We start from the raw sequence: 57,671 nt of genomic DNA, 5'->3' as shown, positions 1-57,671 counted from the left end.
CATTGGCATACGCTGTCAGACCTATCCCGATGCGCACATCATGATGATGTCTGCCTCGCTCTTGAAAGAAGGTGATGTGGTTCTGGTCGTCACTCATTCAGGGCGAACCAGCGATGTCAAAGCGGCTGTCGAGTTGGCTAAAAAGAACGGTGCAAAAATTATCTGTATCACTCACAGCTACCATTCGCCAATTGCTAAACTGGCTGACTATATTATTTGCTCGCCAGCACCGGAGACACCTTTATTAGGGCGTAATGCTTCGGCACGTATATTGCAACTTACATTATTAGACGCATTTTTTGTTTCAGTAGCACAACTCAATATTGAACAGGCAACCGTTAATATGCAAAAAACCGGCGCAATTGTTAATTTTTTCTCACCAGGCGCGCTGAAATAAAATGTTAGTTGCTTCCATTTATATTCTCTAAATAATTCGATTTGCAGGAAAGACAACGCATCTGCAACTTGAAGTATGACGAATTCATGGAAGCAACACCCTACACTGAGATTACTATTATGAATAAATATCTGAAATATTTCAGCGGTGCTGCTATAGGCCTAATGTTGTCAACCAGCGTTTTTGCCGCCGCCGAATATGCTGTCGTATTAAAAACTCTCTCTAATCCTTTCTGGGTGGATATGAAAAAAGGAATTGAGGATGAAGCAAAAACGCTGGGCGTCAGCGTCGATATTTTTGCTTCACCTTCAGAGGGCGATTTTCAGTCTCAACTGCAGTTATTCGAAGACCTAAGTAATAAAAATTACAAGGGGATTGCCTTTGCCCCCTTGTCCTCGGTGAACCTGGTAATGCCCGTAGCCCGTGCATGGAAGAAAGGGATTTATCTGGTCAATCTCGATGAAAAAATTGATATGGATAATCTGCAAAAAGCGGGCGGTAATGTTGAAGGTTTTGTCACCACCGATAATGTTGCCGTCGGGGCGAAAGGTGCGACATTCATTATTGATAAGCTAGGTGCTGAAGGTGGTGAAGTAGCAATTATTGAGGGTAAAGCTGGTAACGCCTCCGGCGAAGCGCGTCGTAATGGTGCTACCGAAACCTTCAAAAAAGCAAGCCAGATTAAACTGGTTGCTAGTCAACCCGCCGACTGGGACCGGATTAAAGCACTGGATGTCGCCACTAATGTTCTGCAGCGTAATCCGAATATCAAAGCGATCTATTGCGCGAATGACACGATGGCTATGGGGGTTGCTCAAGCCGTCGCAAACGCTGGAAAAACAGGAAAAGTGCTGGTAGTCGGTACTGATGGTATTCCTGAAGCCCGCAAGATGGTGGAAGCTGGACAAATGACGGCGACTGTTGCCCAGAACCCAGCGGATATCGGTGCGACTGGGCTTAAGCTGATGGTTGATACCGCGAAATCAGGCAACATTATCCCGCTGGATAAAGCACCGGAATTTAAGCTGGTCGATTCTATTCTGATCACAAAATAAAATTGACGTAAAAGGTCATTTGTAGGCCTGATAAGTGTAGCGCCATCAGGCAATGATTCGACTTTTGTGCCGGATGGCGACGCGAAAGCGCTTTATCCGGCTTACTGATTCAGCCAACATTTTGCTTACACATAATCATCCGAGATGCGTCGAGGCGGCAATTGAGAGGCAACTAAAAGGATGAAGTGTAAAAGAGAGCATTTATGGTCACGCCATATATATCGATGGTGGGGATCGGCAAATCCTTTGGTCCGGTTCACGCATTAAAATCGGTTGATTTAACTGTCTACCCTTATGAAATACACGCCTTATTAGGGGAAAATGGTGCCGGTAAATCCACGCTGATGAAAGTGTTGTCGGGAATACACGAACCGACAAAAGGTACCATTACCATTAATGACATTAACTATGACAAACTGGATCACAAATTAGCAGCAAAACTCGGCATTGGAATTATTTATCAGGAACTCAGCGTCATTGATGAATTAACGGTATTGGAGAATTTATATATCGGTCGTCATCTGACGAAAAAAGTCTGCGGCATGAATGTTATCGACTGGCGAGAAATGCGCGTGCGCGCCGCCATGATGTTATTACGCGTGGGCTTGAAAGTCGATTTAGATGAGAAAGTGGCGAACTTATCTATTAGCTATAAACAGATGCTAGAAATCGCCAAGACGCTGATGCTCGACGCCAAAGTAATCATCATGGATGAACCCACCTCCTCACTCACCAATAAAGAGGTGGACTATCTATTTCTGATCATGAGTCAGTTGCGTAAAGAAGGCACTGCCATCGTCTACATCTCACATAAGCTGGCGGAAATTCGCCGCATTTGCGACCGCTATACGGTGATGAAAGACGGGAGTAGCGTTTGCAGTGGCATGGTGAGCGATGTGTCAAATGACGATATCGTTCGTCTGATGGTAGGCCGCGAACTGCAAAACCGATTTAACGTGATGAAGGAGAGCACCGGCAACCTTGAGCGCGATACGGTATTTGAGGTGCAGAATGTCACCAGTCGTGACAGAAAAAAGGTCCGGGATATCTCATTTAGCGTCAGCCGGGGAGAAATATTAGGCTTCGCTGGGCTGGTCGGTTCCGGACGTACCGAACTGATGGATTGCCTGTTTGGCGTTGATAAACGCGCTGGCGGTGAGATCCGTCTTAACGGCAAAGCCATCTCTCCACGTTCACCACTGGATGCCGTAAAAAAGGGGATGGCCTACATAACTGAAAGCCGCCGGGATAACGGCTTTTTCCCCAACTTCTCTATCGCTCAGAACATGGCTATCAGCCGCAGTCTTAAAGGCGGCGGCTATAAAGGCGCGATGGGTCTGTTTCATGAAGGTGACGAGCAACGTACTGCTGAATCTCAGCGCGAACTGCTCGCACTGAAGTGCCACTCGGTAAACCAGAACATTACCGAACTCTCCGGCGGTAACCAGCAGAAAGTACTGATCTCCAAATGGCTGTGCTGTCACCCGGAAGTGATCATTTTCGATGAGCCTACCCGCGGTATCGACGTAGGCGCAAAAGCCGAAATTTACAAGGTGATGCGCCAACTGGCGGACGACGGGAAAGTCCTCCTGATGGTGTCATCTGAACTTCCTGAAATTATCGCCGTCTGCGACCGCATCGCCGTGTTCTGCGAAGGACGACTGACGCAAATCCTGACCAACCGCGATGACATGAGCGAAGAGGAGATTATGGCATGGGCATTACCTCAAGAGTAAAAGACGAAGCGAGCGAGAAGAAACCCTTCAACTTTGCGCTGTTCTGGGATAAATACGGTACCTTTTTTATCCTGGCGATCATCGTCGCCATCTTCGGTTCACTGTCGCCAGAATATTTTCTAACCACTAACAACATTACCCAAATTTTTGTGCAGAGTTCCGTGACCGTTCTGATCGGCATGGGCGAGTTCTTCGCTATTCTTGTCGCCGGTATCGACCTCTCGGTTGGCGCGATTCTGGCACTTTCCGGCATGGTGACCGCCAAGCTAATGTTAGCTGGTGTCGATCCGTTTCTCGCAGCTCTGATTGGCGGTGTACTGGTCGGCGGCGCACTGGGGGCGATTAATGGCTGCCTGGTAAACTGGACTGGTCTGCACCCCTTTATTATCACGCTTGGCACCAACGCGATTTTCCGTGGGATCACGCTGGTCATCTCCGATGCCAACTCGGTATACGGCTTCTCGTTTGACTTCGTGAACTTCTTTGCCGCCAGCGTGATAGGAATACCCGTCCCCGTTATCTTCTCGTTAATTGTCGCTGTTATCCTCTGGTTTCTAACAACTCGTATGCGTCTCGGGCGCAACATCTACGCACTGGGTGGCAACAAAAACTCAGCTTTCTATTCCGGGATTGACGTGAAATTTCACATCCTGGTGGTGTTTATCATCTCCGGTGTTTGTGCGGGATTGGCTGGTGTCGTCTCCACGGCTCGATTGGGCGCCGCAGAGCCACTTGCCGGAATGGGTTTTGAAACCTACGCCATCGCCAGCGCCATCATTGGCGGCACCAGCTTCTTCGGCGGCAAGGGGCGTATTTTCTCTGTGGTGATTGGCGGCCTAATCATCGGCACCATCAATAACGGCCTGAATATTCTGCAGGTACAAACCTATTACCAACTGGTGGTGATGGGCGGATTAATTATCGCAGCTGTCGCCCTTGACCGTCTTATCAGTAAGTAAGGAATTAATCATGAAAATCTCCCCCTCTTTAATGTGTATGGACCTGCTGAAGTTTAAAGAACAAATCGAATTTATCGACTGTCATGCAGATTACTTTCACATCGATATTATGGACGGCCACTTTGTGCCAAATCTAACGCTCTCACCGTTCTTCGTCAGCCAGGTTAAAAAACTGGCGAGTAAACCGCTCGACTGCCATCTGATGGTAACGCGTCCGCAGGATTACATTAGTCAGTTGGCGCGCGCTGGTGCGGATTTCATTACCCTTCATCCGGAAACTATCAACGGCCAGGCGTTCCGCTTGATTGACGAAATCCGCCGTCATGGCATGAAAGTGGGGCTGATTCTTAACCCGGAAACACCGGTTGAGGCAATGAAATACTATATCCATAAGGCCGATAAAATTACGGTCATGACAGTCGATCCCGGCTTTGCCGGACAACCATTCATCCCTGAAATGCTGGATAAAATTGCCGAACTGAAGGCATGGCGTGAACGAGAGGGTCTAGAGTACGAAATCGAGGTGGATGGTTCATGCAACCAGGCGACCTACAAAAAACTTATGTCAGCTGGTGCGGATGTCTTTATCGTCGGCACCTCCGGGCTATTCAACCATGCGGAGAATATAGACGATGCGTGGAAAGTGATGGCTGCGCAGATCCTGACTGCGAAAAACGAGGTACAGCCTCATGCAAAAACAGCGTAACGTTGTAGCGGGCGTGGATATGGGGGCAACCCATATCCGTTTTTGCCTGCGGACAGCAGAGGGTGAAACTCTACACTGTGAAAAAAAACGTACCGCAGAGGTGATTGCTTCCGGCATCGTGTCAGGTATCGCCGGAATGCTCAACGAGCAACTTAGGCACTTTGAAGTTCGCTGCCGCGGTCTGGTGATGGGGTTTCCGGCGTTAGTCAGCAAAGATAAGCGCACCATTATTTCTACGCCTAACCTGCCATTGGCGCAGGAAGAACTACAGGGGCTCGCGGGTAAACTGGAAGAGGTGCTGGACTGCCCTGTGGAGTTTTCCCGCGACGTCAACCTGCAACTGTCCTGGGATGTAGTAGAAAATTGCCTCACGCAGCAGCAGGTTCTGGCTGCCTATCTCGGTACCGGAATGGGCTTTGCGGTGTGGATGAACGGAGCCCCCTGGACCGGAGCGCACGGCGTGGCAGGAGAACTGGGTCATATTCCCCAAGGCGATATGAACCAACGCTGCGCCTGCGGCAACTCAGGGTGTCTGGAAACTGTCTGCTCCGGACTAGCACTAAGACGTTGGTATGAACAACATCCCCGAGATTATGCGCTGAGTGAACTGTTTGTTTATGCTGGCAACGCCTCCTTCGTCCAGGATCTACTGGAAAACGCTGCACGGGCAATTGCTACCAGCATTAATCTGTTCGATCCCGATGCAGTGATTCTGGGAGGAGGCGTGATGGATATGCCCGCCTTCCCACGCGAGACGCTGATTGCCATGACCCAAAATTACCTGCGCCGTCCACTGCCATATCAGGCCGTGCGTTTCATCGCAGCCTCGTCTTCTGCCTTCAATGGCGCTCAGGGCGCGGCGACACTGGCCCATTATCTTTTTTTATCACAATCTAACGCAGTGCTTGCGCCAGTTGCACACGAGTAAAAGGTTTACGCAATAACGCTACGTCCGGTAGCGCTGGGTTGTGCGCCGGGCGTAAATCCTGGCCGCTGATCAGCAGGATGGTCAACTGCGGATAATGCTTCAGCGCGTGGTTAACCACATCCACCCCGCTTAAGCCACCAGGTAACATTAAGTCACTGATAAAAATATCAATCTCAGATGACGACGCCAGCATATGCATCGCCTGTTCGCCGTTGGATGCCTCCAGCGTCAGATAGCCCAGCAGGTGTAGCTGCTCGCACAACGTCTGGCGCACGTCGGCCTCATCTTCGAGTACCAGAACCAGTTTTTCGCCGCGGGTTGTGGCGTGTTCCGTTATCGGTTCCACCTGAATCTGCACCGGCACAATCGCGCGAGGAAGCTGTAACCTGACGGTAGTTCCCTGCCCTGGCGCGCTTTCAATCTCGACGCGACCGCCGGACTGGCGCACAAATCCGTATACCATCGACAACCCCAGCCCGCTGCCGCTGCCGGTCTGTTTGGTAGTGAAAAACGGTTCAAAGACCTGTGCTTTGATCTCCTGCGACATGCCGCTACCCTGGTCGGCAACCTCCAGCATCACCATGTCCTGCCTGCGTCCATCGCTGCGCGTCACCCGCTGATTCCAGCTGCGAATTTTAATCGTGCCCGCCTGCCCTTCCATCGCATCACGGGCGTTCATGACCAGATTAATGATAGCATTCTCCAGTTGACTGACGTCAATCCACGCCGGCCAGGCGGGCGTCTGGGCTTCAATCTCCAGCGTCAGCGTGGCGGGTAACGAGTGGCGCATCAACTCACCCAGATTCTCCAGCAACGTTTTCAGCTCTACCGCATGCGGATGCAAAGATTGTTTACGCGAAAAGGCTAATAGCCGTTGGGTGAGTAGTGCGCCGCGCTCCGCCGCTTTGAGCGCCCGGTTGATACGCGGCGCATCGGGAGAATCCGGATTAACCAGATCCAGACTGCCGATAATCACCGCCAGCAGGTTATTGAAATCATGCGCTAACCCGCCGGTCAGTTGCCCCACCGCCTTCAGCTTTTGGCTGTGCAACAGTGCTTCTTCAAGGCCCTGACGTTCGGTTCGATCGATTTCCATTTGCGTGGTTTTTTCTTTCAGCAACCGGGTGGTGTGCTCAAGCGAAGCCGTGTTACGCGCAAAAACGCTAAAAGCACGCGCCAGCTCTCCCAGCTCATCGCGCCGTTGCAGGGCAGGAACACTAACGTCTGATTCACCATGCGCCAGCCGGGTCATCGCACGCGAGATAGCCGTCAGGTTGGAGCCAAGATTACGGTAGATATACCAGCCGGCAAAACCCGTGATCACCACCGCCAGCAGCGCAAAGATCATGATAAACAGCACGCCGGACTGCAATTCATGATGGCTCTGTGCCACCCGCTGTTCAGAGATAATCGCCACCTGTGAGACATACTGGTTGATATCACTGTTGAGGATCGCTACCAGCGCTTTGATATGAAACATATACCAGTTGATCGCCAGATCGCTCTGTTCCAGCGCTGACGAAAGCGGTTCAAGCTTATGTAGCTCCTGATTGAAGTCGTTGAGAATACGGTTAATCAACAGGCTGGCATTGTGCAGTGGCAACGCAGGCATTACATCGTCCAGCTGTTTGATCACCGATCGCGGCGTTGGCGTTTCGATAGCGGCGACGATCAAGCGATCCATTTGCCCCAGCAGCACGTCATCCTGCCCATCGGTGAGTTTTTGCAGATGGCGTAAGTAACTTTGATTCTGGTACAGCGAACTGAGCAATGCGTTACGTTCCAGATGTCGTAACTGACCGCGCTGTAACATGCCTTCCACACTGCTTTGCAACTCATTGCTGCGTTGAATAATTCGTCCAACCAACTCCGGTTCCTGCTGTGCCAGCGGTGCGCTGGCCAGTTGTTCCAGCGAATGTTTTAGCGCCCGCTGGGTCTCCTGTAACCGCTCCGCTTCACCTTTGTATTCCAGCGCCCCCACCACTTGCGAGAGCCGCACCGCCGCCGTTGCCACGTTTGCTGTATCGCGCGCCAGATTCATGCTACCGGTCATATCGTCTACGGTTTGCTGTTGCACCTGTTCCTGAATCTGACTGGCATGCTGAAAACCCAGCACCGCAACGCCACTCACCATCAGCGTGACCGCGACCACCAGCAGGTTAAAGAACAGCAGTCGCCCGCGCGCACTGGCGAAAAAGTGACGTCCGGGTTGCGGCATATCACGCTCCATGAAGAAAAATCGCAATATGACAAATATGAACGGCTTCTGACATTTTGCATTTACATTCCTGTGATGGACTGCTGATATCGGCCACCCCGCAGGAGATCCGTTATGAGCAAGACACCGGTTCTGGAAATGCGCAATATTGCCAAAGCATTTGGCAAATTTTATGCGCTGAAAGGGGTCGATTTGACGGTCTGGCCCGGTGAGATCCACGCGCTGATGGGCGAAAACGGCGCGGGAAAAAGCACCCTGATGAAGATCCTTGCTGGCGCCTATACCGCCACCAGTGGTGAGATCCTGATTGACGGTCAGCCTTTTCATATTCGTGGGCCAAAGGATGCGCTTAGTGCAGGCATTACGTTGATTTATCAGGAGATGCAGCTCGCACCGAATCTTACAGTAGCGGAAAATATCTTCCTCGGCAGCGAGCTGTCGCGTGGTGGCCTGGTCCAGCGTAAAGAGATGGTGATGCAGGCGCAAAAGGTCATCGACCGGCTTGGCGCGCAGTTTAAGGCCAGCGATCGCGTGATGACGCTCACTATCGCCGAACAGCAGCAGGTGGAAATCGCCCGCGCTCTGCACCGTAACAGCCGCATCCTGGTAATGGATGAACCCACCGCCGCACTCTCCTCCCGTGAAACCCACCGCCTGTTTGAGCTGATCATGCGTCTGCGTGATGAAGGCATGGCGATTATCTACATCAGCCACCGTATGGCAGAAGTCTACGAACTGTCGGATCGCGTCAGCGTATTACGCGACGGGCAGTACGTCGGCAGTCTGACCCGCGACAAGCTCAACGCCTCCGAACTGGTACGTATGATGGTGGGCCGCCCTTTAAGCGATCTGTTCAACAAAGAACGCGATATCCCATTAGGCAAAGCGCGTCTGAATGTCCATCACCTGACTGATGGCAACAAAGTCCAGCCATGCAGTTTACTGGTACGTTCCGGGGAGATCGTTGGCCTGGCTGGGCTGGTCGGAGCCGGGCGTTCCGAACTGGCGCAACTCATATTTGGCGTACGTAAAGCGATCAGCGGCATGATTGAAGTGGACGGTGAGCCGGTGGTGATCCACTCCCCGCGCGAAGCCATTGACCACGGTATCGGTTTTCTTACTGAAAATCGCAAAGAACAGGGGCTGTTTTTAGAGCTGGCGGCGGCAGAGAACATCACCATGGCAACCCTGGAACGTGATGCAAACTGGGGCATGCTCAACCGCAAAAAGGCACAGACCATTTCTGATGACGCCATCCAGTTGCTCAATATCCGCGTCCCACATGCTCAGGTTCGCGCAGGCGGTCTGTCTGGCGGTAACCAGCAAAAATTACTGATCTCACGCTGGGTAGCGATTGGCCCACGCATTTTGATCCTTGATGAACCGACCCGTGGTGTGGACGTCGGAGCAAAAAGCGAGATCTACCGGATCATGAACGATATGGCGCGCAAAGGCGTGGCGATCCTGATGATCTCCAGCGAACTGCCGGAAGTCGTCGGCATGAGCGATCGGGTGTATGTGATGCGCGAAGGCAGTATTGCCGGAGAGCTGAACGGACAAAGCATTACTCAGGAAAACATTATGACGCTGGCGACCGGCGTGAACGACTCCCATCATCAGGCGGTGCACCATGACTAATCCAACCACTCCCCAGCAGGTGGCAAAATCGGCCTCCGCAAAAAAAATGCTGATGAGCGATCTGATGCAAACGGTCGGCATTTTACCCATTTTGATCCTGATTGTGGCGGTATTTGGTTTTATCGCCCCAAACTTTTTTACTGAGAGCAACCTGCTCAATATTACCCGTCAGGCATCGATTAACATCGTACTGGCTGCCGGAATGACCTTCATCATTCTGACCGGCGGGATCGATCTCTCCGTGGGCTCCATTCTTGGTACTACCGCAGTCGCGGCGATGGTCGTTTCTCTTATTCCTGAACTGTCCATGCTGTCGATTCCGGCTGCGCTGATGCTCGGTCTGGTTCTGGGGTTGTTTAACGGCGCGCTGGTCGCCTTTGCCGGATTGCCACCGTTTATCGTTACGCTTGGGACCTACACGGCACTACGCGGTGCGGCCTATCTGCTGGCAGACGGGACGACAGTAATTAACTCCAACATTAGCTTTGAGTGGATCGGCAACAACTATCTCGGGCCGATTCCGTGGCTGGTGGTCATTGCCCTGGCGGTGATTGTCGTGTGTTGGTTTATTCTGCGCCGCACCACACTGGGCGTTCATATCTACGCAGTCGGCGGCAACATGCAGGCGGCACGGTTAACCGGCATCAAAGTGTGGCTGGTGCTGCTGTTCGTCTACGGCATGAGCGGTCTGCTTTCGGGTCTTGGCGGGGTGATGAGCGCCTCACGACTGTACAGCGCCAACGGCAACTTAGGCATGGGCTATGAGCTGGACGCCATCGCGGCGGTGATCCTCGGCGGCACCAGTTTTGTCGGCGGAATTGGCACCATCACCGGCACGCTGGTTGGGGCGCTTATTATCGCGACGCTCAATAACGGAATGACGCTGATGGGCGTTTCCTATTTCTGGCAACTGGTGATCAAAGGGGCGGTGATCATCATAGCGGTGCTAATCGACAAATACCGTACCCGACACCATCAAAGTGCATAAGCCAACTTGCCGGATGGCGGCGCAATTGCCTTATCCGGCTTATAACAACAATACCCTACGTGAGGAAACGAGTATGCGTTTGAAGCCATTAGTGACTGCGCTCTGTGCTGGCGCACTGCTTGCTGCTACGCCTTATGTGCAGGCAAAAGAACTGAAATCAATCGGCGTAACGGTGGGCGATCTTGCCAACCCGTTCTTCGTACAGATAACCAAAGGTGCGGAGCTGGAAGCGCGCAAACTGGCGGGTGATGGTGTCAAAGTAACGCTGGTTTCCAGCGGCTACGATCTGGGGCAGCAGGTGTCTCAGATCGACAACTTTATTGCCGCCAAAGTTGACATGATTATTCTTAACGCTGCCGATTCCAAAGGCATCGGACCGGCGGTCAAGCGGGCAAAAGATGCGGGGATCGTCGTGGTCGCTGTTGACGTGGCGGCTGAAGGTGCAGATGCGACCATCACCTCCGATAACACCCAGGCAGGTGAAATGGCCTGTAAGTACATCACCGATCGCCTGAAAGGCAAAGGCAACGTCGTGATCATCAACGGGCCTCCGGTTTCCGCGGTACAGAACCGCGTGGAAGGCTGCCAGACCGAATTCAAACGCCACCCGGACATCAAGGTGCTTTCACATAACCAGAACGCCAAAGGCAGCCGTGAAGGTGGACTGGAGATCATGACTGCATTGCTGGCGGCCAATCCGAAGATCGACGGCGTATTCGCGATTAACGATCCCACGGCGATCGGCGCCGATCTGGCAGCAAAACAGGCGCAACGCAGTGAATTCTTTATTGTTGGTGTTGACGGATCTCCGGACGGAGAAGAAGCACTGAAGCGTGAGAATTCACTGTTTGTGGCGACCCCGGCACAAGATCCGCAAGTGATGGCTGCCAAGGCGGTAGAAATCGGCTATGACATATTACAGGGGAAACCCGCGCCGAAAGAGCCTGTGCTGATCCCGGTGACGATGATCGATAAAAACAACGTCGGTAGCTATAAGGGTTGGACGGTGAAATAACCCCCCACCACGACACTGCCGGATAGCGGCATCAATGCCCTGTCCGGCGTTATAAGGAGAATGCTGCCCATGAAACGCTCCGCAATAAACGAAATTCTCGGCCACACACGCCAGTTTTTTTCCCTGCACGATGTGCATCTCCCGCCTTTTGCCAGCTTTCCGCCAACCCAATGGCGCAAACTCGATGCCTCCGCATGGAGCGAAGTCTTTGACCTCAAACTCGGCTGGGATGTCACTGCATTCGGTGGCAACAACTTCGCCGCACTGGGATTAACGCTGTTCACCCTACGTAATGGCTCGCCGAAAGGCATGCCTTATGAGAAATGCTACGCCGAAAAAATCATGCATGTCCGTGATGCACAGGTCACCCCAATGCACTTTCACTGGCGCAAGCGCGAAGACATTATCAATCGCGGCGGCGGCAATTTGATTGTTGAACTGTGGAACGCCGATATTCGCGAGCAAACAGAAGCGAGCAACGTCAGCGTGGTCATTGACGGTTGTCGGCAAATCCACTCCGCTGGCAGCCAGTTACGCCTGACTCCAGGGGAAAGCATCTGCCTGACACCCGGTCTGTATCACAGCTTTTGGGCTGAGGAAGGTTTCGGCGACGTACTGGTTGGCGAAGTGTCTTCTGTTAATGACGACGACCATGACAATCACTTTCTGCTGCCGATCGCCCGTTATAACGACATTGAAGAAGATGAACCGGCGCAGTTGGTGCTGTGTAACGAGTATCGCCTGTTCCGTTAACCAAGGAGCGTATTATGCCGTTGATTTCTCTTGCCGATGGCCTCGCCCATGCTCGCGAGCACCGCTATGCCTTAGGGGCTTTTAACGTCCTCGATTCACACTTTCTGCGCGCGCTGTTTGCCGCAGCCAAACAGGAACGTTCACCGTTTATTATCAACATTGCCGAAGTCCACTTTAAATATGTCTCGCTGGATTCGCTGGTCGAAGCGGTGAAATTTGAAGCCGCACGGCATGATATCCCTGTGGTGCTTAACCTTGACCACGGTCTGCACTTTGAGTCAGTCGTCCGGGCACTGCGATTAGGATTCAGTTCAGTAATGTTCGATGGTTCAACGCTGGATTACGAAGAAAACATCCGTCAGACCCGCGAAGTGGTGAAGATGTGTCACGCCGTCGGCGTTTCGGTGGAAGCGGAACTGGGTGCGGTGGGCGGTGATGAAGGCGGTGCGCTGTACGGTCATGCCGACGAATCATTATTTACCGATCCCATGCTGTCACGCGATTTCGTCGACAGAACCGGTATTGACGCGCTGGCAGTTGCTATTGGCAATGCGCACGGCAAGTACAAAGGCGAGCCAAAACTCGACTTCCCGCGTCTGGACGCCATTCGCCAGCAGGCAGCGATCCCGTTGGTACTGCATGGGGGTTCAGGCATCAGTGATGATGACTTCCGCCGCGCGATCGAACTGGGGATTCATAAAATCAACTTTTATACCGGCATGTCACAGGCGGCACTGGCTGCAGTAGAGTCGCGCATGGCCAATCGTCAGCCGCTGTACGATGAATTTGCCGAGCTGTTATTAGGTATTGAAGAGGCCATCACCGATACCGTTTCCGAACAGATGCGCATCTTTGGCAGCGCGGGGCAGGTCTGATGGAACGCCGGGGCATTATCGCCGCGGGCAACATGCTGGTCGATCATGTACATCAGATCGTGCAATGGCCGGAGCGCGGCTGGCTGGCTGAAATAACCCGTAGCGAACGCGCAACGGGCGGTGCGCCGTTAAACGTGCTGCTCACGCTGGCGAAAATGCACACGGGTTTGCCGCTGCAGGCGGTGGGATTGATCGGCCAGGACAGCGACGGGGACTACATCATGGCGATGCTCGAGCAGTATCACGTTAATCGCCAGCACGTACAGCGCACCACCTCAGCCCCTACCTCGATGTCTCAGGTGATGACCGACCCAGGCGGCCAGCGTACTTTTTTCCACTCTCCCGGCGCGAACAGGCTACTGGATTTGCCCGCATTTGGCGCACTTGATACGTCGATGAAAATTTTCCATCTGGGTTATCTGCTGCTGCTCGACAGTCTGGACATGCCAGACGAAGAGTTCGGCACGCGCAGCGCACGATTGTTGGCACAAATGCGTGAGAATGGATTTGAAACATCGCTGGATCTGGTGTCTCGCAAGGGTGATCCACGCTATCAACCACTGGTAATGCCCGCGCTGCGTCATCTGGATTATCTGGTCATCAACGAGCTGGAGGCCGGAGAATTCAGCGGTCTGGAGATCCGCCAGCCCAACGGTGAGTTACATATCCCCCATATCGCCAGCGCCGCGCGTGAACTCCTGGACGCAGGCGTGCGCCAGCGAGTGGTGATCCACTGCCCGGAAGGCGCCTGGGGAGAAACGCCGGATCAGGATGGCGTCTGGATACCGTCACAGTATCTGGCACAGGAGGAGATCGTGGGCAGCGTCGGCGCGGGGGATGCGTTTTGCGCGGGTTTTCTGTACGGCTGCCACGAACGCTGGTCGCTGACGGATAGCGTCAGACTGGCGCACGCCTGCGCACGGGCAAGCTTGCTGTGCGCCAACGCGATTGACGGTGCAAAAACGCTGGAAGAGTTAAAAGCCGGAATGGCTGACGCCTGATGGCGCGACGCTTATCAGGCCTACGGGAAACGTGTAGGCCTGGGTGATAAAATTACGCTGCTTTATCGTGATGCTGCACGTCAGCGGCGAACACATAACCCAGGCCGCGCAGAGTTTTGATCAACGTCGGCTGATGCGGATTGTTCTCTATTTTTCGCCGCAAACGCATAATTAATACATCGATCGTACGGTCAAAGACTTCGACGTTGTCGCTACGCGTTAGCTCCAGTAACTGTTCACGGCTCAGTACCCGACGGGCGTTTTGCGCCAGCGCCAGTAGCAGACTGTACTCGCCTTGCGTCAGATCCACTTTCAACTGTTGGGGGTTATGCAACTGGCAGCCTGCGGTATCAAGATGCCAGCCATTAAAGGAGAGCCCCGTCGTTTGCGGGCCAGTGCTTTCTGCACTGAGCACTCCGACACGCCTGAGCACCGCCTTCACCCGCGCCACCAGCACGCGGGCGTTGAACGGCTTGCCAATGTAGTCATCAGCGCCCATTTCCAGTCCCACAACCACATCCGACTCACTGCCCAGCCCGGTCAACATCACGACCGGCAACCCTGACCTCATCTTTTGCACCTGTTGCAGCACCATCAACCCGTTGGTATCGGGCAGCATCATATCCAGCAATACCAGAGCAATATCCGGCTGGGTATCAATACAGCGCAACGCCTCCTGCCCGGTATGACAGGCCGTCACAGCAAAGACATGCTCACTCAGCACATCCTGTAACAATGCGCAGATCGCCACGTCATCATCCACAACCAGTATGGCTGGCTTCATTATTCTTCCCCATTTTATGCCAACTCAAATGAGTGTGAATGATTCTGCACAGAGTGACAGCGATAAGGCACAAGGACGTGCGGGAAACATAACCTTGGTCACACTGCCAGGCCGTCACACATTTGGAATTCGTCACGTCAAATATGACGACAGCCTGTTTTTCGTCAGGGTTTTGTTCAAAATTCACCCGTAATATCAGTAAATGCCCCTAATAAAAACATGGCATAAAAGATGCATAACTAAAGCGACAAGCGCGTATGCGCGATTTGATTAACTGGAGCGAGACCGATGAAAAAAGTCGTCACGGTTTGCCCATATTGCGCATCAGGTTGCAAAATCAACCTGGTGGTCGATAACGGCAAAATCGTCCGGGCTGAGGCGGCGCAGGGGAAAACCAACCAGGGTACCCTGTGTCTGAAGGGCTACTATGGCTGGGATTTTATTAACGATACCCAGATCCTGACCCCTCGTCTGAAAACCCCAATGATCCGTCGCCAGCGTGGCGGCAAGCTGGAATCTGTATCCTGGGATGAAGCGCTTAATTACGTCGCCGATCGCCTGAGCGCCATCAAAGCGAAGTATGGCCCGGACGCCATTCAGACGACCGGTTCATCTCGCGGCACAGGTAACGAAACCAACTATGTAATGCAAAAATTCGCGCGCGCCGTTATTGGTACCAATAACGTTGACTGCTGCGCTCGCGTCTGACACGGCCCTTCGGTTGCAGGTCTGCACCAATCGGTCGGTAACGGCGCAATGAGTAATGCTATCAATGAAATTGATAACACAGATTTAGTGTTCATCTTCGGGTACAACCCGGCGGATTCCCACCCTATCGTGGCGAATCACGTGATTAACGCTAAACGTAACGGGGCGAAAATTATCGTCTGCGATCCGCGCAAAATTGAAACTGCGCGCATTGCCGACATGCACATCGCGTTGAAAAACGGCTCGAATATCGCGCTGCTCAACGCCATGGGACATGTCATTATCGAAGAAAAACTGTATGACCAGGCGTTCGTGGCCTCGCGTACGGAAGGCTTCGAAGAGTACAGCAAGATTGTCGAAGGCTACACGCCGGAGTCCGTCGAAGATATTACTGGCGTTAGCGCTCAGGAAATTCGTCAAGCTGCGCGTATGTACGCATCGGCAAAAAGCGCGGCCATCCTCTGGGGCATGGGTGTTACCCAGTTCTATCAGGGTGTGGAAACCGTGCGTTCACTGACCAGCCTCGCCATGCTGACCGGTAACCTCGGTAAGCCAAGCGTGGGTGTTAACCCGGTCCGTGGCCAGAACAACGTTCAGGGCGCGTGCGACATGGGTGCACTTCCGGATACCTATCCGGGCTATCAGTATGTGAAAGATCCGGCTAACCGCGAGAAATTCGCCAAAGCCTGGGGCGTTGAAAGCCTGCCTGCACATACCGGCTATCGCATCAGCGAACTGCCGCACCGTGCGGCACATGGCGAAGTTCGCGCAGCGTACATTATGGGTGAAGATCCATTACAGACCGATGCTGAACTCTCCGCGGTGCGCAAAGGCTTTGAGGATCTGGAACTGGTCATTGTGCAGGATATCTTCATGACCAAAACAGCCGCTGCCGCAGACGTTATTTTACCGTCTACGTCATGGGGTGAGCATGAAGGCGTTTTCTCCGCAGCTGACCGTGGCTTCCAGCGCTTCTTTAAAGCCGTTGAGCCGAAGTGGGACCTGAAAACGGACTGGCAGATTATCAGTGAAATCGCTACCCGTATGGGCTATCCGATGCACTACAACAACACCCAGGAAATCTGGGATGAGTTGCGTCATCTGTGCCCTGATTTCTACGGTGCCACTTACGAGAAAATGGGCGAGCTGGGTTATATCCAGTGGCCGTGTCGCGACACCTCAGATGCCGACCAGGGTACGTCTTACCTCTTCAAAGAGAAGTTCGACACCCCGAACGGCCTGGCGCAGTTCTTCACCTGCGACTGGGTAGCGCCAATCGATAAACTCACCGAAGAGTACCCAATGGTACTGTCTACGGTGCGTGAAGTTGGCCACTACTCTTGCCGCTCCATGACCGGCAACTGTGCAGCGCTGGCTGCACTGGCGGATGAGCCGGGCTATGCCCAGATCAACACCGCCGACGCTGAACGTCTGGGTATTCAGGATGAAGATCTGGTGTGGGTTAACTCTCGCAAGGGTAGAGTTATCACCCGCGCGGCAGTGAGTGACCGTCCGAACAAAGGTGCGATTTACATGACCTACCAGTGGTGGATTGGGGCATGTAATGAACTGGTAACCGAGAACTTAAGCCCGATTACCAAAACGCCGGAGTATAAGTACTGTGCCGTCAACGTTGAACGCATTGCCGATCAGCGTGCTGCCGAACAATACGTTATTGATGAGTACACCAAGCTGAAAGCCAGCCTGCGCGAAAGCGCAATGGGTTAAGCTTGTCTCTACGGCCTCCATTCGGAGGCCGTTTTTTTATGCAAATAATCTCTCTATACTGTTCATTCCCTACACTAAATCTAAAAATAAGATGAAACGACTTTTCGCCTTAATGGTGTTAATCACATGCTTTGTCCATGCCGAAGAGCCTGGTAGCCAGTTTCTGCAGGCTGCCGAATCCGGAGACCGACGTGCGCAATACTTCCTCGCTGATACCTGGTTTAGTTCCGGCGATTTGAGCAAAGCCGAATACTGGGCGCAAAAAGCCGCCGACAACGGTGATGCAGATGCCTGGGCCTTACTGGCGCAAATTAAGATAACCAATCCGGTCAGTCTGGATTACCCGGAAGCCAAAACGCTGGCCGAAAAAGCCACTCAGGCTGGCAGTAAGGCCGGGGAAATCACGCTGGCGCGGATTCTGGTGAACACTCAGGCGGGGCGACCAGATTATCCCAAAGCCATTACGTTGCTACAAAATGCATCCGAGAATCTGGAAAGCGATTCAGCTGTTGATGCACAAATGCTGCTAGGGCTGATTTATGCCAACGGTGTGGGCATACCCGCAGATGATGAGAAAGCGACATGGTATTTCAAACGCAGTTCTGCCATTTCGCGTACCGGTTATTCCGAGTACTGGGCGGGGATGATGTTCTTAAACGGCGAGCAGGGCTTTATCGAGAAGAATAAACAGAAGGCTCTGCACTGGCTGAATCTGAGCTGTACGGAAGGATTTGATACCGGCTGCGAGGAGTTTGATAAGTTAACGAACGGCTAGTTTTGAGTTGCCGGATGAACGTAGTCGTTGTAGGCCTGATAAGCGTAGCGCCATCAGGCAACCCAGAGCAGGTTGCCGGATGGCGGCGTTGCCTTATCCGGCCCTACAAGGCGGTCTTCTCAAATTTCCCCAGCACCTCACGCTCATAGGCCAGCGCTTTTTTGCGGTCAAATTTGTGTTCCCATTTCGCAATAACCAGTACTGCCAGCGCGTTACCCACCACGTTCAGTGCGGTACGCGCCATATCAAGGATACGGTCGACACCGGCAATGAACGCCAGGCCTTCAAGTGGAATCCCCACGCTGCCAAGCGTAGCCAGCAGCACGACAAAAGATACGCCCGGCACGCCTGCGATCCCTTTCGACGTCACCATCAACGTCAGCACCAGCACGATTTCCTGCCACAATGACAGATCAATACCGTACAACTGAGCGATAAAGATAGCGGCGATACTCTGGTACAGCGTCGAACCATCAAGGTTGAATGAATAACCGGTCGGTACCACGAAGCTGGTGATCGACGCCGGAGCGCCATAGGCTTCCATCTTCTCAATAATACGCGGCAGCACGCTCTCGGAACTGGCGGTGGAATAGGCCAGAATCAACTCGTCTTTCAGAATACGAATCAGGATCCAGATGCTCAGCCCACACACGCGTGCCACGATACCCAGTACGACCAACGCGAAGAACAGGATGGCGAAATGCACCAGCAGTACCAGCTTCGCCAGCGGCCACAGGGATGCAAAACCGAAGTTTGCAACGGTAACGGCAATCAACGCAAAAACACCGACCGGCGCATAACGCATCACCATGTGCGTCACTTTAAACATGGTTTCAGAGATGGAGCGAAACACGGTAACCAGCGGTTCGCGGTGGGTTGCTGGCAGAGAAGACAATCCTAAGCCAAACAGCACCGAGAAGAAGATAATCGGCAGCATTTCGCCTTTTGCCATTGATGCAACAATGTTGGTCGGCACCAGTGACAAAATAGTGCCCATCAGGCCATGCGCGTGGCTCTGCACTTCTGCGGTTGTGCTTTGATATTTCGAAATATCCACGGTCGCCAGTTGCGACATATCAACGCCGGTACCGGGCTGGAATACGTTCGCCAGCGTGATACCGAGGATGATCGCAACGGTGGTGATCACTTCGAAATAGATAATGGTTTTTGCGCCAATACGACCCAGTTGTTTTGCATCACCGACCCCGGCGATACCTACAATCAGCGTTGAGATAACAATCGGAACTACGATCATTTTGATCAGGTGGATAAAGATATCGCCTGCCGGGGACAGCAGGTTTAACACCAGCCATTCTCGGCTGTCACTATGGTAATGCAGGTAACTCCCTAGCAAAATGCCCAGCACCATGGCGATCAAAATCTGCCAGGCCAGGCTGACTTTCAAATTTTTCATAACAACGGACTTCCTCGGTGGAGCGCTATTCCACATGCAGTGTGTGGTAATAGTACATACTGAAAGGGTATGAATTGTGTTGCGTTCGTTTATGGAGTTTTTTAACGCTTATTATCATTATCATTTGCGTGCTATCTCGCGCAACCCTCCAGGAACAGAGCCTTCAGCTGAATTTATGCATAAAAATGCAATTTTATCGGGATAACGATGAATAACTTTTTGTTATAAAAGAATTTTAATATGTTCAAAAATGAAGAAGTCATGGCGTGAGTTTTTTTTGCTCATTTGTTCGTTCGCCTGTTTTTTAAACAGCAAAAACGATGCAAATCACAAAAAAACAATTTTATTTCTGCCGATTCTGCAACAACTTCGCCATATTGATAGAGTCAATCAACTGCACACGATTCACCCTTGGTGAGTTTAAATCCAGTACTTTTTGCCACTGCGAAATAGCCTGATCGTAATCAGCCTGCATAAACGCATCGGAAGCCAGAAGCATCAACGCGGTGACTTCACTGGCGTCCAGCGCCAGGGCTTTAGCTATCATTTCACGGGTTTTCGGTGTCATGTGCTGCCCGGCCTGATAGTACAACACCGTCGCCAGAGCCGAGTAGATTTCAGCGTTTTCGCCGCGTAAACGCAGCGCCTGTTCATAGGCCAGCAGCGCATTATGATACGCATTTTGCCAGAGATAATACTCACCAAGCAGCGCCCACTGCGCGCTGTCCTGCGGGTTAGCGCGGATTTTCTCCTGCAGGGATAGTAGCTGTTTTTCCTGCACATTTTCAGCAGAAAAGGCGTGTAAAGGGTCCGCCAGACGCGCCTGTTCCACGCGGATCGCCTGCCATTTTGGCATCAGAAAATAAGCCCCCACGCAGGCTGCTGCCACCAGCATGACCGAGACACTCAGCCACTTCAGCGGAAGCCGACGTGATGAGGTAACAAGCCGCGATGGTTCTGCCAGATCATGGCTCAGCTCCTGTTGTAACTGCTCCGCCTCGGGTTGTGCCAGTAGCCGCTGAGCCTGCTGCTGGCTGTGACGCAGTAATATTACACTGACCTGATGCAGACTCATTTACGTTCTCCGCGGTTACGTTGGCTGACCCTCACCCGCCACAGGATAATCCCTCCCAGCAACAACAGGACGCACGGCAATGCCCACAGCAGCAGCGTTTGTCCAGTCAACGGGGGGTTATAGCGCACAAAATCGCCGTAGCGCTCAGTCATCCAGGTGGTGATTTCCTCCTCGCTTTTCCCCTCTTCCACCATGCTGTAAACCTGATGACGCATACTGACCGCCACTGGTGCATTGGATTCCAGTAAGTTTTGGTTCTGGCACTGGGGGCAGCGTAGTTGGCTGGCAATAAATAGCGCTTTTTCCTGCTGTTGCGGGTTTCCAAAGCGCCAGGTATCCACAATCTGAGCATGGCCGCTAAAGGGCAGAAAAATCAGCACTGCCAGCAGTAACATCGTTTTGCCGGATGATGGCGTCGAAGCCTTATTCAGCTTTTCTGATTCATCACAGACAGGAGCGATAAGCGCAGCATCATCAGGCAACAATCCAGGACGCTTCCTCCCTCGCCATCCGCTGAGCAGCGCACCGAGTACCATCAACAACCCGCCGCCCCATACCCAACGCACGCCGGTCTGAATGTAAAAGCGCATCGCATATCTCTCTTCCCCGGTTTTTTCGCCCATCACCGCATACCAGTCATGAAGCAGATCCCAGCGAATACCCGGCTCCATCATCTGTTGACGCCGTGCCGCATAAAAACGTCGCTCTGGCACAACGCTGCCGATGTGCTGCCCATCTTCTGAGATAACGATTCGCGCTTTTTCGGTGGTGTAGTTCCCGTGTGCGGCAAGATCGAGGCGATCAAAACGAAACGTATAACCTGCCAGTTCAACCTGTTCCCCGGGGCTTAAATTAAGGCTTATCTCGTGCCGACTGCCGCTGGAGAAGATGATCCCCGCAGCAAATACCAGCACACCGGTGTGCGCCAGCAATGCCGGAAGCTGGCGGCGTAGTGCCTCCAGAGGCTGAAACCAGAGTCGCACCATTACCGCAGCGACCAGCCCACCAGCCATTGCGTCCAGCGTACCCAGCGACCAGCACAGCGCAGCCACCAACAAACCAATGGCAAATGGCCAGACCCGTCGGCGCAAGGAAATGCGTGCGGAGCGTTTCCAGAACCCGCCCGCCGACAGACCAAGCACCACCAGCATGAGCAGGCCGAACGGCAGCGTGGCACGATTAAAATAAGGTGCGCCAACGGAGAGTCGTCCCCAACCAAACAGGCCATAAATCATCGGATAGAGCGTACCGATCAGCACGATTAGCAGCACTGCGCAAAAGAGCAGCAACGCCGCCAGAATCGACATCTCGCGCGACCAGCCGCCAAAACGCGCAGCCTGGTGGACATCCCGCGCCCGCCAGGCATACAGACCAAGTGATGCCAGGCTTAGCACGGTAAACAGCGCGAACAGCGGCGCGGCGCGGACGTTATCCAGCGCGAAGGCGTGGACAGAAACCAAAATACCGGAACGTACAATCAGCGTACCCAGCAGCGATAATATCAGCGTCACAATCGCCAGCAGCAGCGACCAGTGGCGGAAGATTCCCCGCTGGCAAGTGACATACAGGCTATGCAGCAACGCGCTGGCAGAAAGCCAGGGTAATAAAGAAGCGTTTTCAACCGGGTCCCAGAACCACCAACCGCCCCAACCCAGCTCGCAATACGCCCACCAGGAACCGAGGATGATACCCAACGTCAGAGCGCACCAGCCAGGCAGCGCCCAGCGCCAGCATACCCAGGCGGTCGCCGCGCTAAAGCTCCCGCGTAGCAGCGAAGCCAGCGCTACGCCAGCCGCCACCATCAGGCCACCGTAGCCAAGATAGAGCAGCGGCGGGTGGAAGATAAGTCCAGGGTGTTGCAGCATCGGATTAAGGTCGCGCCCTTCAATCGCTGGCGGGAAGATACGCACAAACGGATCAGACCACACCACCACAAACAGCAGGAGCAGAGCTGTCATGATTGACAGAACGCTGAGAGTCAGCGGAAACAGCGTGTCCGGTTCCCGCCGATAGCGCCAGGCGAACAGCGCACTCCAGCCGGAAAGAAACAGTACCCACAACAGGAGCGATCCTTCATGACCGCCCCATACCGCCGCAAGTTTTAACCCCCACGGCAGCAGGCTGTAACTATGCTGGGCAACGTAAACAACGGAGAAATCGCTGGTCAGAAAACAGAAAGCCAGAATGGCAAAAGCCAGCAGCAGCAGTGTAAATTGCGTCCATACGCCAACGCTTGCCAGACGCATCACGCCCTGCCAGCGCAGGCGAACACCCACCAGCGCGGCAAGCGGGGTCAACACGTTGACCCCGAGACTTAACAGCAGTGCCAGAAAACCGGCTTCAGGAAGGAATATTTCCAGAAATCACCCTACCTTATGCAACTGTAAGCTGGCCTGCGTACAGAATAAAAAAGCGCAGTAACAGCACTCCTGTCAGACTGGCGCCGCACACCGCCAGAACGCCGTGAAACGTCGAGCTACGATTAGCCCAGGGTTTCAGCAGCATCGGTAGTATCAGCCCAAGCCCGGCAACGCCAAGCCAGAACCACCAGGTCCAGAAACCACCACCCAGCGCTGCTGCCAGTGCACGCATTTTGCCGTCATCGCCTAATGCCAGCCCCACAAAGAACGCTGCCAGCAGGAAGATCTCCAGCCAGACAACCGGGGTTTCCATACGGTGAACAAAGTGCGCCTCAGTACTGTGCGGGTTGCTGCGATGGCGTAATGCCATGGCAATTAACGCAACCGCCGCCCCGGAGGAGATCCCGGAGAACAGGAACAGGACCGGCAGGATCGGGTTATTCAGGAATGGATAGGATTTCAGCGCCGACAGCAGGAACCCGGTATATGCCCCGAGCAGTACCGCCAGCACCAGCATTACTGTTTCCAGCAGACGATGGAACGGCGTTATCAGCGCCAGCAGTTTCTGCACGATACTCAGACGCGGGATGAAGCGCTGTTGCAGGGCAATAACATCTTTTTCGAAGATTTTTGCCAGCCACAACACCAGCACCACCATGTACAACTGAAACAGCATGACCCCCATCGACATCACCGAAGTGAAGCTGTAGTGGAACATCAGTTTCCAGAAGGTCCACGGTCGCGTCAGGTGGAATACCAGAATCAACAGACCAAGAATAATCGCTCCCGGCCCGAGTACCAGCGTGGTGCGCAGCAGCGTACTGTCGGCACCGCCCGCTTCCGGGTGCAGCCGTCGCAGCAATACCGACAACGTCACCAGTCCAGCGGATATGCCAATCAGAAACAGATAGATGGCAATGGGCCAATCCCACACCAGTGATTCAAAATGAAAAGCAGAAGCGGGTGTCATTGGCTCACCTCCCCATATTTAAAGGGAACGCGGTAGACCTTCGGTTTTGTGCCCAGCGCCAACTTGTAACGGTAGGTGTTTTTCTGGTGCAACAAACGAGAGATGTCGCTGTTGGGATCGTCCAGATTACCGAACGTCAACGCCTTCGTCGGACACGACTCAACGCAGGCAGGCTGTTTGCCCGCTTTCAGGTTGGTTTTCCGACAGAAATCGCATTTATCCGCCGTCTTATTGACCGGGTGGATAAATCGCACACGGTAAGGACAAGCGGCAATGCAATACTGGCAGCCGACGCAAAGATCCGGGTTTACATCCACAATCCCGGTGGCGGCATCGCGATACGACGCCCCCGTCGGGCAGACGTCAACACAGGGAGCATGATCGCAGTGCTGGCAAGAGTGACGGAAGAAGCGGTACTTCACATCGGGAAACGTCCCCAGCGGCTCACTACGAATAATCGTCAGACGCGAGACGCCTTCTGGCACGTTGTTGACTTCCCGACAGGCATCCATACAGGCAGTGCAGCCGATGCATAATGACTCATCATGTATCATGCCGTAACGGACGCCGTTGATATTCAACGTCTTCGCCACAACGCGTCCCGCCGTCCCGCTCACAGCCACCAGCGCGCTGACGCCGGTGATAAACTGGCGACGAGAGCAACTCATGGATGCTCCTTAAGCAAGGGAATAGACGCCGGGTTAAAGTTTGGATTGTTACGCTGATCGCTGTGGCAATCGACGCAAATCTTAATCCGTCCTTTATCGCTTAGCGTCTGCATCGTGTCTTGCTTCGGATGCAATGAGTGACAGCTGGCACAGGCCACTTTAGTCACGTGGACATCATGCGGCCAGAACGCTTTTTGCAACTGCTCAGGTAGGTGGCAGGACATACAGACGCTGTTCTGCTGCTCCACGTTGTACATCGGCTCATTAAAGCGCATCACATCCTTCACCCCTTCACGGTGATTCGGGGATGGCTGGCCGTGACAGTTGGTGCAGGTAACCGGCAGTTTATTATTCGGGTTGATGACTTGTGCATGTTTACCATGCATGCCTTCAGTGTCTGGCTTATGACAATCCAGACAGGCGGCATCCGGGTTACGCTGTTGGGTTACCGTCCAGCGTTGCTCCGATTCCTGTGGCGTTGGCGTGGCGGTTATCCCGCACAGGCTCCAGAACAGGCCTGACGCCAGCACCCCAGCAGTTAATAACGAACGTAATACGCTCATATTCACTCCGTTGAGTTATCCGCCCCTTGCGAGGCGGAATGGGGTTATTGGCTTAACAGACCGTTTTTACGTGCCTGGTCTTCCCATTGCGGAATCACCGTTTTGATGAAGTCCTGCTTCTCAGCATTGATTTGCTGCATATTCAGACCAATCGCCTGCTGGGCTTTCTCCTTGGTGGAGATATCCGGCAGAGGGATTTCATGAGTGATGCCTTTGGTCGCCAGCAGACGTACCAGTTTGGTGCGTGCATCAGCGGCTTTATCCATCGCGCTACCCAACATACGCAGACCTTCTTCCGGCGCGTGCATGTGAATACCGTGTGAAGCAATCGACAGATCCCAGCGCCATTGTGCATGGCGAATATCTTCCAGAATCGGCTTCATTTCAGCTTCCGTCGCGCCCGCATCCCATGCAGCTTTTGCTTCAAAGTGCGCATGAACCAGTTGATCCTCAACTTTGATTTTCAGGTCATGAATCGCTTGTTTACGCTCAGCAACCACTTTTTGCAGTGAGGCTTTATCCTGGGTGTGGCAGTTAGCGCAGGTCTGAGGGAAGTTATCGAACGGGTTACCAATCTTATGGTCGGTATAGATCTTGCCTTCGGCGTTCTGTACTTTCGGCATGTGACAGTCAATACAGGTCACATTGTTCTTGCCATGAATGCCCACGCTCCAGGTTTCATATTCCGGGTGCTGCGCTTTCAGCATTGGCGTTTTAGACAGAGAGTTGGTCCAGTCGGAGAACGCGATGGCGTCGTAGTATTTCTCCATGTTCTCAACTTTCATGCCCTCATCCCACGGGAACTTAACGGCTTTGTTTTTACCGTCAAAGTAGTACTCCACGTGGCACTGACCGCAAACCATTGACTGCTGGTCAAAGCGACCGGCTTTATCAAACGGTTTGCCAATCGTTTCCATGGCGCGTTCCGCGTAAGGGCGAGACAGCGTCAATTCAGGCTTCCCTTTGGCGAAATCTGGCGATGCGGTGTTATGGCAATCGCCGCAGCCTAAGTTGTTAACAATTTCAGGGCCGCCACGCGCCCATTTGCCGTGAAAGTAACCGTCTTCCCCGTCTTTCTGGATCAGACGTGCCACATCCGGGCTTTTACAGCTCCAGCAGGCCATCGGCAGCGGACCATCTTCTGCCGTTTTTGGCGCGCCGGTACGTAAGGTTTCACGCACATCGGTAACCGCGTACGCGTGCCCACGCGGTTTGTTGTAATCGCGGGAGAAAGGATATCCCGCCCACAGGATCACCAGTCGAGGATCTTCTGCCAGCGCATCTTCACGAGCTGACTGCTCCGACGTGGCTTTCCAGGAGAGATATTGATCGGGATGCTGAGGGGCGAAGGTTTCATTCTTCGCTTCAACGGTGACGGTCTTTGCGGGTACAGGGGTTTGTTCAGCATTAACAACAGATATAAATAAAAACGGTAATATCAGGCTGAAGAAACGGCGTACGCGTGATTTTGTCCTTGCCATAGGGGTCTCATCCAGATGACGCCATTACTTTCAATGGCGGTTCTTTTATTGTTTTCCATAACAGCAACCACACGAATACTGTCATGACATTGCTCCACCCTATTTGTAACAAGAAACCCCACAAGAAATGTTGTTTTTAATCAATTGTAAGTGTATGTAAAATACCACTTTAGAGTTATTCACCCCCTTCCGAGCCTCACTCTTTTGTCTATTTTCGATACGGATCACCTTTTCAACAATTTATTGATAACTGCATGTTATTACGAGATTTAATCAATTTTTGCTAGTTCCCTTCAAAAATCAGTTTGCCGCTAATTTGCACAATTCCTTTATTGCGTGATCTGCCGCGCAAATACTAAACAAAAACGCCAAAGCCCCTACATTTAACGTTTGTGCGACATATTATTAACATCCTACAAGGAGAACAAAAGCCATGAGCCAAATACACAAACACGCTATTCCCGCAAATATTGCGGACCGTTGCCTGATAAACCCGGAGCAGTACGAAGCGAAATACCAGCAGTCCATTACCGATCCCGACACATTTTGGGGCGAGCAGGGAAAAATTCTTGATTGGATCAAACCGTACAGCAAGGTTAAGAACACCTCTTTTGCACCTGGCAACGTATCCATAAGATGGTACGAAGACGGCACGCTGAATCTGGCGGCGAACTGCCTTGACCGTCATCTGCTGGAAAATGGCGATCGCACCGCCATTATTTGGGAAGGCGATGATGCCACCCAAAGCAAACATATTACTTATCGCGAACTGCATCGCGATGTCTGCCGTTTTGCCAATACCCTTCTGGATTTGGGGATTAAAAAAGGCGACGTCGTGGCTATTTATATGCCAATGGTTCCGGAAGCTGCGGTTGCCATGCTGGCCTGCGCCCGCATTGGCGCTGTGCATTCGGTTATCTTCGGCGGTTTCTCACCGGAAGCCGTTGCCGGACGTATCATTGACTCAAATTCACGCCTGGTAATCACCGCTGATGAAGGTGTGCGCGCCGGACGCGGCATCCCACTGAAAAAGAATGTGGATGATGCGCTAAAAAACCCGAACGTGAAAACCGTTGAACATGTAGTGGTCCTCAAACGTACCGGTGGGAAGACAGACTGGCAGGAAGGTCGTGACCTGTGGTGGTCCGATCTTATTGAAAAAGCGAGTCCTGAGCATCAGCCGGCAGAAGTGAACGCGGAAGATCCGCTGTTTATCCTGTATACCTCCGGCTCCACCGGTAAACCGAAAGGCGTGCTACACACCACTGGCGGTTATCTGGTTTACGCGGCGACGACCTTTAAGTATGTCTTTGATTATCATCAGGGGGATATCTACTGGTGTACCGCTGATGTGGGCTGGGTTACCGGACACAGCTATCTGCTGTACGGCCCGCTGGCCTGCGGTGCAACGACACTGATGTTTGAAGGCGTCCCCAACTGGCCAACGCCTGCGCGTATGTCGCAGGTTGTGGACAAGCACCAGGTGAATATTCTCTATACCGCACCAACCGCAATTCGCGCCCTGATGGCAGAAGGTGATAAAGCGATTGAAGGTACTGACCGTTCATCGCTGCGTATTCTGGGATCGGTGGGCGAACCTATCAACCCGGAAGCGTGGGAGTGGTACTGGAAGAAGATTGGTAACGAAAAATGCCCGGTCGTCGATACCTGGTGGCAGACCGAAACCGGTGGCTTCATGATCACCCCACTGCCGGGTGCAACCGAGCTGAAAGCCGGATCCGCGACGCGCCCGTTCTTTGGCGTACAACCCGCCATCGTTGATAACGAGGGTAATCCGCTGGAAGGCGCTACCGAAGGCAATCTGGTTATTACCGACTCCTGGCCGGGTCAGGCGAGAACCCTGTTTGGCGATCACGAGCGCTTCGAGCAGACCTACTTCTCTACTTTCAAGAATATGTACTTCAGCGGCGACGGAGCGCGTCGTGACGAAGATGGGTATTACTGGATCACCGGACGCGTTGATGACGTGCTGAACGTCTCCGGTCACCGTCTGGGTACGGCGGAAATCGAGTCGGCGCTGGTGTCGCATCCGAAAATCGCCGAAGCCGCGGTAGTCGGTATTCCACATAACATCAAAGGCCAGGCGATCTACGCTTACGTCACACTCAACCACGGCGAAGAGCCGTCACCTGAGTTGTACGCTGAAGTTCGCAACTGGGTGCGTAAAGAAATTGGCCCGCTGGCAACGCCAGATGTGCTGCACTGGACTGACTCACTACCGAAAACCCGCTCCGGCAAAATCATGCGCCGTATTCTGCGCAAAATTGCGGCGGGCGATACCAGCAATCTGGGCGATACCTCGACCCTCGCCGATCCAGGCGTGGTAGAGAAACTGCTCGAAGAGAAGCAGGCTATCGCGATGCCATCCTAACAAAGTCCTGAAAATGCCGGATGGCGACGCCAAAACGTCTTATCCGGCCTACAAATCTGACCCTACCCTCTCTTCACCGGGAGGGAAATATAAAAACCTCCCCCAAAGGATTTCGCGTTACAGGAAGGCGACAAACGAGCACATCCCCAAGAACAGAGTTCACTATGTCACTGGGGTGGGTGAGTGCGGCCAACAAGCCTGTAACGCGAAAGACGCAGGGGGACCTCTGGAGAGCTCTGTGATGAATGACAATATTTATCAGCGGATAGAAGACAGTGCGCGTTTCAGGGAATTAGTTGAAAAAAGGCAACGGTTTGCCGCTGTTCTGTCCATCATCATGCTGGTGGTTTATATCAGCTTTATTTTACTGATTGCCTTTGCGCCTGGCTGGCTGGGAACGCCGCTGCATGCGGGAACCAGCGTTACCCGGGGTATTCCGATTGGGGTGGGCGTGATCCTTATCTCCTTCATTCTGACCGGGATCTATATCTGGCGGGCAAACGGTGAATTCGATCGTCTTAACAATGCGGTTCTGCACGAGGTTAAAGCATCATGAAGAGAGTCCTGACGGCGCTTGCCGCCACGCTGCCCTTCGCCGCAAATGCGGCGGATGCTATTAGCGGTGCAGTCCAACGCCAGCCAACCAACTGGCAGGCGATTGTTATGTTCCTGATCTTCGTCGTCTTTACGCTCGGTATTACCTACTGGGCCTCTAAACGCGTACGGTCGCGTAACGACTATTACACCGCTGGCGGCAATATCACCGGCTTCCAGAACGGGCTGGCAATTGCTGGCGACTATATGTCAGCGGCCTCGTTTCTCGGGATTTCCGCGCTGGTCTTTACCTCTGGCTATGACGGTCTGATTTACTCGCTGGGCTTCCTGGTCGGCTGGCCAATCATTCTGTTCCTGATTGCTGAACGTCTGCGTAACCTTGGTCGTTACACCTTTGCTGACGTCGCCTCTTATCGCCTGAAACAAGGGCCAATTCGTATTCTGTCTGCCTGCGGTTCACTGGTGGTGGTGGCGCTGTACCTGATTGCTCAGATGGTAGGCGCCGGTAAACTTATCCAGTTGCTGTTCGGTCTGAACTATCACATTGCCGTGGTGCTGGTTGGCGTACTGATGATGATGTACGTGTTGTTCGGCGGCATGCTGGCAACTACGTGGGTGCAAATCATCAAAGCCGTACTGCTGTTGTTCGGCGCCAGCTTTATGGCATTCATGGTGATGAAACACGTCGGCTTCAGCTTCAACAACCTGTTCACCGAAGCCATGGCGGTACACCCGAAAGGGTCGGCCATTATGAGTCCTGGCGGGCTGGTAAAAGATCCGATCTCCGCGTTGTCGTTGGGACTCGGGTTAATGTTCGGTACTGCAGGATTGCCACATATTCTGATGCGCTTCTTCACGGTCAGCGATGCCCGCGAAGCGCGTAAGAGCGTGTTCTATGCCACCGGTTTTATGGGTTATTTCTACATTCTGACCTTTATCATCGGCTTTGGCGCCATCATGCTGGTCGGTGCTAATCCGGTGTACAAAGACGCGGCTGGCGCGCTGATTGGCGGTAATAACATGGCGGCGGTGCACCTGGCGAATGCGGTAGGCGGCAACCTGTTCCTCGGCTTTATCTCAGCCGTGGCATTTGCCACCATTCTGGCGGTGGTTGCCGGTCTGACGCTGGCAGGCGCATCAGCAGTTTCTCACGACCTGTATGCTAACGTGTTCCGCAAAGGCGCAACCGAGCGTGACGAACTGCGTGTTTCAAAAATTACTGTGCTGGTACTGGGCGTGATCGCTATCGTGCTCGGCGTATTGTTTGAAAATCAGAACATCGCCTTCATGGTGGGTCTGGCCTTCGCTATCGCTGCCAGCTGTAACTTCCCAATCATTCTGCTTTCTATGTACTGGTCAAAACTGACCACGCGAGGCGCTATGTTGGGTGGCTGGTTAGGTCTGTTGACGGCAGTAGTGCTGATGATTCTTGGCCCGACTATTTGGGTGCAAATTCTCGGCCACGAAAAAGCTATTTTCCCGTATGAATACCCGGCGCTGTTCTCTATCAGCGTTGCGTTCCTCGGGATTTGGTTCTTCTCCGCTACGGATAACTCAGCAGAAGGTAACCGTGAGCGGGAGCAGTTCCGTGCTCAGTTCATCCGTTCCCAGACCGGGTACGGTGTAGAGCAGGGTCGCGCGCACTAACTAATAGTCTCTCTCCTCCTCCGGCCTGCGGGTCGGAGGAGTTCATTTTCTCTCAAAACATCAATGTAGCCACCAGCGGTGCGACCAGAACCATCACCACACCGGAGAGCATCATCACCAGACTGGCGACAACTCCCTCCTGCTGACCAAGTTCATAAGAGCGCGCCGTACCCGCACCGTGGGACGCCGCACCAAATCCCGCCCCTTTCGCCATACCTTCGCGAATAGAGAGCCGCAGAAACAGCACATCGCCGACCGCCATACCGAACACGCCAGTAACCACTACGAACAACGCCACCAGATCCGGTTGACCGCCTAACGGCTCCGCCGCCGCCAACGCAAACGGTGTGGTGACAGAGCGTACTGCCAGACTGCGTTGGATCTCATCGGGTAACATGAACAAACGTGCCAGCCAGACGGAGCTGGTCACAGCCACCAACGTTGCTGTGATAACACCTGCTGTCAGAGACATCCAGTGGCGCTTAATCACCGCGAGATTATCGTAAACCGGAACGGCAAAAGCGATGGTCGCCGGGCCTAACAGCCACAGCAGCCAGTGAGATTCACCAATATAGTTTTGCCAGGAAATGTGGCCAAAAACCAGCATCAGTACCAACAGGGCCGGAGTAAGAACCAGCGGCATCAGCGGTAATTTACGAAAGCGGCGATACAGACGCTTGTTGGCAAAATAGATACCCAGCGTTATCACCAGGCAAAGCACGCTTAACTGGAAGTTACTCACGGTTTAACCTGCTCATTTCATAGCGATACACTTTATCTACTACCCATGCGGTTGCACCAAGTACCATCAGCGTACTGATCGCAATAACAGCAAAAATGCGCCAACCATCGACCAGCAACAGTTGCGTATAGTTCACGACAGCCACAACAGCCGGAACAAAAAACAGCAGCATTTCAGCCAGCAACCAGCGGGCGCCTGCACGTATCCAGTTAAGTGGGATAACCCGGCAGACAATCAACGCCAACATCAAAATCATCCCTACCAGATTGGCAGGAAGCGGCAGGTGTAGCCAGGAGACAAGATATTGGGCAAAAACAAATAAACCTGCGTACAACAGTACCTGAACGGGTATCTGGAGTCGGTGAATAACGGCAGGCGTCACGCGGCTTATCGCCACAGCCATGAGGGAATGTCCTTAAAAAATAGAGAGCGCCAGTATAGAGAGCCTCCCCCCAGGACTGAAATGAATTAAACTCATTGCAGGCATAGTCTTAAGGAATAATCATGGATATCAGAACGCTGCGATATTTTGTTGAGGTAGTACGTCAGCAGAGTTTCACCCGCGCAGCGGAGAAGCTCTTTGTCACCCAACCCACCATCAGCAAAATGTTGAAGAACCTTGAAGACGAGCTTAATTGCACGCTGTTAATTCGTGACGGACGTCGGCTGTTGTTGACCGACACCGGACAGGTGGTGTTTGAGCGTGGTCTGGCGATCCTGGCCGAATTTCGGCAACTCGAAGCAGAACTCAGCGACATTAACCATCTCAATAAAGGGATCCTGCGACTCGGGATCCCCCCGATGGTCGGCATGCTTATGGCGGGGCCAATCAGCCTGTTTCGCCAGCGCTATCCCGGCGTGGAACTGAAGGTATCTGAATTTGGCGGCTTAACCGTCCAGCAGGCAGTGATGAATGGCGATCTGGACGTGGCAATGACGGCGCTACCGGTCGAAGAAGAGAGCGGACTGGCAACCTTACCGCTTTTCAGCCACCCACTCTGCGTACTTGTGCCACGATCCGGCCAGTGGACAACCTGCGATTCCATTTCACCCGAAGCACTGGCTGAGCATCCGTTACTGATCTACAACGAAGATTTTGCTCTCAGCCGTCAGCTACTTGAACTGTTTAATCAGCACAACGTTAAGCCGCGAATCGCGGTGCGTAGCGGGCAGTGGGACTTTCTGGCGGCGATGGTGCAAGCCGGGGTCGGGATCGCTATTTTGCCAGAGCCGATCTGCCAGCGGCTGGATAAGCAGACGCTGCGCTGGATCCCGCTGGAAAGTAATTTACGCTGGCAGTTGGGCATGATTTGGCGTGAAGGCGTGTATCTGTCGCACAGCGCCCAGGCGTGGCTGAAATGTTGCGAAGGGTTTTGGTTAACGCAAGAGTCATAAATTGCCGGATGCGGCTTAACGCCTTATCCGGCCTACATCAGTATTGCCGATTCGTAGGCCGGATAAGCGTAGCGCCATCAGGCACGTTCGCCCGCATTAAAATCCATTATTTCACCAGCCCAATTTTGTGGGTACAAACCATTCCTCACATCACGATGGAATGTTGAAAAAGGCCATGCCTGTACCTGCTTTACCCAACCGTGCTTCACCGGGTTAATGTAAATATAATCAACATGCTGGCGATAATCGTGCTCATCACGGATGGTGTGCTCCCAAAAGCGAGATTGCCAGATATGTCGTGCAGACAATGAGCGAGTGAAATGCTTCTTAATTTCCCGCCAGCGGGAGGAAAAATCCGCATCATTGCCAGGTAACGTCCATATGCAATGCATATGCTCTGGTAATACGACCCACGCATTGATCTGAAATGGCCTAGCCTTTTTAACCGTAGCGATTGCACACCGAAGCGCGTGAATGTTGGCTGTCAGAAGATAGCTTCGACGGTCCTGCAAGTTCACCGTAAAAAACCAGGTGCCTCCATGGATGTAATTTCGTCGATAGTTGGACATGTTTCCCCCTTTCCTCAACCGTACGGAGAAAAGAGGGAATCGACAAGAAGGATGGATTCGTTCAGGAAAGCCGCTCGCAAATTACACGATGAATAATTTTTTTGCAGTCCTGGAAGCTGTGCGCCACCAGGCACAACCTTCGCCGGATGCGGCTTAACGCCTTATCCGGCCTACATCGGTATTGCCGGTTTGTAGGCCTGATAAGCGTAGCGCCATCAGGCACAACCGTTTATTGGTTCTCGATTAACAGCGCTTCCAGCAAATCCAGATCGTGCAGTAGCTTCTGCAACGTTTCATTGCTGATCTCACGCGTAGCACGCAGATGGTACAGCTCCGCCCGCTCTGAACGCAGTGCCGCCAGACGGAAGCGCCGTTCCAGGTTCTCTTCCTGCATGGAGCTTTCTACATCGTTTCGCCCATCGGCACGTCTACGCAAATTACCAATAACGCGGGAGCTCACCTCAGTCAGCAACTGATTATCAATATTCTCTTCGGTATCCGCAGCCAAACGCTCTTCCATTTTCTGGATGGCGACAATCGCCACTTCGGCCGTCGCCGCACGGGCAATGCGCTCTTCTTTCAGTTGCTGAGAGTGATCGGCCACTTCGAGATGTTGCAGCAGAATTGGCAGCATCACCACGCCAACAAACAGCGAGAACAGAATGACGCCAGCAGCAAGAAATACTAATTCATAACGCGCCGGGAAGCCGCTACCATCCGGCAGCAGTAACGGAATAGAGAGCACACCAGCCAGTGTGATTGCACCACGCACGCCGGCAAAGGACGCGATCAGGATTTCACGCGTCGTCCAGGAGCCAAACTCCATCGGCTTCTTCTTCAGGAAGCGCATGCTGAATTTTTTCATCGTCCACAGCCAGCCAAAACGCACCAGCATCAGCGCGACATAAATCAGGACGATATCAGTAAACAACATCCAGGTTTCGACGTTTGGATCGGCTTCTGCCGCCACCAGCGACGATTCCAGGATTCCTGGCAACTGCAGCCCTAACAGCAGGAATACCATGCCGTTAAAGACGAACTCCAGCATTGCCCAGGTGCTGTTAGCACGTAAACGCATCGCCAGAGGCGCGCGCCGCATTACGCCAGAACGGGTAATCGTCATCCCGGCAGCGACCGCGGCAAGGATCCCGGATACGCCAATGTGTTCAGCAATCAGGTAAGAAGCAAACGGCAGCAGGAACAGCAGGACGATTTGCGTTGCTGGCTCATCACCGCCCCAGCGGCTGAGAAAACGCAGAGAGCGGCCGTACAACCAACTGACAACAAAACCGGCCAGGATACCGCCAATCGCTACCTTGAAGAACTCAACCGTCGCACCGCCGACGGTAAACACCATCGTGCCCATTGCCACAGCGACGGCAAATTTCAGCGATACCAGGCCAGAAGCGTCGTTCATTAACGCTTCACCCTGCAGGATACCCATGATTTTCTTCGGTATACGCCCTTCACCGACAATGCCGGAAAGCGCGACGGCATCGGTTGGCGACAACACGGCAGCCAGTGCGAAAGCGGGGATCAGCGGAATTCCCGGCACCAGCCAGTAAATCATAAAACCAATCCCGATAACCGTGACCAGAACGAGCGCCAGCGCCAGGCCGAAGATCTCCCGACCGTGCTCGAGAAACTCACGCGTTGGCGTTTTCCAGCCGTCGGCAAACAACAAAGGAGGGATGAACAGAACCAGAAACAGTTCGGGGTCGAACTCCACATGCAAACCAAACGTCGGCCATGCCAGCGAGGCGCCAATGGCGATCTGCATGAGAGGTAAAGGGACCTGAAAGGGCAATACGCGAGTTAATACCCCCGACAACGAGACCACAAGGGTCATGATAAGTATGGTGAAGAAGATTTCCATGCGTTCCCTGTTTGCGATGTTTCTTATGATATGTGACGAGAAGCGTCGTGCCTCAATTCTATCTACTTCAGAGTAACGCAAAAGACAACGAGATGTGTTCTGAAAATAAAAACGGGCGGCAAAAGCCACCCGTTTTCAGGATCATCAGCGTATCAGGATCAGATAGCCCAACCGCCTGCGTAGAAGACTACCAGCGCTACAGCAATCACCACGGTCCCAATGTTTAGCTTGCGCCATTCACCAGAAACGATACGACCAATAACCAGCGTGGCAAAGCCAATCATAATGCCGGTAACGATGTTACAGGTCAGCACGATGAACACGGCTGTCACCAGACCCGCCATCGCATCAACAAAATCAGCGAAGTCGATTTTCGCCACATTGCTCAGCATCAACAGACCGACGTACATCAGTGCTGGAGCCGTTGCATAAGCAGGAACAAGATAAGAGAGCGGAGAGAGGAACAGGATCAGCAGGAATAAAACGCCGACGGTGATCGCCGTCAGACCAGTTTTACCGCCAGCCGCCGTACCTGCTGCGGATTCAATGTACACCGCCGCCGGTGCTGCGCCCACCAAACCGGAGAACACGCTGCTCAGGGAGTCGGTGGTTAACGCTTTGCCACCATCAATAATCTGCCCGTCTTTGTCCAGCAGATTCGCCTGCCCGGCCACGGCACGGATAGTACCCGTCGCATCGAAGACTGCAGTCATCACCAGCGCCAGCACGCTCGGCAGGACGACAGGGTTCAGTGCGCCCATAATATCCAGGCTACCAATCAGCGAATTACCTTCAGCATCGCTCAGAGAAGGCATAGCGAAAATACCGGAAAAGTGTACGGTGGGGTCGAAAATCAGGCCGACCACGGAAATACCAATAATGGTCAGTAAAATGCCGCCTGGTACTTTCAGTTTTTCAAGGCCAATAATCACCGCCAGACCAATCAGCGACATAATGACCGGGAAGGTATCGAAGTCACCCAGGGCAACCGGCAGACCATCCAGCGGATTCTTAATGACCAGACCAACACCGTTTGCCGCAATCAGCAGCAGGAACAGGCCGATACCAATACCGGTGCCGTGCGCAACACCTTGTGGCAGGTTGCGCAGGATCCAGCTACGAATACCGGTTGCAGAAATGATGGTAAACAGGACCCCCATCAGGAACACCGCACCCAGCGCGACAGGCACGCTGATATGCTGTCCCAGAACCAGGCTGAATGCAGTAAATGCCGTTAACGAAATGGCGCAACCAATAGCCAGCGGTAGGTTTGCCCACAGGCCCATCACAATCGAACCAACCCCTGCCACCAGACAGGTCGCCACAAATACAGCAGCAGGCGGGAACCCGGCTTTACCCAGCATTCCTGGAACCACGATAACAGAGTAGACCATCGCCAGGAACGTCGTTAATCCGGCAACGACTTCCTGACGGACGGTACTGCCACGGTGTGAAATTTTAAACCAGGCGTCGAGTGAACCGCCGGTACGCGCTGAAGGCGTAGACATAGAAAACATCCCCTGAGAGTTTATTTTTTCGTCCCTATGCGTGATGGACAATCCACTGCCTGCTAAACGTTTTCTCCATGTGCCAGGTTTGCGTCAATAGGGGTGTCGCAAAAAAGCAAACGTTTAGCTCCGCGCATAAAAAGACGGGTGGTAAAAAAAAGCAAACGATTATCCAGCGATCATACGACGGTTTTCAACTGAACTTTGCCAGTTTTTACTCATTTCTTCTTATAACGTACAAGAAATAGACAGTCGATGCGCAAACGTTATCGTCAATGCGCAATCTGGCAACAAATTTCGCTGAGTTGTCGCAACAATCGTTTTGTTTTGGACGCAAAGTTACGCAGAAAAATTGGTGGAGTTGTGGGAAATTTTTAGGCGAAAAAACCCTCAATACACTGGCAAATACCCTGAACTGGCTTACAATTAACTTATCAACACAAGCCGGAACCTCCCCTAATGTGCTCGACTGAGGGGTGTTGATGTCGGGGGAAACCCTCCCGTGAACCAGCGGGATAGAGTGAAAGACAAAGACCGGAACCAAACTAAAGCGCCCTCTGTGGCGCTTTAGTTTTATCCCCGTCATACTTCATGTTGTTTAAGGGATATGCCCATCGTATATTTCACATCAATCATCTTCCAGCAATCGCGCCCCTGTCCCCTGCTCACCAAGCTGATCGCCTGGGTTACGCAACGGACAATCGCTGCGCGACAAACAACCACAACCAATGCAGCCGTCCAGCTCATCTCGTAACGCCACCAGGGTATGAATGCGTCGATCCAGTTCCTCACGCCATTGCGACGAGAGTTGCTTCCACTCTTTCGCACTAAGCGAGTGCCCTTCTGGCAAGACACCGAACGCGTCGCCAATCGTCGCCAGCGGAATACCTATGCGCTGAGCAATCTTGATAATCGCGACATAGCGCAGCACATCACGTTTATATCGACGCTGATTGCCGCTATTGCGCATGCTACTGATTAAGCCTTTGCTTTCATAGAAATGCAAAGTTGATACCGCCACACCGCTACGTTTTGCGACTTCACCAGGCGTTAGCAGAGCTTTTATGCGGGGTAATTTCTTTTCCATAAATCGCTTTACCTCAAGTTAACTTGAGGAATTATACTCGCCCACAGACAAAACGACGAATCGAACACTGAGCAAGAGGCAACTATATGTCCCATCAGCAAATTATTCAGACCCTTATTGAATGGATTGATGAACATATCGACCAACCGCTGAATATTGAGGTGGTCGCGAAAAAATCAGGCTATTCGAAGTGGTATTTACAGCGGATGTTCCGCACGGTGATGCGTCAGACGCTGGGCGACTATATCCGTCAGCGTCGACTTCTGCTGGCCGCTGTCGAGTTGCGTAACACCGAGCGGCCTATTTTTGATATCGCGATGGATCTGGGTTATGTATCGCAACAAACGTTCTCACGCGTGTTCCGCCGCGAGTTTGATCGTACTCCCAGCGACTACCGTCATCGCCTGTAAGATTATTGCCCGCTTTGCGACAGTATGGCGGGCGATCGCTGGAGCCAGTGCATGAATTCCTGTGGCGGCAACGCCTTCGCGAAGTACCATCCCTGACAGTACTGTACGCCGCGCTCCAGCAGCCACTTGATCTGCTCCGACGTTTCTACACCTTCTGCAATAGTTTTCAGATGTAAACTTTGTGCCATCTCGATGATATGTTCCGCAATCAGGTGGCTGGTGCTATTGGTGGCTAGCGTACTGATAAAAGATTTATCGATCTTCAGAATATCAACATTCAATGAAGACAGGTTATGCAGGTTGGAATACCCCGTACCAAAATCATCAAACGCGACTTCATAACCCGCCTGACGAAATGCCTGGATGACCGGGGTCATTTTATGCACATCAATAAATCCGCGTTCAGTCACCTCAACTTTAATCTGCTGCGCTTGCACCGAATACTCGCGTGTTTTATCGGCAATTAAGGCAATCAGTCGGGATGAATGAAAATCAGAAGCGGAAAGGTTTATTGAGATATAAAGCTGAGGGTGCGCCGATAAAAAATAGCCCAGATCGTTGAACACTTCTTCCACCACGTAATCCGTGATCTTCTCTATCATTCCCTCTTTTTCTGCCAGCGGAATAAATTCTGTCGGACTCATTACTTCACCTTTTCCGCCAGGCCAGCGCAGCAAAGCTTCGGCCCCGACGCATTTACCATTTTTGATATCAATGATTGGCTGGTAATGCAGACAAAGCTGACGTTTTTTGATCGCGCGTTTTAACAGGCGGCGGGGAGAGTAGTATTGCTGACGCGTACGCCACCACATTAACAGTATCAGAATGCTGCTAATTGCCCCGAAGGGAAGTGTTAACGCAGCTTCATGATAGAAATTTTGAATTACGCGATCGCCTGTCGTCGACACAATAATCGCAATTGGCCGCTTTTCAGAACGAACGATGGTATAGAAGCGATTACCTTGCTGGAACGTAGAGGCTGCGCCGCGCACCAACGGCAATAATTGCGCAACGTTTACCCCTTCACTTGCAGAGAAGAAGGAATCCGTAACCGTATCATATACTCCCCAGGCCAGACCTGGATCGTCTGACATTACCTCGCTGTAAGATAATGGATTGATAACGACAACGTAGTTTCCCCTTTGCATATACGTCATTCTGTAGCCGGAGAAAAAAGGCGTATCGCGATAGTAATAGATGGAGATGTCCGGTGTACGCTTATAGTCAGCGGTCGGCATAATATACGAGGCAGGGGGTACTAACGATGTGGAGCACAAAAAACGATCAGCCTGCGCATAAATTAGCTCACTGATATATAAGCGACCGCGAATAATATTCAGCATGCTTTTCTGATGTTCAGGGGTACACATCTTCCCTTGATACAGTTGGGCCATATCGCGAGCTAAATCAGCCTGCTGGATCACCAGTTCCGTTTTATTTAACACCAGTTGAGCAAAAGAGCGGAGTTGATTGCGGGTTTCGGACATTGCCCTCAAGTGAGCAAACCATAACGCCAGTACCACGGGGAGCATTACCACCATGAACGTTCCGAGGAGCCTCAGCGTCTTGCGTCGCGCACTGTGAGTCATGTCAGCCCTATTTCCCTGTATCGTATATGCCAGTACCCATCAAGGCAGGATGCTATAAACACCAGCTAGCTAAGTTGCATGAATCTATCAGTATTAGCAACAGACTTCTCTATGTAAAAGTCTGATATTAGTTGATGATGATATTATTTTTCCGTAAGCCAAACTTAGAGTTTAGCTTATTCAGGAACAACATTATCCAGAAGTCGTAATGTTTTATGGGCGTAATACTGGCTGCATAAAAAAAACACATTAAAAAATTTAAAGATTAATTTAGGATAAAGATAACAGGCAGTATGAATGCATCTTATATTGTGAATACTTTATTATCTGCTCGCTCTCAATATAACCACAATTTTAGCATGGCTATAAGCCGACAAAAATAGCGTTCAACACTGGTGAACAAACGAGCACATGTGATATAGTTCACAAAAATCATGTAACAGAAACAACGTTTCATTCATGTAAATGCCCGTCGATAGCCAGAGAGCCACACCCCCTGTGAATCCCCCCGCGCTGTCCTGGGCATCAGATTTTCTGAGGACATTTTTCATGGCAACAATAACAACTGGCGTGGTTCTTCTGCGGTGGCAACTGCTCAGCGCGGTGCTCATGTTTTTAGCCAGTATGCTCAATATTCGGTTTCGTAAATCAGATTATATTGGTCTGGCTGTCATCAGCAGCGGTTTAGGGGTTGTTTTTGCCTGCTGGTTTGCGACCGGATTACTTGGTATCACTCTGGTGGATGTCTCTGCTATCTGGAAGAACATCGAATCTGTAATGGTGGAAGTAATGAGCCATACACCACCAGACTGGCCGATGGTACTGACCTGACCCCAATGAGCCTCCTGCATGGAGGCTTTTTATTACCCACAAAATCAGTCAATTATTCTCTCTCATGTACAAATTCCTCCGCCAACATTGAAATGATAACCATTCTCATATTAACATGCCGCCGTGATGATTAACTGTTGAAACTATCGGCCATGTCTAATCCTGCTCAGTGCGCCCCTCTCTCGTTTGAATCGTTGTACCGTGCGCATCACGGTTGGTTAACCCACTGGCTGACGCGAAAATTACAATCAGCATTCGATGCCGATGATGTCGCTCAGGATACTTTTCTACGTGTTATCAATGGTGAGTCACTCGCCGCCATTCGCGATCCAAAATCATTTTTATGCACCATCGCTAAGCGGGTAATGATCGACCTGTTCCGCCGTAATGCACTGGAAAGAGCGTATCTGGAGATGCTCGCACAGTTACCCGAAGCGCTGGCACCTTCTGCAGAAGAAAAGCAGTCTCATCTTGAAACGTTACAACTTGTTGACCAGATGCTGGACGGACTGAGCACCAAAGCCAGATATGCCTTCCTGCTTTCTCAACTCGATGGTCTTACTTATAGCGATATCGCGCAGCGACTGAGCGTATCGGTAAGCTCGGTGAAAAAGTACGTCGCTAAAGCCACTGAGCACTGCCTGCTGTTCCGTCTGGAGCACGACCTGTGAAAACAACACTTACCGATTCCCGTCGCCAGGCATTACGTTCAGCCTCTCACTGGTACGCTGTACTGACCGGTGAACGTGTCAGCCCTCAGCAGGAAGCCCGCTGGCAACAATGGTATGAACAGGACAGAGATCACCAGTGGGCATGGCAGCAGGTTGAAAATCTGCGTTGCCAGATGAACAGCGTACCAGGAAACCTTGCCAGTCGGACGTTGAATGATACCCGCCTGACTCGTCGCCATGTGCTGAAAGGCTTGCTGATCCTCGCCTGTGCAGGAAGCGGCTGGTCGCTCTGGCACTCAGAAACAGGGGAAGGGTTACGCGCGGATTACCGGACCGCGAAAGGGCAAATCCAGCGACAAAAACTGCAAGATGGCACTCTACTTTCACTGAATACCGACAGCGCAGTAAACGTAAAATTTGACGATCAGCAACGCCTGGTACGCCTGTGGTACGGTGAAATTGCAATTACCACCGGGAAAGATGATCTACAGCGCCCCTTCCGTGTACAGACGCGTCAGGGGCAACTCACCGCACTGGGTACAGAATTTACTGTTACCCAACTGAGCGATGAAACGCACCTTAGCGTCCATCAGCATGCGGTTGAAGTGCGTCTTGCCAGCGATCCCCACCAAATACGGGTGATCCAGCAGGGTGAAATGCTGGTTTTCAGCGCATCACAATTTGGTCATGTACAGCCGCTTAATAACGAATCAGCGAGTTGGACGCAAGGCGTGCTCAGCTTCAGCGACAAACCACTGGAAGACGTTATTACCACTCTCTCTCGCTATCGCCCCGGCATTCTGCGCTGCGATCCTGCCATCGCCGGATTACGTCTGACAGGAACTTTTCCATTAGGAAATACTGATGCAGTGCTGAATGCGATAGCCAAAACACTCCCCGTTAAAATTCAGTTTGTTACCCGCTATTGGGTCACTCTCAGCCCCATCAGTTAAACGATAACGAAAAAAATTATCATTTCCATTGTCCCTTTTCCTCTGGTCGTTCGACTTCATTAATGAAAATACAAAATAATATGATGGAGACGTGATGGCCTTTCATAACACAGCATCTCTGGGGATGTGGATTCGTTTAAGCCTGCTCCCGCTCGCCGGGCTGGCTTCGCTCCCTGCAATCGCGACACAATTTAATATTGCCGCAGGGGATTTAGACAAAGCGCTGAACCAGTACGCTACGCGCAGCGGTATTATTCTGTCGGTTGATGCCTCGCTGACGCGCGGCAAACACAGCGATGGTCTGCAAGGGGACTTTAATCTCGACGAGGGTCTGCATGCGCTATTAAAAGGCAGTGGCCTGCAGGAGAAATCGCTCGGAGATAACACCTGGACGCTGGAACCCGCCCCCGTTGCGACTGAAGACTCATTGACTGTGGTCGGCGACTGGCTGGGCGATGCCCGTGAAAACGACGTCTTTGAACATGCCGGAGCACGTGACGTTATCCGCCGCGATGATTTTATCAAAACCGGTGCAACGACAATGCGCGAAGCGCTTAACCGTATTCCTGGCGTCAACGCCCCAGAAAATAACGGTACCGGCAGCCACGATCTGGCAATGAACTTCGGCATTCGCGGCCTCAACCCACGCCTGGCAAGCCGTTCAACGGTGCTTATGGACGGCATCCCCGTTCCGTTTGCCCCCTACGGTCAACCACAACTCTCGCTAGCACCGGTCTCTCTGGGCAATATGGATGCCATTGATGTGGTTCGCGGCGGCGGCGCGGTGCGCTATGGACCGCAAAGTGTCGGCGGCGTAGTGAACTTCGTCACCCGCGCGATCCCACAAGACTTCGGTATTGAAGCCGGGACGGAGGGGCAACTGAGTCCAACCTCATCACAAAATAATCCGAAAGAAACGCACAATCTGATGATTGGCGGCACGGCAGATAACGGCTTCGGCTCTGCTCTGCTCTATTCCGGCACCCGTGGTAGTGACTGGCGTGAACACAGCGCCACCCGTATCGACGATATCATGCTAAAAAGCAAATATTCGCCGAACGAAGTCCACTCATTCAATAGTCTTTTGCAATACTACGATGGTGAAGCCGACATGCCTGGTGGACTGTCTCGCGCCGACTATGACGCCGACCGCTGGCAATCCACCCGTCCATATGATCGCTTCTGGGGCCGCAGAAAACTGGCCAGCCTCGGGTACCAGTTCCAGCCGGACAGCCAACATAAATTCAATATCCAGGGCTTTTATACACAAACCCTGCGTAGCGGTTTTCTGGATCAGGGAAAAAATCTCACGCTTTCGCCACGTTACTACTGGGTTCGCGGCATTGAACCACGCTACAGCCAGAGCTTTATGATCGGCTCTTCCGCGCATGAAGTCGGTGTAGGTTATCGCTATGTCAACGAATCAACGCATGAGATGCGCTATTTCAGCGCAGCAGCGAGTGGGCAGTTACCTTCAACATCCAGCCCACACGATCGTGATACCCGCTCCGGTACTGAAGCGCATGCCTGGTATCTGGATGACAGAATTGATATCGGCAACTGGACCATTACGCCAGGTATGCGTTTTGAGCATATCGAGTCGTATCAGAACAACAACATCAAAAAAACACATCAGGAAGTGAGCTATAACGCTCCGCTTCCGGCATTGAACGTTCTCTATCATCTTACAGACAGCTGGAATCTCTATGCCAACACAGAAGGCTCATTCGGCACCGTACAGTACAGCCAAATTGGCAAGGCTGTGGAAAGCGGCAACGTGGAACCGGAAAAAGCGCGAACCTGGGAGCTCGGAACCCGATACGACGGCGGAGCGTTAACGGCGGAAATGGGGTTGTTCCTGATTAACTTTAATAATCAGTACGACTCTAACCAAACCAATGACACCGTTACCGCACGCGGCAAAACGCGCCATACCGGCCTGGAAACTCAGGCTCGTTACGATCTCGGCAGCCTGACGCCCACGTTCGATAACGTATCCATCTATGCAAACTACGCCTATGTAAACGCCGAAATTCGTGAAAAAGGCGATACCTACGGCAACCAGGTTCCTTTCTCGCCGAAACATAAAGGCACGCTCGGTGTGGATTACAAGCCGGGTAGCTGGACCTTCAACCTGAACAGCGATTTCCAGTCCAGCCAGTTTGCAGATAATGCAAACACTGAGAAAGAGAGCGCAGACGGCAGCACCGGACGGATCCCCGGCTATATGCTGTGGGGAGCTCGCGTGGCGTATGACTTCGGCCCACAAATGGCAGACCTGAATCTGGCATTCGGTGTGAAGAACATTTTCGACCATGAGTACTACACCCGCTCGTATGACGATAACAACAAAGGTATCTACACCGGACAGCCCCGCACGCTGTACCTGCAAGGCTCGCTGAAGTTCTGATAAGGGTTCTTTTTCCGAGAGCGACGTATACCCCAAATAATTCGAGTTGCTTGTAGGCGGCAACAGAGCGAAGCCCCTGGAGCTTACACAAGTAAGTGACTGGGGTGAGTAAGGGCAGCCAACACCCAACCAGCTTGAAGAATGACGGGTATAAACACTCATCTGGCCTGCAGGTACACCAATGCAGGCCAGAAAACACTGCGCTATCCGGCTCCGGGAGTACATATGTTGGCATATTTTCGTTTTCTATTTGCAGGTCTGATGCTGGTAGCCAGCCACACCTTTGCCGCCACGGTTCAGGATGAACATGGCTCTTTTACACTCGACAAAACACCACAGCGGATTGTGGTGCTGGAACTGTCGTTTGCCGATGCGCTGGCCGCGGTGGAGATAAGTCCGGTGGGGATTGCCGATGATGGTGATGCGGGCCGCATTCTTCCGGAGGTTCGCGCGCATCTAAAACCCTGGCAATCTGTCGGTACGCGCGCCCAGCCAAGTCTGGAGGCTATCAGCGCCCTGAAGCCAGACCTGATTATTGCCGACAGCCACCGCCACGCTGGCATCTATAGTGCATTACAGCAGATCGCCCCGGTTCTGTTGCTTAAATCCCGCAACGAAACCTACGCAGAAAATCTGCAATCAGCCGCAATTATCGGGAATATTGTCGGTAAGAAAGAGCAGATGACCGCACGACTGGAACAACATCGCCAGAAGATGGCTCAATGGGCCGAACTTCTCCCGCAAGGGGCCAGCGTGGTATTTGGAACCTCTCGCGAACAGCAGTTCAATCTGCACTCCAGCGAGACCTATACCGGGGGCGTATTAACGGCTCTGGGCCTGAACGTCCCCCCAGCAATCGCAGGTGCGCCCATCCCCTCGATAGGCCTTGAACAACTCCTGGCGATCAATCCGTCATGGCTGCTGGTGGCACACTATCGCGAGGAAAGTATCGTTAAACGCTGGCAACAGGACTCATTGTGGCAAATGCTTGATGCGGTGAAAAAACAGCAAATTGCCGCCGTTGACAGTAATGCCTGGGCCAGAATGCGCGGCATTTTTGCTGCCGAGCGCATTGCCAGCGATACGGTAAAGGTCTTTCAGCACCAGTCAGTTGACGATATGAAATGACTTACCCTAAACATCCAGCGCTGTTGTGGGGTATTCCCGCTGCGGCGCTTATCGCTATTTTCTGGCTGAGTCTGTTTTGCTACTCAGCCATCCCTGTTTCCGGTATGGATGCTTTAGGCACGTTGATCCCCGGCCATACGCTGACGCTCCCGCAAACGCTGGTCCACAATCTCCGCTTACCCAGAAGCCTGGTCGCGATTCTGGTGGGAGCAAGCCTGGCGCTAGCCGGATCGCTACTGCAAACCCTGACCCATAACCCACTGGCCTCGCCTTCCCTGCTCAGTATCAACAGCGGTGCCGCGCTGGCAATGGCGCTCACCAGCGCCCTCAATCCCACGCCAGTGGCAGGATATCCACTTGCCATCGTCGCAACCTGTGGTGGTGGTATAAGTTGGATGCTGGTCATGATCGCCGGAGGCGGTTTTCGTCATACACAGGAGCGAAACCGGCTGATCCTCGCCGGGATCGCGCTTTCCGCCTTTTGTATGGCATTCACCCGGATCACGCTACTGCTGGCTGAAGATCATACCTGGGGCATTTTTTACTGGCTGGCTGGCGGTGTGTCACATGTTCGCTGGCAGGATTTCTGGCATCTGTTCCCGATTGTGGCGATAGCAGCGCCGGCGATCCTGCTGCTGGCAACCCAGCTTAACTTGCTGAATATAGGGGATAGTACCGCCCACACGTTGGGAGTAAATCTGCCGAAATTGCGATTTACCATCAATATTCTGGTACTGGCGTTAGTCGGTGCCTGCGTCAGCGTGGCGGGCCCCGTGGCATTTGTCGGTCTGCTGATGCCACATCTGGCACGATTCTGGATTGGGTACGATCAGCGCAAGGTTCTGCCTATGAGCATGTTGTTGGGTGCTACGTTCATGCTGCTGGCTGACGTTTTGGCCCGCGCCCTGGCCTTTCCTGGTGATTTACCTGCCGGTGCAGTGCTGGCGCTAATCGGCGCACCGTGTTTTGTCTGGCTGGTCAGGAGGCGCGGATGAGAACCTCCCTGGTGATGTTGATTGCGCTGGCTCTGCTGGTATTCGCCTCGCTGTCGCTACAGATGGGGATGATCCCTGTTCCCTGGCGAGCACTGCTGACTGACTGGCGTCCCGACAGCACACACTATTACGTATTGATGGAATACCGTCTGCCAAGACTGATTCTGGCGATATTCGTTGGTGCCGCGTTAGCGGTTTCTGGCGTGCTGGTACAAGGCATTGTACGCAACCCGCTGGCCTCACCGGACATTCTCGGCGTCAACCATGCGGCCAGTCTTGCGGCAGTGAGTGGATTGCTGTTACTGCCCTCGCTGCCAGCAATTTTTCTGCCGCTACTGGCATTTGGCGGCGGCATTGCAGCGTTGTTGCTGCTACGCATACTGGCCGATACCACGCAGCCAATGCGGCTGGCGTTAACAGGCGTGGCGCTTTCCGCCTGCTGGGCGAGCATGACGGATTACCTGATGCTTTCACATCCGCAGGATGTAAACAGTGCTTTGTTGTGGCTCACCGGAAGTTTGTGGGGGCGCGACTGGACGTTTGTAAAAATCGCGGTGCCATTGCTGGCGGTGTTTCTTCCCCTTAGCCTGCGTTTTTGCCGCGACCTCGACCTGCTGGCACTGGGCGATGCGCGCGCGGCGACGCTTGGCGTGGCCGTTCCGCGCGTAAAATTTTGCGGGCTAATGCTGGCGGTGGCGATGGCCGCAACCGGAGTAGCCGTTTGTGGACCAATCAGTTTTATTGGTCTGGTGGTGCCACACATGGTGCGCAAAATGACCGGCGGTCGCCATCGCTGGCTGCTGCCAGTTTCCGCGCTAACTGGCGCTTTGCTGTTGCTGGTCGCCGATCTGCTGGCGCGAATTATCCATCCCCCGCTGGAGCTTCCTGCAGGGGTACTGACAGCCATCATCGGCGCACCATGTTTTGTCTGGCTGCTTGTGAGAATGCGTTAAATGAAATTACATACCGAAAATCTGACCGTCAACTATGGTACTCGCCAGGTTCTGGACGGACTTACGCTCGCACTGCCGTCAGGGAAAATTACCGCACTACTGGGACCAAACGGCTGCGGAAAATCAACTCTGTTGAACTGCTTTTCGCGTCTGCTCATCCCAACATCGGGTACCGTGATGCTCGACGACCAGCCGATTGACAGCCTGTCATCACGCCAGTTAGCCCAACGTCTGGCGCTGCTACCCCAACATCACCTTACTCCTGAGGGGATCACCGTCCGGGAGTTGGTGAGTTACGGTCGCAGCCCCTGGCTTTCCTTATGGGGACGACTTTCTATCGGAGATCATTCCCGGGTCAACGTTGCAATGGAGAAAACGCAGATGCATGCTCTGGCAGACAGACGTTTAACCGAGCTGTCTGGCGGTCAGCGCCAGCGAGCATTTCTGGCCATGATGCTGGCGCAGGACACTCCTGTCGTGTTGCTTGATGAGCCGACGACCTGGCTGGATATTAATCATCAGGTCGAACTAATGCGGTTGATGGACGAGCTCAAGGCGCAGGGAAAAACGGTAGTGACGGTACTGCACGATCTGAATCAGGCGAGCCGCTATTGCGATCACCTCGTCGTGCTGGCAAATGGTCGCGTGACGGCGCAGGGAACACCAGAAGTGGTAATGCAGCCGGAAATGCTAAAAAGAGTGTTTAGCGTGGAAGCAGAGATCCACCCGGAGCCAATATCAGGAAGGCCGATGTGCGTGGTGGTGTAATACTTTCAAGGGCAGAGATTTGGGATGCAATCGAGCCGGACATTTTACGTTTCCCGAAACAAAAAAGGCCCTTTACGGGCCTTTTTAGCAGAATGCTTAGAACGGGATGTCGTCGTCAAAGTCCATCGGCGGTTCGTTAGACGGTGCTGCCGGAGCTGACTGCTGCGGACGAGACTGAGCACCGCCGCTAAACTGATTGCCACCCTGCGGCTGTTGAGGCTGACCCCAACCACCCTGCTGACCACCACCCGCGTTACCACCAGCAGGAGCGCCACCACCCTGACGGCCACCCAGCATTTGCATGGTGCCGCCTACGTTTACGACCACTTCAGTGGTGTACTTTTCTACGCCAGACTGATCGGTCCATTTGCGGGTACGCAGCTGACCTTCGATGTAGACCTGAGAACCTTTACGCAGATATTCGCTGGCAACTTCTGCCAGTTTGCCAAACAGCACAACGCGGTGCCATTCAGTCTGCTCTTTCATCTCACCGGTCGCTTTATCACGCCAGGATTCGGAAGTAGCCAGCGTAATGTTGGCAACTGCGCCACCATTCGGCATATAGCGTACTTCCGGGTCCTGGCCCAGATTACCGACGAGAATCACCTTGTTTACGCCTCTGCTGGCCATGATCGTGTCTCCTGAAAAACGTTTCTTAATAAGTGTAAGCGCGGGATTGTAGCATTTCCAATAGCGCTTTTACTACGTTGGGAGGTCGATTCCAGTAAACAACCTCAGCCAGACATTGTTGCACAGACACCTGCGTTTTGCATTCCAATACTGTATATCCATTCAGGTTAGGTTGTGTCATAATTAACCGTTTGTGATCGCCGGTAGCACCATGCAGCCAGGCAAAAAAGCGTTTAATCCGGGAAAGATGAATGGATAAGATCGAAGTTCGGGGCGCCCGCACCCATAATCTCAAAAACATCAACCTCGTCATCCCGCGCGACAAGCTGATTGTCGTCACCGGGCTTTCGGGCTCAGGCAAATCCTCGCTTGCTTTCGACACGTTATATGCCGAAGGGCAGCGCCGTTACGTTGAATCCCTTTCCGCGTACGCGCGTCAGTTTCTGTCGCTGATGGAAAAACCGGATGTCGACCACATTGAGGGGCTGTCTCCTGCCATCTCAATTGAACAAAAATCGACATCCCACAACCCGCGATCCACGGTAGGCACCATTACCGAAATTCACGACTATCTGCGCCTGCTGTTTGCCCGCGTCGGTGAACCGCGCTGCCCGGACCACGACGTCCCACTGGCAGCACAAACCGTTAGCCAGATGGTTGATAATGTCCTGTCGCAGCCGGAAGGCAAGCGTCTGATGCTGCTGGCACCAGTAATTAAAGAGCGTAAAGGTGAGCACACCAAAACGCTGGAAAATCTGGCAGGCCAGGGTTATATCCGTGCGCGAATTGACGGTGAGGTGTGCGACCTTTCCGATCCACCTAAGCTGGAGTTGCAGAAGAAACACACCATCGAAGTGGTGATTGATCGTTTCAAAGTGCGCGACGACCTCTCTCAGCGTCTGGCGGAATCTTTTGAGACCGCGCTGGAGCTTTCCGGCGGCACAGCGATAGTTGCCGATATGGACAACCCAAAAGCGGAAGAGTTGCTCTTCTCCGCCAACTTTGCCTGTCCGATTTGCGGCTACAGCATGCGCGAACTGGAACCGCGCCTGTTCTCGTTCAACAACCCGGCTGGTGCGTGTCCAACCTGTGACGGTCTCGGCGTACAGCAGTATTTCGATCCCGATCGGGTGATTCAGAACCCTGAACTGTCGCTGGCAGGCGGGGCTATTCGCGGATGGGACCGCCGTAACTTCTACTACTTTCAGATGCTCAAGTCGCTGGCGGAACACTACAAGTTTGATGTGGAAGCGCCATGGGCCAGCCTGAATCCTGCCGTTCACAAAGTGGTCTTATACGGTTCCGGCAAAGAAAACATTGAATTCAAATATATGAACGATCGCGGCGATACATCAGTACGCCGCCATCCGTTCGAAGGCGTATTGCACAATATGGAACGTCGCTATAAAGAGACGGAATCCAGTGCGGTACGTGAAGAACTCGCAAAATTCATCAGCAACCGGCCTTGTGCCAGCTGTGAAGGAACACGTTTACGTCGTGAAGCACGCCATGTATTCGTTGAGAACACACCGCTGCCCGCCATTTCCGACATGAGCATCGGCCATGCGATGGACTTTTTCAACAATCTCAAGCTCGCGGGCCAGCGGGCGAAGATCGCAGAGAAAATCCTCAAAGAGATTGGCGACCGTCTCAAGTTCCTGGTTAACGTCGGTCTGAACTACCTGACGCTGTCCCGTTCAGCCGAAACGCTCTCCGGTGGCGAAGCCCAGCGCATCCGTCTGGCAAGCCAGATCGGCGCAGGCCTGGTGGGCGTAATGTACGTGCTGGATGAACCGTCCATCGGTCTGCATCAGCGCGATAACGAACGCCTGTTAGGTACGCTTATCCATCTGCGCAATCTGGGTAATACCGTGATAGTGGTGGAACACGATGAAGATGCTATTCGCGCCGCCGATCACGTTATTGATATCGGTCCTGGCGCCGGTGTCCACGGTGGACAGGTGGTCGCGGAAGGAACGCTGGACGACATCATGGCAGTACCTGAGTCACTGACCGGCCAGTACATGAGTGGCAAGCGCAAGATTGAAGTGCCGAAACAGCGCGTTGCGGCCGATCCAGAAAAAGTGCTGAAGTTAACCGGCGCACGCGGCAACAACCTGAAAGATGTCACCCTGACGCTGCCAGTTGGCCTGTTCACGTGTATTACCGGCGTTTCCGGTTCGGGTAAATCGACGCTGATTAACGACACGCTGTTCCCGATTGCCCAGACCCAGCTTAATGGCGCAACACTGGCGGAACCCGCGCCGTATCGCGATATTCAGGGACTGGAACATTTCGACAAAGTTATCGATATTGACCAAAGCCCGATTGGTCGTACGCCGCGTTCTAACCCGGCGACCTATACTGGCGTGTTTACGCCCGTGCGCGAACTGTTTGCTGGCGTACCGGAATCACGCGCGCGCGGCTATACGCCGGGTCGCTTTAGCTTTAACGTGCGCGGTGGACGCTGCGAAGCCTGCCAGGGCGACGGCGTAATCAAAGTCGAAATGCACTTCCTGCCGGATATCTACGTGCCGTGCGACCAGTGCAAAGGCAAGCGCTATAACCGTGAAACGCTGGAGATTAAGTACAAGGGCAAGACCATCCACGAAGTGCTGGATATGACTATCGAAGAAGCCCGCGAGTTCTTTGATGCCGTTCCAGCGCTGGCGCGTAAGCTGCAAACGTTGATGGACGTTGGTTTGACCTACATTCGTCTGGGTCAGTCCGCGACAACGCTCTCCGGTGGTGAGGCGCAGCGCGTGAAACTGGCACGCGAGCTGTCAAAACGCGGAACCGGCCAGACGTTGTATATTCTGGATGAGCCGACCACAGGTCTGCATTTTGCAGATATTCAGCAGTTACTGGACGTACTGCACCAGCTCAGAGATCAGGGCAACACCATCGTAGTCATTGAGCATAACCTGGACGTGATTAAAACCGCGGACTGGATTGTGGACCTCGGACCGGAAGGCGGGAGCGGCGGCGGCGAAATTCTCGTCTCCGGTACGCCAGAAACGGTTGCCGAGTGTGAAGCTTCGCACACGGCCCGATTCCTCAAACCCATGCTGTAATTGCGCGAATGCCGCTTCCTGAATCATCAGGGAGCGGCAAATTTACGCCAGCAGTTTGCGCTTATCTTCCGGCAGCGTGTTTACGGCCTGTTGCCAGGAGGCATCGACCAGATAGTAAATCTGAGAATCCGGTAACGAGCCATCCAGATATACCGTGCTCCAGTGCGCTTTATTCAGATGTCTGCTTGGCCTTACGTCACTATGCTGCTGACGTAATAACTCTGCCAGTTCAGGGCTGGTTTTCAGAGACACCGCCGGGCGACCTTCCACCTCTTTTACCATGGCAAAAAGCACATCTTCGACTTTAATTTGTGTGGCTTTCCAGTCACTGTGGACGCTCTGCTCCGCACCTGTTTTTGCCATGCAGTATTGCAGCAACTCCGAATTCGTCATTTTTATTCCCCTTACCAGCATATCGCCTGATGAGAACATCTTTTACTCAGTGTGCAGCAAGTCAGCGAAAGGTAAAAGCCAGTAACGCAAATTTGTTTAAAAAAACAGCAATCGAAAAAGCGGCTCCTTAGTACTCGGAGTTCACGATCACCTCTTCACCAAACCCTCCAGCCTGTGGCAACGGTTTATAGGTGGAGTTGGAAGCACGTAAAATGCGAATACCGCGAATACCGACCTCACGGGCCGCAGTGATGTCATTGTCGGAATCGCCGTAATACATACGGATGTTTTTATCCTGCAACCACTGCGTTTTGGTGTTCTGTCCGGGTTTGTCACCCGCGAAGATAACCGGATTCATATTGGCGGGTGGAATATGGAAGTTGTCGGACAGCGTTTTAGAAACCGTTTCGGTTTTGGTCTGGCTACGCCCGGTCACAAAAAAGATGCTGTCGCCGCGACGCACGTGCATATCAATAAGCTGTCGCGCCACTTCTTTCGGGATACTGAACTCATCCCAGCCATTATTCATTTTCTCCCAGAAGGCCGGATTCTTCAGGTAATCCTCGCTGTCCGGGGAGTACGTTTTTTTGCCACGCCAGAATCCCGGGCTGGAAAAGAGAACCGTATCATCAATATCAAATCCGACAGCCATCGGCGGACGACCAGTCAGACTATTTTCAATTTGTGCGACAGAAACCCAATGAATAGGAGCCTGCTCAGCAAGTTTTGCAACGTTAGTGCCTGGATTAAGCTGAGAGGGAGAAGAAACTAAAGCCTGGGCGGAATGGTTTAACGTGAACAATAAACAAACGGCACTCAGTGCCAAAGAAATCTTGCGCATATTTTTCCCTAATTAGTCAGTTAGTTATGATTTTTTTATTAACAACTGGTCAAAAAGCTATCTGACCTTACCCCCTGAGGGGGGGGAAAGGAAGGGCTTTATCTGGTTTTGTTACAGAAAAAGAGAACGATCACATATGAATAGAGGCATGTCACGTAGGCCAGATAAGGTATTTACGCTACCGTCTGGCACACAAAACCTGATGGTGTTGCCATTATCTGACCTACGTGTTTCGGTAAAAAAATATTACATTACCGCAGCAAACGCCTTCGCCACGCGCTGAACGTTACTGTGGTTCAGACCGGCCACACACATACGACCGCTGGCAATCAGGTAAACACCAAACTCATCACGCAGACGATCAACCTGGGCTGCGCTCAGTCCGGTATAGCTGAACATACCGCGCTGTTGCAGCAGATAATCAAAATCGCGACCAGGGATCTCAGTATTAAGAACGTTGACCAGTTCCTGACGCATCGCCTGGATACGGGTACGCATACCCTCTACTTCAGCCAGCCAACTGGCTCTGAGCTCATCATCCCCCAGTACGGCAGCAACAACCTGAGCACCAAAGTTCGGCGGACTGGAATAGTTACGACGAACGGTGGCTTTTAACTGTCCCAGTACGCGACTTGCCGTCTCAGCATCTTCACAGACAACGGAAAGCCCGCCGACACGCTCGCCATACAGTGAGAAAATTTTTGAGAACGAATTGCCGACCAGAGCAGGCAATCCGGCGCTGGCAATAGCGCGGATCGCGTAGGCATCATCATCCATTCCGGCGCCAAAACCTTGATAGGCAATATCCAGAAACGGGATCAGGTCGCGTGCTTTCAGTATCTCGATGACCGTATCCCACTGAGCATGAGTCAGATCTGCACCGGTTGGGTTATGACAGCACGGATGCAGCAGCACAATGCTGCGCGCCGGTAAGGTATTGAGCGTGGCTAGCAGATCGTTGAAACGCACACCATTGGTTGTATTGTCATACCAAGGGTAAGTACTGACTTCGAACCCGGCGCCTTCAAAAATTGCGATATGGTTTTCCCACGTCGGATCGCTGACCCACACGCCAGAATCAGGAAAATAGCGTTTCAGGAAATCAGCGCCCACTTTTAACGCGCCCGAGCCCCCCAGAGTCTGAATCGTCGCTACACGCTGTTGCTGGAGAATCGGGTGTTCTGCGCCAAACAGCAGTTTTCCGATAGTATGGCGATAGCTATTCAACCCTTCCATTGGCAGGTACAGGGAAGCACCATGTGGCTTAGCATTAAGCCGCGCTTCCGCTTCAACTACGGCTTTAAGCTCAGGAATAATCCCGTCTTCGTTGTAATACAGGCCGATACTGAGGTTCACTTTGTCGCTACGTGAATCTTCTTGGAAACGCTCCATGAGCGATAAAATCGGGTCGCCAGCGTAGGCGTCAACTTTTTGGAACACGCGATGGTTCTCCAGGTTTACAGGCAGGGGATAAAGACACAATAAACCGGAAGTGAGAGAAGATCGAGAGGATGTTGAGGGGAATATTGCCGGATGGCGGCGGAACCGCCTTATCCGGCTTATAACCAAATTTAGTCCACGTACTTCATCGCTACTCTTGACGTCAGGCGCGTGATAAGTTCGTAAGCACTTACTTTTGTCATTTCAGCAATACGCTCAACCGGCAGGCCATCACCCCACAGGATCACCGGGTTGCCAGCTTTATCCTGCGCATCAGGGCCTAAATCAACGCAAATCATATCCATCGCAACGCGCCCGACTATCGGCACTTCCCGACCATTAACCAGTACTGGCGTACCAGAAGGAGCCGCACGCGGATAACCGTCTCCATACCCCATCGCCACGACGCCCAGACGCGTGTCGCGCTCACTGAGCCACGTTCCGCCGTAACCAACAGGTTCTCCTGCTTTATGTTCGCGTACCGCAATCAGGCTGGAGGTGAGTGACATCACCGGCTTGCAGCCGAAATCTGCACCTGTGGAGTGATTTTCCAACGGTGATACACCATACAGAATCAACCCCGGACGCGCCCAGTCGAAGTGAGACTGTGGCCACAACAGGATGCCGCCAGAAGCGGCGATAGAACGCTGGCCCGGCTTGCCTTCACAGAAGCTATTGAAGATATCGAGCTGCTTTTCGGTTGCACCGCACTCGGGTTCATCTGCACGAGCAAAGTGGCTAACAATATTGACCGGCTGACGCACGTTTTCACACTGCGTTAAACGCTGATAAAAGGCCTCGGCCTGCTCAGGGCGTACGCCCAGACGGTGCATTCCGGTGTCGAGCTTCATCCATACGGTGACCGGTTCAGCCAGTTCTGCCGCTTCCAGGGCATCAAGTTGTTCCTGGTTGTGCACGGCGGTATGCAGACGCTGTGCGGAGATAGTCGGCAGATCGGCTGCATCGAAAAACCCCTCCAGCAGCAGGATGGGTTGCGTGATCCCTCCCGCGCGCAGCCGCAGGGCTTCTTCAAGACGAGCGACACCAAAAGCGTCCGCATCGGGGAGCGTTCGCGCGGTCTCTAACAGACCGTGTCCGTAAGCGTTCGCTTTCACGACCGCAACCAGTTTGCTGGCAGGCGCCAGTTCACGCAGACGTTGCAGGTTGTGTCGCAGAGCGCGGCGGTTAATGACTACAGTTGCCGCTTGCATTTGTGTTCCTTGAATTATGTGTCTGGAATTTGGTGTTATTGGTGCAGCGAGTTTGGGTGCGGCAAACGCTCAGCCACCAGAGCGTACTAAAGTACGTGGGGATGACGAGCACTCCCCAATCCTTAAATCGCAAACAAAATGGCCAAATTATTTACTCATCATCGTATTGTGGTCCGGCATAGTTATCAAAGCGTGACCACTGGCCGTTAAACGTCAGACGTACCGTGCCGATAGGACCGTTACGCTGCTTACCAATAATAATTTCTGCGATCCCTTTCAGATCGCTGTTCTCGTGATAAACCTCATCACGATAGATAAACATGATTAAGTCGGCGTCCTGCTCGATGGAGCCTGATTCACGCAAATCCGAGTTGACCGGGCGTTTGTCGGCGCGTTGTTCCAGAGAACGGTTAAGCTGCGACAATGCCACCACCGGCACATGCAGTTCTTTTGCTAACGCTTTCAGTGAGCGAGAAATTTCAGCAATTTCCAGCGTACGGTTGTCGGAAAGCGACGGCACGCGCATAAGCTGAAGGTAGTCGATCATGATAAGCCCGATACCGCCGTGCTCACGAGCGATACGGCGCGCGCGCGAACGCACTTCCGTCGGCGTCAGACCGGAGGAATCATCAATATAGATGTTTCGTTTCTCCAGCAAAATACCCATTGTTCCGGAAATTCGCGCCCAGTCTTCATCATCCAGTTGACCAGTACGAATTTTGGTCTGATCCACGCGCGAAAGCGAGGCCAGGGAACGCATCATAATCTGCTCAGAGGGCATCTCAAGAGAAAAGATGAGTACGGGCTT

The 57,671-nt window shown here is 52.8% G+C and carries 50 protein-coding genes (2 of these 50 cut by a window edge); 28 read left to right on the top strand and 22 right to left on the bottom strand.

Annotated elements, in window-relative coordinates:
* The 6 genes from OGX98_RS00550 to alsK all read left to right on the top strand — a co-directional run.
* Positions 1 to 397 carry the final stretch of a MurR/RpiR family transcriptional regulator gene (locus tag OGX98_RS00550; protein WP_284097315.1) on the top strand. 494 nt of this gene lie to the left of the window's left edge, so the window shows 397 of its 891 coding nt (coding positions 495–891); its start codon lies beyond the left edge, outside the window; the stop codon is at positions 395 to 397.
* Between the two features lie 119 nt (positions 398 to 516).
* On the top strand, positions 517 to 1,452 hold the full coding sequence (alsB, locus tag OGX98_RS00545; protein WP_284097326.1) for a D-allose transporter substrate-binding protein: 936 nt from the start codon (positions 517 to 519) through the stop codon (positions 1,450 to 1,452).
* A 203-nt stretch (positions 1,453 to 1,655) separates the two neighbouring features.
* The gene (gene alsA, locus OGX98_RS00540; protein ID WP_284097314.1) at positions 1,656 to 3,188 is read left to right on the top strand and encodes a D-allose ABC transporter ATP-binding protein AlsA; all 1,533 of its coding nucleotides are present in this window, start codon (positions 1,656 to 1,658) and stop codon (positions 3,186 to 3,188) included.
* Positions 3,167 to 4,147 carry a D-allose ABC transporter permease gene (gene alsC, locus OGX98_RS00535; RefSeq protein WP_284097313.1) on the top strand — a complete coding sequence of 327 codons (981 nt, stop codon included), beginning with the start codon at positions 3,167 to 3,169 and terminating at the stop codon, positions 4,145 to 4,147. The genes alsA and alsC overlap by 22 nt, the downstream gene beginning before the upstream one ends.
* Before the next feature lie 10 nt (positions 4,148 to 4,157).
* The gene (gene alsE, locus OGX98_RS00530) at positions 4,158 to 4,853 is read left to right on the top strand and encodes a D-allulose-6-phosphate 3-epimerase (RefSeq protein ID WP_286492195.1); all 696 of its coding nucleotides are present in this window, start codon (positions 4,158 to 4,160) and stop codon (positions 4,851 to 4,853) included.
* Positions 4,837 to 5,781: an allose kinase gene (gene alsK, locus OGX98_RS00525; RefSeq protein WP_286594690.1), complete on the top strand. Its 945-nt coding sequence runs from the start codon at positions 4,837 to 4,839 to the stop codon at positions 5,779 to 5,781. Before alsE ends, alsK begins: the two co-directional genes overlap by 17 nt.
* On the opposite strand, the gene OGX98_RS00520 is transcribed toward alsK, so the two are convergent.
* Positions 5,747 to 7,999, bottom strand: a complete 2,253-nt coding sequence (locus OGX98_RS00520) for a hybrid sensor histidine kinase/response regulator (RefSeq protein ID WP_286594688.1) — start codon at positions 7,997 to 7,999, stop codon at positions 5,747 to 5,749. The two genes, alsK and OGX98_RS00520, sit on opposite strands and share 35 nt — an antisense overlap.
* Positions 8,000 to 8,113: 114 nt before the next feature.
* Here OGX98_RS00520 and OGX98_RS00515 point away from each other — a divergent pair, with 114 nt between their 5' ends.
* The 6 genes from OGX98_RS00515 to OGX98_RS00490 all read left to right on the top strand — a co-directional run bounded on the left by OGX98_RS00515 (position 8,114) and on the right by OGX98_RS00490 (position 14,269).
* Complete coding sequence (locus OGX98_RS00515; RefSeq protein WP_048222394.1) at positions 8,114 to 9,637, top strand: sugar ABC transporter ATP-binding protein; 1,524 nt, start codon at positions 8,114 to 8,116, stop codon at positions 9,635 to 9,637.
* A complete protein-coding gene (locus tag OGX98_RS00510; protein WP_045438694.1) occupies positions 9,630 to 10,625 on the top strand; it encodes an ABC transporter permease subunit in 996 nt (331 codons plus the stop codon). The genes OGX98_RS00515 and OGX98_RS00510 overlap by 8 nt, the downstream gene beginning before the upstream one ends.
* Before the next feature lie 73 nt (positions 10,626 to 10,698).
* Positions 10,699 to 11,640, top strand: a complete 942-nt coding sequence (locus OGX98_RS00505; RefSeq protein ID WP_045438690.1) for an ABC transporter substrate-binding protein — start codon at positions 10,699 to 10,701, stop codon at positions 11,638 to 11,640.
* Positions 11,641 to 11,709: 69 nt separating this feature from the next.
* Complete coding sequence (locus OGX98_RS00500; protein ID WP_045438687.1) at positions 11,710 to 12,393, top strand: D-lyxose/D-mannose isomerase; 684 nt, start codon at positions 11,710 to 11,712, stop codon at positions 12,391 to 12,393.
* Between the two features lie 14 nt (positions 12,394 to 12,407).
* Positions 12,408 to 13,268 (top strand): ketose 1,6-bisphosphate aldolase, encoded by an 861-nt coding sequence (locus OGX98_RS00495; protein ID WP_286594687.1) that lies wholly within the window; start codon positions 12,408 to 12,410, stop codon positions 13,266 to 13,268.
* Entirely contained in the window at positions 13,265 to 14,269 is a 1,005-nt protein-coding gene (locus tag OGX98_RS00490; protein ID WP_136345598.1) for a carbohydrate kinase family protein, read from the top strand. Before OGX98_RS00495 ends, OGX98_RS00490 begins: the two co-directional genes overlap by 4 nt.
* A gap of 52 nt (positions 14,270 to 14,321) precedes the next feature.
* Here the strand turns inward: OGX98_RS00490 and OGX98_RS00485 are convergent, their stop codons facing one another.
* On the bottom strand, positions 14,322 to 15,053 hold the full coding sequence (locus OGX98_RS00485; RefSeq protein WP_286594686.1) for a response regulator: 732 nt from the start codon (positions 15,051 to 15,053) through the stop codon (positions 14,322 to 14,324).
* Positions 15,054 to 15,341: 288 nt separating this feature from the next.
* Between OGX98_RS00485 and fdhF the strand changes: the two genes are divergently transcribed.
* Both fdhF and yjcO read left to right on the top strand, forming a co-directional pair.
* The gene (gene fdhF / locus OGX98_RS00480) at positions 15,342 to 17,489 is read left to right on the top strand and encodes a formate dehydrogenase subunit alpha (RefSeq protein ID WP_081918179.1); all 2,148 of its coding nucleotides are present in this window, start codon (positions 15,342 to 15,344) and stop codon (positions 17,487 to 17,489) included.
* Positions 17,490 to 17,580: 91 nt separating this feature from the next.
* Entirely contained in the window at positions 17,581 to 18,264 is a 684-nt protein-coding gene (gene yjcO / locus OGX98_RS00475) for a Sel1 family TPR-like repeat protein YjcO (protein WP_048222406.1), read from the top strand.
* Between the two features lie 103 nt (positions 18,265 to 18,367).
* Here yjcO and gltP read toward each other — a convergent pair whose 3' ends face one another.
* The 7 genes from gltP to nrfA form a co-directional block, all read right to left on the bottom strand.
* Complete coding sequence (gltP, locus tag OGX98_RS00470) at positions 18,368 to 19,678, bottom strand: glutamate/aspartate:proton symporter GltP (protein WP_045438658.1); 1,311 nt, start codon at positions 19,676 to 19,678, stop codon at positions 18,368 to 18,370.
* A 343-nt stretch (positions 19,679 to 20,021) separates the two neighbouring features.
* A complete protein-coding gene (gene nrfG, locus OGX98_RS00465; protein WP_286594701.1) occupies positions 20,022 to 20,573 on the bottom strand; it encodes a heme lyase NrfEFG subunit NrfG in 552 nt (183 codons plus the stop codon).
* Positions 20,574 to 20,749: 176 nt separating this feature from the next.
* Entirely contained in the window at positions 20,750 to 23,113 is a 2,364-nt protein-coding gene (gene nrfF, locus OGX98_RS00460) for a heme lyase NrfEFG subunit NrfF (protein ID WP_200012948.1), read from the bottom strand.
* 13 nt (positions 23,114 to 23,126) lie between these two features.
* Complete coding sequence (nrfD, locus tag OGX98_RS00455; RefSeq protein WP_045438653.1) at positions 23,127 to 24,083, bottom strand: cytochrome c nitrite reductase subunit NrfD; 957 nt, start codon at positions 24,081 to 24,083, stop codon at positions 23,127 to 23,129.
* Entirely contained in the window at positions 24,080 to 24,751 is a 672-nt protein-coding gene (nrfC, locus tag OGX98_RS00450) for a cytochrome c nitrite reductase Fe-S protein (RefSeq protein ID WP_045438650.1), read from the bottom strand. The genes nrfD and nrfC overlap by 4 nt, the downstream gene beginning before the upstream one ends.
* A complete protein-coding gene (nrfB, locus tag OGX98_RS00445; protein WP_045438645.1) occupies positions 24,748 to 25,314 on the bottom strand; it encodes a cytochrome c nitrite reductase pentaheme subunit in 567 nt (188 codons plus the stop codon). The genes nrfC and nrfB overlap by 4 nt, the downstream gene beginning before the upstream one ends.
* Positions 25,315 to 25,358: 44 nt before the next feature.
* A complete protein-coding gene (nrfA, locus tag OGX98_RS00440; protein ID WP_045438632.1) occupies positions 25,359 to 26,795 on the bottom strand; it encodes an ammonia-forming nitrite reductase cytochrome c552 subunit in 1,437 nt (478 codons plus the stop codon).
* A 433-nt stretch (positions 26,796 to 27,228) separates the two neighbouring features.
* On the opposite strand from nrfA, the gene acs reads away from it, so the two are divergent.
* The 3 genes from acs (at position 27,229) to actP (ending at position 31,389) form a co-directional block, all read left to right on the top strand.
* Positions 27,229 to 29,187 (top strand): acetate--CoA ligase, encoded by a 1,959-nt coding sequence (gene acs / locus OGX98_RS00435; RefSeq protein WP_200012913.1) that lies wholly within the window; start codon positions 27,229 to 27,231, stop codon positions 29,185 to 29,187.
* 241 nt (positions 29,188 to 29,428) lie between these two features.
* Positions 29,429 to 29,743 carry a DUF485 domain-containing protein gene (locus OGX98_RS00430; RefSeq protein ID WP_045438627.1) on the top strand — a complete coding sequence of 105 codons (315 nt, stop codon included), beginning with the start codon at positions 29,429 to 29,431 and terminating at the stop codon, positions 29,741 to 29,743.
* Positions 29,740 to 31,389, top strand: coding sequence for a cation/acetate symporter ActP (gene actP / locus OGX98_RS00425; protein WP_045438625.1), 1,650 nt, complete (start codon positions 29,740 to 29,742; stop codon positions 31,387 to 31,389). The genes OGX98_RS00430 and actP overlap by 4 nt, the downstream gene beginning before the upstream one ends.
* A 52-nt stretch (positions 31,390 to 31,441) precedes the next feature.
* Here actP and OGX98_RS00420 read toward each other — a convergent pair whose 3' ends face one another.
* The gene (locus OGX98_RS00420; RefSeq protein ID WP_286594684.1) at positions 31,442 to 32,131 is read right to left on the bottom strand and encodes an LrgB family protein; all 690 of its coding nucleotides are present in this window, start codon (positions 32,129 to 32,131) and stop codon (positions 31,442 to 31,444) included.
* Positions 32,124 to 32,534, bottom strand: a complete 411-nt coding sequence (locus OGX98_RS00415; protein ID WP_045438618.1) for a CidA/LrgA family protein — start codon at positions 32,532 to 32,534, stop codon at positions 32,124 to 32,126. Before OGX98_RS00415 ends, OGX98_RS00420 begins: the two co-directional genes overlap by 8 nt.
* Before the next feature lie 101 nt (positions 32,535 to 32,635).
* Here OGX98_RS00415 and OGX98_RS00410 point away from each other — a divergent pair, with 101 nt between their 5' ends.
* A complete protein-coding gene (locus OGX98_RS00410) occupies positions 32,636 to 33,526 on the top strand; it encodes a LysR family transcriptional regulator (RefSeq protein ID WP_045438614.1) in 891 nt (296 codons plus the stop codon).
* Positions 33,527 to 33,603: 77 nt separating this feature from the next.
* Here the strand turns inward: OGX98_RS00410 and OGX98_RS00405 are convergent, their stop codons facing one another.
* From OGX98_RS00405 to soxR, 4 genes are all read right to left on the bottom strand, one after another.
* A complete protein-coding gene (locus OGX98_RS00405) occupies positions 33,604 to 34,095 on the bottom strand; it encodes an REP-associated tyrosine transposase (protein WP_225760368.1) in 492 nt (163 codons plus the stop codon).
* 229 nt (positions 34,096 to 34,324) lie between these two features.
* The gene (locus tag OGX98_RS00400) at positions 34,325 to 35,971 is read right to left on the bottom strand and encodes a Na+/H+ antiporter (RefSeq protein ID WP_045438610.1); all 1,647 of its coding nucleotides are present in this window, start codon (positions 35,969 to 35,971) and stop codon (positions 34,325 to 34,327) included.
* Positions 35,972 to 36,129: 158 nt separating this feature from the next.
* Entirely contained in the window at positions 36,130 to 37,479 is a 1,350-nt protein-coding gene (ghxP, locus tag OGX98_RS00395; RefSeq protein ID WP_048222415.1) for a guanine/hypoxanthine transporter GhxP, read from the bottom strand.
* A gap of 628 nt (positions 37,480 to 38,107) precedes the next feature.
* Entirely contained in the window at positions 38,108 to 38,566 is a 459-nt protein-coding gene (gene soxR, locus OGX98_RS00390) for a redox-sensitive transcriptional activator SoxR (RefSeq protein WP_045438603.1), read from the bottom strand.
* Positions 38,567 to 38,652: 86 nt separating this feature from the next.
* Here soxR and soxS point away from each other — a divergent pair, with 86 nt between their 5' ends.
* Positions 38,653 to 38,976: a superoxide response transcriptional regulator SoxS gene (gene soxS, locus OGX98_RS00385; RefSeq protein ID WP_045438598.1), complete on the top strand. Its 324-nt coding sequence runs from the start codon at positions 38,653 to 38,655 to the stop codon at positions 38,974 to 38,976.
* Positions 38,977 to 38,978: 2 nt separating this feature from the next.
* Here soxS and pdeC read toward each other — a convergent pair whose 3' ends face one another.
* Positions 38,979 to 40,565, bottom strand: coding sequence for a cyclic di-3',5'-guanosine monophosphate phosphodiesterase PdeC (gene pdeC, locus OGX98_RS00380; RefSeq protein ID WP_048222417.1), 1,587 nt, complete (start codon positions 40,563 to 40,565; stop codon positions 38,979 to 38,981).
* 549 nt (positions 40,566 to 41,114) lie between these two features.
* Here pdeC and OGX98_RS00375 point away from each other — a divergent pair.
* The 8 genes from OGX98_RS00375 (at position 41,115) to fecE (ending at position 49,274) form a co-directional block, all read left to right on the top strand.
* A complete protein-coding gene (locus tag OGX98_RS00375; RefSeq protein ID WP_045438590.1) occupies positions 41,115 to 41,396 on the top strand; it encodes a YjcB family protein in 282 nt (93 codons plus the stop codon).
* A gap of 152 nt (positions 41,397 to 41,548) precedes the next feature.
* Positions 41,549 to 42,067 carry a ferric citrate uptake sigma factor FecI gene (gene fecI / locus OGX98_RS00370; protein WP_045438588.1) on the top strand — a complete coding sequence of 173 codons (519 nt, stop codon included), beginning with the start codon at positions 41,549 to 41,551 and terminating at the stop codon, positions 42,065 to 42,067.
* Positions 42,064 to 43,020, top strand: coding sequence for a ferric citrate uptake sigma factor regulator FecR (gene fecR / locus OGX98_RS00365; protein WP_286594683.1), 957 nt, complete (start codon positions 42,064 to 42,066; stop codon positions 43,018 to 43,020). Before fecI ends, fecR begins: the two co-directional genes overlap by 4 nt.
* 94 nt (positions 43,021 to 43,114) lie before the next feature.
* The gene (gene fecA / locus OGX98_RS00360) at positions 43,115 to 45,430 is read left to right on the top strand and encodes a TonB-dependent Fe(3+) dicitrate receptor FecA (RefSeq protein ID WP_045438582.1); all 2,316 of its coding nucleotides are present in this window, start codon (positions 43,115 to 43,117) and stop codon (positions 45,428 to 45,430) included.
* Between the two features lie 225 nt (positions 45,431 to 45,655).
* Positions 45,656 to 46,558: a Fe(3+) dicitrate ABC transporter substrate-binding protein FecB gene (locus OGX98_RS00355; RefSeq protein ID WP_286594682.1), complete on the top strand. Its 903-nt coding sequence runs from the start codon at positions 45,656 to 45,658 to the stop codon at positions 46,556 to 46,558.
* Entirely contained in the window at positions 46,555 to 47,553 is a 999-nt protein-coding gene (gene fecC, locus OGX98_RS00350; protein WP_286594681.1) for an iron-dicitrate ABC transporter permease FecC, read from the top strand. The genes OGX98_RS00355 and fecC overlap by 4 nt, the downstream gene beginning before the upstream one ends.
* Positions 47,550 to 48,506, top strand: coding sequence for a Fe(3+) dicitrate ABC transporter permease subunit FecD (fecD, locus tag OGX98_RS00345; protein ID WP_284097395.1), 957 nt, complete (start codon positions 47,550 to 47,552; stop codon positions 48,504 to 48,506). The genes fecC and fecD overlap by 4 nt, the downstream gene beginning before the upstream one ends.
* Positions 48,507 to 49,274, top strand: coding sequence for a Fe(3+) dicitrate ABC transporter ATP-binding protein FecE (fecE, locus tag OGX98_RS00340; RefSeq protein WP_286594680.1), 768 nt, complete (start codon positions 48,507 to 48,509; stop codon positions 49,272 to 49,274). It abuts the gene before it with no gap.
* A 96-nt stretch (positions 49,275 to 49,370) separates the two neighbouring features.
* Here fecE and ssb1 read toward each other — a convergent pair whose 3' ends face one another.
* Positions 49,371 to 49,904 carry a single-stranded DNA-binding protein SSB1 gene (gene ssb1, locus OGX98_RS00335; RefSeq protein WP_045438572.1) on the bottom strand — a complete coding sequence of 178 codons (534 nt, stop codon included), beginning with the start codon at positions 49,902 to 49,904 and terminating at the stop codon, positions 49,371 to 49,373.
* Between the two features lie 251 nt (positions 49,905 to 50,155).
* On the opposite strand from ssb1, the gene uvrA reads away from it, so the two are divergent.
* Entirely contained in the window at positions 50,156 to 52,978 is a 2,823-nt protein-coding gene (gene uvrA / locus OGX98_RS00330) for an excinuclease ABC subunit UvrA (protein ID WP_045438569.1), read from the top strand.
* A 42-nt stretch (positions 52,979 to 53,020) separates the two neighbouring features.
* On the opposite strand, the gene OGX98_RS00325 is transcribed toward uvrA, so the two are convergent.
* The 5 genes from OGX98_RS00325 to dnaB form a co-directional block, all read right to left on the bottom strand.
* A complete protein-coding gene (locus tag OGX98_RS00325; RefSeq protein ID WP_045438566.1) occupies positions 53,021 to 53,371 on the bottom strand; it encodes an MmcQ/YjbR family DNA-binding protein in 351 nt (116 codons plus the stop codon).
* 127 nt (positions 53,372 to 53,498) lie between these two features.
* Positions 53,499 to 54,212, bottom strand: coding sequence for an acid phosphatase AphA (gene aphA, locus OGX98_RS00320; RefSeq protein WP_048222439.1), 714 nt, complete (start codon positions 54,210 to 54,212; stop codon positions 53,499 to 53,501).
* 246 nt (positions 54,213 to 54,458) lie between these two features.
* Positions 54,459 to 55,652, bottom strand: a complete 1,194-nt coding sequence (gene tyrB, locus OGX98_RS00315) for an aromatic amino acid transaminase (RefSeq protein ID WP_286594678.1) — start codon at positions 55,650 to 55,652, stop codon at positions 54,459 to 54,461.
* A gap of 131 nt (positions 55,653 to 55,783) precedes the next feature.
* Positions 55,784 to 56,863 (bottom strand): alanine racemase, encoded by a 1,080-nt coding sequence (alr, locus tag OGX98_RS00310; protein ID WP_045438557.1) that lies wholly within the window; start codon positions 56,861 to 56,863, stop codon positions 55,784 to 55,786.
* A 151-nt stretch (positions 56,864 to 57,014) separates the two neighbouring features.
* On the bottom strand, positions 57,015 to 57,671 hold the final stretch of the coding sequence (gene dnaB / locus OGX98_RS00305; protein WP_045438554.1) for a replicative DNA helicase. It continues 759 nt past the right edge of the window; only the last 657 of its 1,416 coding nucleotides appear in the window; the start codon falls outside the window, past its right edge; its stop codon occupies positions 57,015 to 57,017.

The sequence above is a fragment of the Citrobacter sp. Cm046 genome (genome assembly GCF_030333065.1).
Lineage (GTDB): Bacteria > Pseudomonadota > Gammaproteobacteria > Enterobacterales > Enterobacteriaceae > Citrobacter > Citrobacter murliniae.
Note: the sequence above shows the minus strand (reverse complement) of the source record. Positions and strands in the feature narration are given on the sequence as shown.

Coding starts and splice junctions, on each gene's coding strand:
- alsB (WP_284097326.1), top strand. CDS start 517: ATGAATAAATATCTGAAATATTTCAGCGGTGCTGCTATAGGCCTAATG.
- alsA (WP_284097314.1), top strand. CDS start 1,656: ATGGTCACGCCATATATATCGATGGTGGGGATCGGCAAATCCTTTGGT.
- alsC (WP_284097313.1), top strand. CDS start 3,167: ATGGGCATTACCTCAAGAGTAAAAGACGAAGCGAGCGAGAAGAAACCC.
- alsE (WP_286492195.1), top strand. CDS start 4,158: ATGAAAATCTCCCCCTCTTTAATGTGTATGGACCTGCTGAAGTTTAAA.
- alsK (WP_286594690.1), top strand. CDS start 4,837: ATGCAAAAACAGCGTAACGTTGTAGCGGGCGTGGATATGGGGGCAACC.
- OGX98_RS00520 (WP_286594688.1), bottom strand. CDS start 7,999: ATGCCGCAACCCGGACGTCACTTTTTCGCCAGTGCGCGCGGGCGACTG.
- OGX98_RS00515 (WP_048222394.1), top strand. CDS start 8,114: ATGAGCAAGACACCGGTTCTGGAAATGCGCAATATTGCCAAAGCATTT.
- OGX98_RS00510 (WP_045438694.1), top strand. CDS start 9,630: ATGACTAATCCAACCACTCCCCAGCAGGTGGCAAAATCGGCCTCCGCA.
- OGX98_RS00505 (WP_045438690.1), top strand. CDS start 10,699: ATGCGTTTGAAGCCATTAGTGACTGCGCTCTGTGCTGGCGCACTGCTT.
- OGX98_RS00500 (WP_045438687.1), top strand. CDS start 11,710: ATGAAACGCTCCGCAATAAACGAAATTCTCGGCCACACACGCCAGTTT.
- OGX98_RS00495 (WP_286594687.1), top strand. CDS start 12,408: ATGCCGTTGATTTCTCTTGCCGATGGCCTCGCCCATGCTCGCGAGCAC.
- OGX98_RS00485 (WP_286594686.1), bottom strand. CDS start 15,053: ATGAAGCCAGCCATACTGGTTGTGGATGATGACGTGGCGATCTGCGCA.
- yjcO (WP_048222406.1), top strand. CDS start 17,581: ATGAAACGACTTTTCGCCTTAATGGTGTTAATCACATGCTTTGTCCAT.
- gltP (WP_045438658.1), bottom strand. CDS start 19,678: ATGAAAAATTTGAAAGTCAGCCTGGCCTGGCAGATTTTGATCGCCATG.
- nrfG (WP_286594701.1), bottom strand. CDS start 20,573: ATGCTGGTGGCAGCAGCCTGCGTGGGGGCTTATTTTCTGATGCCAAAA.
- nrfD (WP_045438653.1), bottom strand. CDS start 24,083: ATGACACCCGCTTCTGCTTTTCATTTTGAATCACTGGTGTGGGATTGG.
- nrfC (WP_045438650.1), bottom strand. CDS start 24,751: ATGAGTTGCTCTCGTCGCCAGTTTATCACCGGCGTCAGCGCGCTGGTG.
- nrfB (WP_045438645.1), bottom strand. CDS start 25,314: ATGAGCGTATTACGTTCGTTATTAACTGCTGGGGTGCTGGCGTCAGGC.
- nrfA (WP_045438632.1), bottom strand. CDS start 26,795: ATGGCAAGGACAAAATCACGCGTACGCCGTTTCTTCAGCCTGATATTA.
- acs (WP_200012913.1), top strand. CDS start 27,229: ATGAGCCAAATACACAAACACGCTATTCCCGCAAATATTGCGGACCGT.
- OGX98_RS00430 (WP_045438627.1), top strand. CDS start 29,429: ATGAATGACAATATTTATCAGCGGATAGAAGACAGTGCGCGTTTCAGG.
- actP (WP_045438625.1), top strand. CDS start 29,740: ATGAAGAGAGTCCTGACGGCGCTTGCCGCCACGCTGCCCTTCGCCGCA.
- OGX98_RS00415 (WP_045438618.1), bottom strand. CDS start 32,534: ATGGCTGTGGCGATAAGCCGCGTGACGCCTGCCGTTATTCACCGACTC.
- OGX98_RS00410 (WP_045438614.1), top strand. CDS start 32,636: ATGGATATCAGAACGCTGCGATATTTTGTTGAGGTAGTACGTCAGCAG.
- OGX98_RS00405 (WP_225760368.1), bottom strand. CDS start 34,095: ATGTCCAACTATCGACGAAATTACATCCATGGAGGCACCTGGTTTTTT.
- OGX98_RS00400 (WP_045438610.1), bottom strand. CDS start 35,971: ATGGAAATCTTCTTCACCATACTTATCATGACCCTTGTGGTCTCGTTG.
- ghxP (WP_048222415.1), bottom strand. CDS start 37,479: ATGTCTACGCCTTCAGCGCGTACCGGCGGTTCACTCGACGCCTGGTTT.
- soxR (WP_045438603.1), bottom strand. CDS start 38,566: ATGGAAAAGAAATTACCCCGCATAAAAGCTCTGCTAACGCCTGGTGAA.
- soxS (WP_045438598.1), top strand. CDS start 38,653: ATGTCCCATCAGCAAATTATTCAGACCCTTATTGAATGGATTGATGAA.
- pdeC (WP_048222417.1), bottom strand. CDS start 40,565: ATGACTCACAGTGCGCGACGCAAGACGCTGAGGCTCCTCGGAACGTTC.
- OGX98_RS00375 (WP_045438590.1), top strand. CDS start 41,115: ATGGCAACAATAACAACTGGCGTGGTTCTTCTGCGGTGGCAACTGCTC.
- fecI (WP_045438588.1), top strand. CDS start 41,549: ATGTCTAATCCTGCTCAGTGCGCCCCTCTCTCGTTTGAATCGTTGTAC.
- fecA (WP_045438582.1), top strand. CDS start 43,115: ATGGCCTTTCATAACACAGCATCTCTGGGGATGTGGATTCGTTTAAGC.
- OGX98_RS00355 (WP_286594682.1), top strand. CDS start 45,656: ATGTTGGCATATTTTCGTTTTCTATTTGCAGGTCTGATGCTGGTAGCC.
- fecC (WP_286594681.1), top strand. CDS start 46,555: ATGACTTACCCTAAACATCCAGCGCTGTTGTGGGGTATTCCCGCTGCG.
- fecD (WP_284097395.1), top strand. CDS start 47,550: ATGAGAACCTCCCTGGTGATGTTGATTGCGCTGGCTCTGCTGGTATTC.
- fecE (WP_286594680.1), top strand. CDS start 48,507: ATGAAATTACATACCGAAAATCTGACCGTCAACTATGGTACTCGCCAG.
- ssb1 (WP_045438572.1), bottom strand. CDS start 49,904: ATGGCCAGCAGAGGCGTAAACAAGGTGATTCTCGTCGGTAATCTGGGC.
- uvrA (WP_045438569.1), top strand. CDS start 50,156: ATGGATAAGATCGAAGTTCGGGGCGCCCGCACCCATAATCTCAAAAAC.
- OGX98_RS00325 (WP_045438566.1), bottom strand. CDS start 53,371: ATGACGAATTCGGAGTTGCTGCAATACTGCATGGCAAAAACAGGTGCG.
- aphA (WP_048222439.1), bottom strand. CDS start 54,212: ATGCGCAAGATTTCTTTGGCACTGAGTGCCGTTTGTTTATTGTTCACG.
- alr (WP_045438557.1), bottom strand. CDS start 56,863: ATGCAAGCGGCAACTGTAGTCATTAACCGCCGCGCTCTGCGACACAAC.